The following is a 53850-nucleotide window of genomic DNA, read 5'->3' on the forward strand; positions in this document are numbered from 1 at the left end:
TCGCCTTCGGCCAGCGCATCCGCCCGGCCGGCTGGCTCGGCATCGCGCTGGTCGTCGCCGGCGTGGTCGCGCTCAAGCTGTTCTGACCCGAAGGCGTCGCCTCAGTTCAGGAACGGGTTCTTCCACCCGCCCTGCTGAGCCGGCGCCTTGGCCGGAAAGACCTCGGCGAGATAGTCGAGAACCTTGCCGCGCTCTTCCGTCGCCAGGGCCGGCATGTTGTGCTTGCTGACCATCCAGTCGAGCGTCTCGCTCCATTTCTCGCGGCTCATCCCTTGCGCCGCGATCAGCTTGAAGTTGTGGCAGGCGACGCAGGCATAGAAGGCCTCGTCGCGGTTCGGGCCGGCCGGGAACATCTCCGGCGTCTCCTCCGCAGGGGCAGGGGCCTGTGCCAGCGCTGCCGACGTGGCGAGCAACAGGCCCGCGCCGAGCATGAGCCCGGCGCGGCGGATGCGTGTGATCATGGCGCTCACCCGACCAGCACCGCGACCCGGTGCATCGGGTTGGCGCCGTAGCCCTGCGGATTCCAGCCGCCGGCGACATGCGGCTGCGCCCGGCCCTTGCTGTCGGTGGCTCGGACCCAGAGCTCGTAATAGCCGTCCGAGGGCAGTTCGACCTCGGCGGTCCAGCGCCGCCAGTCATAGCGGTTCTTCGGCTCGGCCGCCTTGGCCGGTTGCCAGGTCGCACCGAAATCAATGGAGACGTCGACGCGCGAGACGCCTTCATGCCCGTCCCAGGCGGCGCCGCGCAGCGCAAGCTTGCGCGTGCCGGTGGCAAGTCGCGTGCCGTTGGCCGGATTGGTGATGATGCCGCGCACTGGCATGTCGGTCATGGTGCGCATGTTGGCGTCGTCGGTCTTGCCGCCGGGGATCATCGGCTTGATCGCGACGGAGTAGGAGGTGCCGCCCATGCCCTGGCCGTCATGCACCTTGTCGCGGATCGCGATCCGCTTCAGCCATTTATGCGAGACCGAGGCCGGGAAGCCCGGGATGATCACACGCAGCGGCCCGCCATGGATCGCCGGCAGCGGCTGGCCGTTCATCGCCCAGACCAGGAGCGCATGCGGTTCCAGTGCCGCGGCGATCGGCACGCCGCGCGAGATCGCATCCTTGGTGGCGTCGCCCGAGAGATGCTGGTCGGCGCCGTAATTGCCGGTATGGACGGCGGTCGACTTCAGGCCGGCGCTCTGCAGCACGTCGGCGAGCGGTACGCCGGTCCATTCGGCGCAGCCGGCGCCACCATTGGTCCACTGGTTGCCGCGCGCCTGCGGCTGGAAGAAGGAGCGGCCATTGCCGCCGCATTCCAGCACCGTGCGGAAGGTCTTGTGCGTGAACTTCTGCTTGAGTTCGCCGAGCTTGATCTTCAGCGGCGTGTTGACCTCGCCATCGATCGAGAACTCCCAGGCGTCACCTTCCTTGAATTCGTCCGGCGTCTGGCCGTTGTTGCGGACGAAGAACTTCTCGAACGGCGTGGTGTCGTCGTCGAGCATGTGCTCGGGCGTCTCGGCGACGAGCGGCCGGTCGCCGAGCAGGACGAGGCCCTTGGCCTTCCCGGGGAAATCGAGTAGCTGCGGGCCCTTCGGTGCGGCAGCTGCCGGGGCAGGTGAAGCCGGCGGCGTGCCTTGCGCGAGGGCGGCGGGAACCAGTCCGGCAGGCATCTTGTCCGAGAACGGGATCGCGCCGCCGACGGCAGCACCCATTGCCGCGAGCCCGGCGCCGCCGAGAAAGCCGCGGCGCGAGGAGCCGGTGCGGCGGCCGAAGGCCAGCGCATCGCCGCGTTCGGGATCGTCGCCATAGAGTTCGCCCAGGGACCGTTCCTGCTTGCCCATCATGTCCTCCCTCGCGGCGGCGTCACTGCGCCGGCGTTCGAAGGACAAGACGTGCGAGCGGATCGGATCATTCCATCCGGTCGAGAAATATTTCAGGCGAGGCAGGGCTGGGCGCTGCGCCAGTCGTTCTGGAGGGCGGTGCGCAGCGGCGCGACCTTGTCCGCAGGTTCGCTCGTCAGCGCCTTGAGGAAACCGGCGACCATCTCGAAGCGCGCCGGAGGCATCTCGCTCGCGATCAGGAGATAGCCGTGCCCGGCGGCGTTCCAGCCCGCCAGCGTCCTGGCCGGCTGGTCGGAGGGAGGTGCCGGTTCCGCGTGAGGGCTGATATGCAGGCTGAGCCGGCAGCCGCGCAGGCCGACGAAGCCGACCCTGACCTGATCGGCCGCCGAAGTGGCTTGCCAGACCGGCAGCAGCCCGAGGCGGGCAAGCTCGTTCGTGATCGCACTGGCCGCTGCCGGCGCGATGGTCGCTGCGGGCTGGGGCGGCATGGCCGCAAATTGCTCATGCGCGGTCAGGGACGCGGTGAGGAAGCTTTCGGAAGCTTCCTGCCGCAGCAGCATCGGTATCAGTGCCAAGCCCGTGGCAATGGCGAGCACGGCGGCGATGGCCGCGACCTGTCGCCAGCGTGGACGCGAGGATGTCCGGAACGAGGGCAGGGGTGGCGTGTCGCCAGCCGGCAGCGCCTGCAGTTCCTGCTTCAGCCGGACGATGCCGCGCAGCGCCTCCGCCGTCTCCGACGAGGTCGCCAGCCGCTCGGCCATGGCGCGCTGCTCGGCCGGTGCCAGTTCGCCATCGGCGAAGGCATTGAGCCTGTCCCAGTCCGACCGGGAGGGTTGGTCAACCTGCGGCATGGCGGGCCGGGAGCACGCGGATATTGGCTCCCCCTATGATCGAGAGCAGCATGGCCCGGGCGCGCGACAGGCGGCTCATGACGGTGCCGGCCGGCACGCCGATGAGCGCGGCCGCCTCCGCATAGCTGAAGCCGTCGAGGTCGACCAAGACCACCACCTCCTTCATCGCGACAGGCAGCTGTTCCAGCGCCTGCCGCACCGTGATCGCGCTGAGTGCGCGCTCGTCGAAACGCCAATCGGCCGGCTCGGGCGCCGGCGTGCCCTGCTCGCGCTGCTGCCGCCGACCCTGGTCGATCAGCAGGTTGCGCAGGATGCTGTAGAGCCAGCGGCGATAGGCGGGATCGTCCGCCGGTTCGCTTCTGGCCGAGAGAACCCGCAAGGCGGCTTCCTGCGCGGCGTCGGCAGCCCGCTCACGGTCGCGCGCCAGCGCGCAGGCATAGCGGAACAGCCGCGCCCATTCGCGTTCGAGCCGCGCGCGGCGCGCGCTGGCCTTGCGTTCGTCGCGCCACATGCTCGCGCCATCCGAACCGGTTCATGCCGCGAGCGGACAGGGCCAACGCCAAGCCGCCGCGACGCTGGCGAGCATAGGCGAGGATTCGCGAAAGCGGAACTGGAGGCGGCCGCCAGGACGTCAGCCGGCGCGCTTGACGAGCGCGGTCCGATAGGCGTCGAGGACGCCGTCGATCATCGCATTCAGGCAGAAATTGGCCCTGACATGCAGTGCAAGGTCGGCGGCCTCAGCCAGCCGCGCTGCCGCCGGTGTCGCCAGGACCTTGCGGATCGCGTCGGCCAGGATGGCCGGCTCGTTGGCGGAGATCAGGCGGCCGGCGTGCCGGGGGCCGTAGATTTCCTTGATGCCGCCGACATCGGTCGCGATCAGCGGCTGCGCCGCCGCTGCCGCTTCCAGAATCACATAGGGCAGCGATTCCGCGCGCGACGGGATCACCATGACATGCGCCTTGGCGAGCGCGGCGCGGATCGGTCCCGGCGGCTCGAAGACACATTGGCTCGCGACGCCCTGGTCGACGGTCATCTGCCGCAGCAGCGCCTCGTCCGGGCCGGAGCCGACGATCAGGATGCGCGGGGCCAGCCCGTCGCGGTGCTTCAGCAGCGCGAGCGCTTCGATCAGCGTGTCGACGCCCTTGGCCGAGCGCAGTTCGCCGAGATAGACGAGGTCGAACTCGGCAGCGGCATGATCGATCGGCTCGAATTCGGCTTCCGAAATGCCGTTCAGCACGATGCGATGGTCGGTGCGCGGCTTGTGCCCGACATGGGCCTCGAACCGCCCGGCGATGAAGGCGCTCTCGAACAGGAACATGTCGGTCGCCCGCTCGAGCAGGCGCTCGATCGTCATGTAGATGCGGTGCTCGGCGCTGCCGGGCTTGTAGTTGAAGCTGCCGCCATGCGGGGTATAGGCGGTGACGTAGCGCCGGCCGGGCGAGGCCAGGGCCGGCAGGCGGGCGTAGACGCCGCCCTTGGAGCCGTGCGCATGCACGATCTGCGGCGCGATTCGATTGCGGGTCGAGACCTCCGAGATCTGCGCACGCAGGTCGGTGAGACTCGGATAGCGTGACATCGGTACGCGGGTGACGCCGAGCGAAAGCTGCGGTGCGAGCTCGGCGAAGACCTGGTCGGCGCGCGCTCCGCCCGTGGTCGAATCGCAGAAGATGCCGACGGCATGACCGCGCGCGATCTGGCCGCGGGCGAGATCGAGGACATGCCGGAAGAGCCCGCCGAGCGGCGCGCGGAAGACGTGCAGGATCTTGAGCGGAGCGGAGCCGGCCGCGGCGGGCATGATGGTGGTATCCCGGGGAGAGCCGGTCAGAACCAGCGTTCCTTGATCACGATCGTGTCGCCAGGCCGGACCGGATAGGTGATCGGCACCGTGCCGGTGACGAGCTGGCCGTCCATCAGGCGGGTGACCTCGGCATAGTTGCGCTGGCCGCGCGGGGTGAAGCCGCCGGCGATCGCCACCGCGGTCTGCATCGTCATGCCGTTGACGAACGGGAACTGGCCGGAATTGGTGACCTCGCCGAGCACGAAGAACGGCCGGTAGGCATCGACCTCGACCGAGACTTTTGGTTCGCGCAGATAGCCGGCGCGCAGGCGTCCCTCGATCGCGCGCTCAAGCTGCTGCGTCGAGCGCCCTTGCGCCTCGACCGCGCCGATCAGCGGCATGGAGATGCGGCCGGAGCCGTCGACGGCATAGATGTTCGAGAGATTGTCCTGGCCGAACACGATGACGCGCAGCTTGTCGCCGCTGGCGAGCTGGTAGGGAGCGGTCCGCTCGACGGCGAATTCGGGCGCTTCGATGCGCGGCGCACAGCCGGCCACTGCGAGCGCAGCGGCAAGCGCCAAACAGACGGGATGTCTACTCATCATCACCGGCGAACCCTTCAGAATCTGCCCGTAGGGTTAGGCCAGCATGGTTAATAAAAGCTGAGCGCCCGGTCGCGAGAGACATCCCGGCGCTGCGCCGCTTTAACCCGCCAATAACCTTAATGCGCTCAGATGAGACTGCGTGCTCCCCCAGGGGCACAAGAGTTCTGCGTGAATGGAAGTCTCATGACCGCTCGCTACGATACCGTTGCGGCCGCCGGCGAGAGCCGCTCCGACCTGCTCGACCTGCCGGCTCTCTGGGCTGCGATCAAGGCGAAGAAGCTCTGGATCATCGGGCCGACATTGGCGGCGCTGGGCTTGTCCTTCGTTGCGGTCAACGTCATTCCGCCGCGCTATACCGGCCAGGCCCAGCTCCTGCTGCAGAGCCGCGACAGCTACTACACGCGGCCGGGCCAGGCGTCCGACAATTCCGGCCAGCAGTTCGATGCCGAAGGCGTGCAGAGCCAGGTCCAGGTCATCATGTCGCGGGATCTGGCGCGCGAGGCGATCAAGCGCATCGGGCTGGTCGGCAATCCCGAATTCGACTCCGGCGCCGGTGCGCTCGGGGCGTTGAAGAAGGTCGGCGTTCTGCTCGGCATCGGCGCCCATCCGGCCGATCGCTCGCCGGAGGAGCGGGTGCTGGAGAAATACTACGACCGGCTCCTGGTCTTCCCCGTCGGGCGTTCGCGCATCGTCGCGGTCGAGTTCACCTCGCAGGACCCGGCGCTCGCCGCCAAGGGCGCCAATGACATCGCCGCCGCTTATCTCGAGATGGAGGAGGCGGCCAAGCAGGACACCGCCCGCAGCGCTTCGTCCTGGCTCTCGACCACGATCGAGCCGCTGCGCAGGAAGCTGGCTGAGTCCGAAGCCAAGGTCGAGGAGTTCCGCTCCCGCCACGGCCTGCTCGTCGGCACCAACAACACCACCATCACCGCCCAGCAGCTCGCCGACCTGTCGGCGCAGCTCTCCACCGCGCGCAACCAGCAGGCCGAATCGCAGGCCAAGGCCTCGATCATCCGTGACGCCATCAAGGCCGGCCGCACCTTCGAGATTCCGGATGTCGCCAACAACGAGCTCGTCCGCCGGCTGATCGAGCAGCGCGTCAACCTGCGTGCCCAGATCGCGCTCGAATCGCGCAACCTCCTGTCGGAGCACCCGCGTATCAAGGAGCTGAACGCCCAGCTCGCCGATCTCGAGGGCCAGATCCGCGCCGCCGCCGAGCGCGCCGTGCGCACGCTGGAGAACGAGGCGAAGATCGCCGGCCAGCGCGTCGAGAGCGTCACCGCCGCCCTCGACGGCCAGAAGAAGACGGTCTCCGGCGCCAATGACGACGAGGTTCAGCTGCGGGCGCTCGAGCGCGAGGCCCGCACCCAGCGCGAGCAGCTCGAGCAGTACATGCTGCGCTATCGCGAGGCGCTCGCTCGCGACGCGCAGAATGCGACGCCGGCCGATGCCCGCATCATCTCGCGTGCGGTCGAGCCGACCGCGCCCTCCTTCCCGAAGAAGCTGCCGACCATGGTGGTCGCGACGCTCGCGACCTTCCTGGTCGCGCTGGCGGCGGTCGTCTCGCGCGAGCTTCTGAACGGCGGAAGCCCGGCGCCCGCCGAGGACGCGCCGCGCCGCAAGATGCGCGCACGCGCCGAGCCGCAGATGGAGACGCCGGAAGAGGACGAGCAGAACGTCGTGAAGGCGGCGCCGGCGCGTCGCGAGCGCATTGCCGGCCTCCTGACCCATGGCGGGCGTGTCGGCCAGCTTCATCTCGACGTCGCCGATCCTGAGTCGGTCGCGGCCGATCTCGCGGCCTGCATCAACAAGCCGAGCGAAGGCCATGCGCCGCTCGTCGTGGTGCTGGACGGGGCCGAGCCGGGCGAGGCTTTGCCGCGGACGCTGGCGCTGCTTCTCTCCGAACGCAGCCGCTGCATCCTGGTCGACCTCTCCAGCGATTCCCGCGACCAGGCCGGCTTCTCCGAGCTGCTCGCCGGCGAGGCGATGTTCTCCGACATCATCACGCGCGAGCCGGATTCGCGTCTGCATGAGATCGCGCCGGGCCGAGCCGGGCGCGCGGCGGTGCTGGCGGCGTCCGACATCGTCGACGTCGCGCTGGATGCGCTCTGTGAGACCTATGACTGGGTGCTGGTCGCCGCTGCCTCGACCGACGAGGCGGAGGCGCTTGCGCCGCTGCTGGGCCGCGCCCAGGGCGCACTGGTCATGGCCGGCCATGTCGGCAACGGCCATGCGGTCGAAGCCGCCTATCGCCTCACCGACCTGACCGGAGCCCCGATCGCACTCGTCATGGTCGATGCGCCGGAGCCGGTCGAGATCGCCGTGTCGGACAAGGAGCCGATGCCGGCCTGAGCATCGGACCGAAACGTGGCCACCACGTTTCGGATGACCCAGACGCTCTGACGAAGACGCAGGCGGGCTACTCGTCCGCCTCTGCCGGCTTGCGGCGCCTCAGCAGCCCGAGGATGCGTTGCGCCATTTTCAGGGCAAGGGGCGAAGCCTTGATCCGTCGCTTCAGCGCGCGCTTCGCCTGACTGTAGCTTGCATAGGCCCGCCCTTTGGCCGTGAGCGGGACGAAGGTGTCGACGAGTTCGTCGCTGTCGTCGCAGATCGTCGTCTTGTAGCGGGCCTCCCCGACGCCGAGGTCGAACATGGTGAGACCGACCTGGCATTTGCGCTTGATCAGCTCGACCAGGAGAATTTCGCCGGGGCTCGTGCGCGATGTTTCGGAGAAAAGGTCGAAGGAGGTCGCCATGCCGGAGAAGCGCTTGCCCTGCACGGCACCGACATAGGTCGCGACCGAACGGCCGGCGAGGTCGAGCGAATAGAGCTCGATCGCGGGAGAATGGCTGGGCCGTCCGATCGCCCCCTCGCGCAGGAAGGTCCGGATCGCCGGGGCGGCGAACGGGTCCGGCACGCCCATCTGGGCGAAGCGGGCCGCCTTCTGCGCCAGGAACGCGTCGAGCACGCGCTCGATCTCGGCGTCGCTGCGGGCCTGCACCAGCTCTGACGGCCCGAACTCGGCGAAACGATTGCGCTTCGTCGTCATCTTCTTGCGGGCATGCTTGCTCATCGAGCGCCGGAGCGTGCCTTCGCAATCGCCCGGTTCGAGCGCCAGCTTGTAGGCACGGCTCGGGCTCTGCCCGGCGGCGAGCCTGGCGGGCGGGTTGGAGATGCCTTGCCAGGCGGTCGGCTGGTTGATCAGGAACAGCGCGTCGATCCCGCCGATCGCTGCGCCGATCTCCTGGAGCAGCTGCTGGGCTGCCGCCGCATCGAGCGCTTCGGCGAAGTCCGGCCGATAGAGCGCCATGTGATAATTGGCGTGCTTGCCGCCGATGAACTCGGCGAAGCGCGTGCCGAGGCGCCTGGTAACCACCAGCGGGAACAGCGCGAGCAGATCGCCCTGGCCGTCCTCGACCCGAACGAAACGGAAGTCCATCCCCTCGGCCCGGCCGATCGTCGTGGCGAAAGGGTGGACCCAGTCATAGGCCTGATAGGGCGTCACCAGCGCGTCGGCTTCCAGTGCGCGCCAATCGGCTTCGAGGGCGGCAAGGTCGCTGCCGACAACGACCCTGGCCCAGCGGCACGCTTCCGCATCCCGCCGCGGGGCAGGGGCGGCGGACGGGCTGGGCGCGCGGTCGGCGACGACGGACATGCCGCTTTCCTTAACCCCGCATTGTGAACGGACCTGCCACTGTCGCGGACGTTGCAAGACAGCTTCGCCGAACAGCGTTAGCGAAGGGTTGAATCGATCTCTCGGAGACGCCGGGCATGAGCCTGCGCCACAAGGCTTTTTCAGCCGCCTTCTCGGCCATCGCCGCGACCGGCGCCGACCGCTGGGGCAGGGGGCTCGCGCAGGGCAAGGGCGCGATCTTGACGCTGCACCATGTCCGCCCAGCGGCGGCCGGCAGCGGCTTCCGCCAGAACGGGCTTCTGGAGATCACGCCCGATTTTCTCGACCGGGCGCTGACGCTGATCCGCGCCGAGGGCTATGACATCGTCTCGCTCGATGAGGCGCTGGCGCGGCTGGCCGATCCAAGGCCCGGCCGCTTCTTCGTCGCCCTGACCTTCGACGACGGCTATCGCGACAATCTCGACCATGCGTGGCCGGTGCTGGCCAGGCATCAGGCGCCCTGGACGCTCTATGTCGTGCGCGGCTTCGCCGAGCGCACGGCCCGGCTCTGGTGGCTGGAGCTGGAGGAGGCGATCCGGGCACTGCGGCGTGTCTCTGTCGAGTTGCCGGATGGTCGCTTCGACGCGCTGGCGGGAACCGATGGCGAGAAGCAGAATGCGTTCGACCGGCTCTACTGGCGTCTGCGCAAAGGCCCGGAAGCGATTCTGCTCTCGGCGATTTCCGGTCTTGCGGCAGAGGCAGGCATCGATTCCGCCGGGCTGGTCGAACGCGAATGCCTGCCCACCGAGACATTGCGATCGCTTGCCGGTGCGCCCGGCGTCACCATCGGCGCGCATACGCTGAGCCATCCGATGCTGGCCAAGCACCCCGAAGAGGAAGCGCGCCGCGAGGTCGTCGAGAGCAAAGCCTGGCTGGAGGACGCGCTGGGCACGCCCGTCCGCCACTTCGCCTACCCGGTCGGCGATCCCGGCTCCGCCGGGCCGCGCGAATTCGCGCTGGCGAACGAGGCGGGCTTCGCCAGCGCCGTGACGACCCGGCCGGGGCATCTCTTCGCCGAGCATGCCGACCATCTGCACGCGCTGCCGCGCGTCTCGCTCAACGGCCTGCATCAGAGCGAGGTGGCGCTGAAGTCGCTGCTGTCAGGGCTGCCCTTCCTGCTCTGGAATCGCGGCAGGAAGGTCGATGTCGGTTAGCCGCTAGCTGGTCCTCAGCGAATCGGCGGAGCGTAGTGCAGCCCGCCCTGCTTCCAGGAAGCGTTCAAGCCGCGCTCGATCTTCAGCGGGCTGTCCTTGCCGATATTGCGGTCGAAGACCTCGTTATAGGCGCCGACCTTGCGGATGATGTTCAGCGCCCAGTCCTTGGACAATCCGAGCGACTCGCCGATCGCGCCTTCGCGGCCGAGCAGGCGCAGGACATTGGGGTCCTTCGTCGAGGCTGCGGCCTGCTCCACCGTGCTCGACGTCAGCCCGAATTCCTCGGCCGCGTGCATGGCATAGGCCGACCATCTGACGATATTGTACCAGGGGTCGTCGCCCTGCCGGACCGCGGCGCCGAGTGGCTCCTTCGAGAGCGTATCGGGCAGCACTGTGTGCTTTTGCGGCTCGGTCAGCTTCGAGCGGAAGGCGTAGAGGACCGAGCGGTCGGAGCTGAACGCGTCGCAGCGGCCTGATTGATAGCCCTGCAGCGCCTCTTCCTGGCTGGCGAACGCAACGATCTCGTTCTTCAGATTGTTGGTGCGGAAGAAGTCGGTGAGGTTGAGCTCGGTCGTCGAGCCCTGATTGGTGCAGAGCGTCGCGCCGTTCAACTCCTTGCCGGATTTGACCTCGCCCGAGCGGACCATGATGCCCTGGCCGTCGTAATAGGTCACGGCCGCGAACAGAATGCCGTTGGTGGTCTCGCGCCCCATCGTCCAGGTCGTCGTATTGAAGAGGATGTCGACCTCGCCGGACTGCAGCGCCGTGAACCGAGCCGCTGCTGGGAGCGGCACGATCATCACCTTCTCGGGATCGCCGAACACTGCCGTCGCCACAGCCCGGCAGAAATCGACGTCGAGGCCGCGATGACGGCCGGTCGCGTCGGCGATGGAGAAGCCGGGCGTGCCCATGGTCGAGCTGCATTTCAGGACGCCGCGCTGCCTCACGGTGTCGAGCGTGCCGGCCTGCGCCAGGCTCCCGCTGAGAACGAGCCCGAGCGAGCCCAGCTGTAGCAACCTCTTCATGACCCCATCCCCCCAACTCATCCGCGGCATGCATTATGCCGGTCGACCTGATCGATCGCGGCGAAACGCTATTGCGGTCGTTGAGAGAGAGGCGCTCTAAATTGGCGGCCCAGCCGCAAGTTTTTTAAGTTCGGTGGGCCGAAAATGCAGGAAACGACAAGGCGGCTTGGGAGTGTTCGAGCCGGCGATGATCTCGCAATGCCGACGCCGAGAAACGGCGATCAGACCTCGTCCTTGCGCTCCATCCATTTGATCAGCGGCAGCAGCGGCAGCACCCAGATGAGCCCGAGCACGATATAGGCGATGGTCTGCACCGGCTTCGAGGCTTCGGTGATCCGCCCCTGCGCCAGCGCCATGGCGACGAGCGCGTAGACGCAGACGAAGACGATCATCACGACCGTGCCGACGAGCTTGCGATGGGTCTGCCTCATGGCGATCTTCAGTCCGGGCTGCGGCATTGCGGGCGTTGTTCAGGTCTCACGGGCGGACTATCTGTCACCCGCCGCCGCGCTTGTGAAGCGTATTCAAGCCTGCTCCCTGCGACCCGAGGTCCCGCCGCCGTGACGATCGCGCTCGATCAGCCTGCCGTTCCGGCCGTTGCGAACCATGCCGGCATCCGCCGCTGGCTCTGGGCCGTCGCCTTCCTCGTCTTCGTCATGGTCGTGGTCGGCGGGGCGACGCGATTGACCGGCTCGGGCCTCTCGATCACCGAATGGCGGCCGGTCACCGGCGCGATTCCACCACTTGGCGATGCTGCCTGGGCGCTTGAATTCGAGAAATATCGCCTCAGCCCGCAGTTCCAGCTTCTGAATTCCGGCATGGAGCTCGCCGACTTCAAGTTCATCTACTGGTGGGAATGGGGCCATCGCCAGCTCGGCCGCTTCATCGGCCTGCTCTACCTCGCCGGCTTCCTCGTCGTCCTGCTGCGGCGCTCGATGCCATGGCGCGAAACCGCGCTCCTGTTCGGCATGGGCCTGCTGCTCGGCCTGCAGGGCACGATCGGCTGGATCATGGTCGCTTCGGGCTTGCAGCCTGGCATGATCGCCGTCGCGCCGGTCAAGCTGACGCTGCATTTGACCTTCGCCGGCCTCTTCTTCGCCAGCGTCATCGCCTTCGCAACCTGGCTGACCCCGCTGCGCCGGATCGAGCCGGCACGGGGCAGGGCAGCCGCCTGGCTCCTGCTCTTCTTGCTCTTCGTGCAGATCGCGCTCGGCGGGCTCGTCGCTGGCTCCAGGGCCGGCTTCACCTTCAACACGTGGCCGCTGATGGACGGGGCGCTGGTGCCGTCCTCCACGACCCTCTTCGCCGGCATGTCGTTCTGGGAGAACTTCGTCGACAATGTCGCGTTGGTGCAGTTCAACCACCGCATCGGCGCCTATGTCCTGTTCGCCTTCGCGCTCTGGCAGATGCTCAGCCTGCGCCGCGCCGCGCCGGGCTCAGGCGCCGCCAAGCGCGCGACCGCCATTGCCGGGCTCGTGCTCGCGCAATCTGTGCTCGGCATCGTGACGCTGCTGCTGGTCGTGCCGCTCTGGGCCGGCCTCGCCCATCAGGCGCTCGGCTTCACCGTGCTGGCGATGGGCGTGGTGCATCTCACACGCACGCAACAGGGAGAGCGGCATGCGGCCTGACGGCTGTCTGTTCTGTGCGATCACGGCCGGAAAGGTGCCGTCGCATCGCGTTGCCGAGACCCAGAACCTCGTCGCCTTCCTCGATATCGCGCCGGTGCGACCGGGCCATGTCCAGATCGTGCCGCGGGCTCACCATCCCTATTTCGAGGAGCTGCCGGCGGAGCTCGCGGCCGAGATCATCCAGCTCGGCCAGCGCGTGGCCAAGGCCTTGAAGCGGATCTACGGCGTGCCGAAGGTCGCCTTCATGTTCACCGGTAACGACATCGCCCATGCGCACGCCCATCTCATTCCGATGGTGCGCTCCGACGATGTGACCTCCCGGCGCTACATCGCCGAGGAGGTCGTGACCTATCGCGACTGCCCGCGACCGCCCGCGGATGAGCAGCAGGCAACCGCCCGCCGCATCCGCGAGGAAATGGATCAGGCCAGCGCCTGATCCAGGTCGGCGATCAGGTCCTCGACATCCTCGATGCCGATCGACAGGCGCACCACCTCGGGGCCGGCGCCCGACGCGGTCTTCTGCGCGTCCGAAAGCTGGCGGTGGGTGGTCGACGCGGGGTGGATCACCAGTGAGCGCGTGTCGCCGATATTGGCGAGGTGCGAGAACAGCTGGAGTTTCGAGACCAGCTGGATGCCGGCGTCGTAGCCGCCCTTGAGGCCGAAGGTGAAGACCGCGCCGGCGCCCTTGGGGCAATAGCGCTGGGCGAGGGCGTGGTACTTGTTGTCCGCCAGGCCGGCATAGTTCACCCACTCGACCGCCGGGTGCTTGGCAAGATGGGTCGCGACCTTGAGCGTGTTCTCGCAATGGCGCTGCATGCGCAGCGGCAGCGTCTCGATGCCGGTCAGGATCATGAAGGCGTTGAAGGGCGACAGCGCCGGGCCCATGTCGCGCAGGCCGAGCACGCGGGTCGCGATCGCGAAGGCGAAGTTGCCGAAGGTCTCGCCCAGCACCATGCCGTTATATTCCGGCCGCGGCTTGGACAGCATCGGGTAGCGCTCGTCGCCGACCCAGTTGAACGAGCCGCCATCGACGATCAGGCCGCCGATCGAGTTGCCATGGCCGCCGAGGAACTTGGTCGCCGAATGCACGACGATGTCGGCGCCGTGCTCGAAGGGGCGGATCAGATAAGGGCTCGCCATCGTGTTGTCGACGATCAGCGGGATGTTGTGCTTCTTCGCGATCTTCGAGATGCCCTCGATATCGACGATGACACCGCCCGGATTGGCGATGGATTCGATGAAGATCGCCTTGGTCTTCGGCGTCACCGCCGCGGCGAAGGCTTCCAGATCATCGGAATCGGCCCAGATCACGTTCCAGCCGAAGTTCTTGTAGGAGTGGTTGAACTGGTTGATCGAGCCGCCATAGAGCTTCCTGGCGGCGACGAACTCGTCGCCCGGCTGCAGCAGCGCGTGGAAGCACAGGAACTCCGCGGCGTGGCCTGAAGCCACCGCGAGCGCGGCGGTGCCGCCCTCCAGCGCCGCGACACGCTCTTCCAGCACCGCGTTGGTCGGGTTGCCGATGCGGGTATAGATGTTGCCGAAGGCCTGCAGCCCGAACAGCGAGGCGGCATGATCGACATCGTCGAATACGAAGGAGGTCGTCTGGTAGATCGGCGTGGCGCGCGCGCCGGTGGCTGCGTCGGGAGCGGCGCCGGCATGGACGGCGAGCGTGTGGAAACCCGGTGCGCGGTCTGACATGGCGTGCTCCCTGATAATTCTGATCGTGAAACGGTCTTGTTCGATTTAACGAACGGTCTGCGAGGCGTCAAATCATGGTCGTGGCGCTAGCTCTGGCCCGATATGCTCCGGTCGGACGCCCATGCCGACCATGCGGGCCGGCAGGCGGCGCAGTAATGGAAAGCGTTGCAGCAGCCTGAGCGGCCAGGGTGGCGCGATCGGCTTGTCCGCCGCAAGCAGCGGCGTGATCACCCGGTTCTGGATCGCGATTTGCGCTCCCTGTGTAACCTTGGCCGGCCATTCGCGCCGCTTCTGCACGGCGGCGAGGTCGGTATCCGCCAGGGTTCTCTCGCGCAGCGGTTTGGCCAGCAGATTGGCAGCCGCGACCGCATCCTGGATCGCCAGGTTGATGCCGACGCCGCCGATCGGCGACATCGCATGCGCGGCGTCACCGATGCAGAGGAGCCCCGGCTGCCACCAGCGCTCCAGCCGGTCGACCGCGACCGAGAGCAGCTTGATGTCGTCCCAGGAGGAGAGTTCACCAGTCCGATCGGCCAGCTCCGGCGCCAGCGCGAGGAGCCCGGCCTTGAAGGCGTCGAGCCCGGCGGCCCGCAGGCGCTCCAGCGAGCCCTTCGGGATGATGAAGGCGCATTGCCAGTAGTCGCCGCGATTGAGCCGGATGAAGAAGCGCCCGGCCGCGACCTGGCCGAAGGCCTGCGCCGGCTCGTCCGGTCGGCGGCTCAGGCGGAACCAGAGCACGTCCATCGGCGCGCCGAGTTCGGTGACGCTGAAGCCCGCGGCGTCGCGCACGTCGGAACGCCGGCCATCCGCCGCGACGACGAGGTCGGCGCGGATCTCCAGCGGGCCGTCGGGGCCGTCCGCATTCACTCCCGCGACCCGCCCGTTCTCCTCGATGAGCCCGGTGGCCTTCGTCTGCATCAGCAAGCGGAACCTTGGATACTCCCGGCCGCGATCGGCGAGGAAATCGAGGAAGTCCCATTGCGGCATGAAGGCGATGAAGGGCGCCTTGACCGGCAGGTGACTGAAATCGGCGACGGTGATGTCCTCATTGCCGAAACGGGCGACGAGGTCGTCTTCCCTGACATGCGGTAGCTTGAGGAACTCGTCCAGCAGGCCGAGCTCGTGCATCACCTGCATGGTCGAGGGATGGATGGTGTCGCCGCGGAAGTCGCGCAGGAAATCGGCGTGCTTCTCCAGCACGATCACATCGACGCCGGAGCGTGCCAGCAGGAAGCCGAGCATCATCCCGGCCGGGCCGCCGCCGGCGATGCAGCAGGTCGTGCTGTCTTGGCTCATGCCTGTCTCCGCCTACTCGGCCAGCTTGATCCCGGTCTTCGCCACCAGCTCGGTCAGGATGGCGCGGTCGCGGGCCATGAAGGCGCCGGTTTCCTGCGGGCTCCAGGCGACGGGCTCGATCACCAGCTCGCGATAGCGTGCGACCAGCTCGGCGTCGGTCATCGCCGCGTTGATCGCAGCGCTCAGGATGCGCAGCGTATCGGGCGCGATGCCGGCCGGCGCGACGATCGAGGCCCAGCCGGGATAGATCAGGTCGACGCCCTGTTCCCTGAGTGTCGGCAGGTCAGGGAGCTGCGGCTGGCGTGCATCGGTAGTGACGGCGAGCGCCTTCACCTTGCCGCCCTGGATGTTGCCGAGGCTGGCGGCGAGGCTGTCGATCATCACATGGACTTGGCCCGACATCAGGTCGGCAGCGGCGAGCCCGGCGCCGCGATAGGGCACATGCGCCAGCTTGAGGCCGGCGGCCTGCATGATCATCTCGAAGACGAGGTGGTTGGTGCCGCCGATCCCGGCCGAGGCGAAATTGAGCTGGCCGGGGCGCTGCCTGGCATAGGCGAGGAGTTCGGAGAGCGAACTGACCGGCAGGGTCGGCGAGGCGTTCAGCACCAGCGGGAACAGGCCGAGCATGCCGACGGGGACGAAGTCATGCTCGACGTCATAGGGCAGCCGCTGCCCGAGCGCCGGGGCGGCGGCGAAGCTTGCCGCAGTCGCGACGAGGAGCGCGTGGCCGTCGGCCGCAGCCTTGACCACGGCCTGTCCGGCGACGATGCCGTTGGCGCCAGGCCGGTTGTCGATGATCACAGACTGGCCGAGCTGCCGCGCCAGGGTCTCGCCGAGGCGGCGCGCCGCGATATCGGTGCCGCCAGCCGGCGCGAAGGGCACGACGAGCTGGATCGGCCGTTCCGGGAAGGCGGCGTGGGCGCTGCCGGTACCGAATGCGCTGACAAGCCCGGCGAGCAGGACGTTGCGGCGATCGAGAGGGGGCATCGGCCTTCTCCGGCAAGAGCGGGAGCGGCGAGATTAGCGATCGTCCGGCGGCGGGGAAGGGGTTACGTGCCCGGACGGTTGATCGTCAGCTTCTGGAAGCCCTTGCCGGCGAGCACAGGCTTCTTCGCCGAGAGAATGCGCGAATTGATGCCCTGCCAGCCGATCTCGCCCGAAAGCCGGCCATATTCGATCTTCGGGCAGCGGTTCATGATCACGGTGACGCCCTTGGCCTCGGCCTTGGCCGCGGCCTCGTCATTGCGCACCGAGAGCTGCATCCAGATCACCTTGGGCAGCGGATCCAGGCTCAGCGCCTCGTCGGTGATCGGGCCGGCGGCTTCCGAGTTGCGGAAGATCTCGACCATGTCGACCGGCTGCGGGATCTCCTTCAGCGAGCCGTAGACGGTCTTGCCCAGCAATGTCTGGCCGGCGAGCCCAGGATTGACCGGGATCACGTCATAGCCGCGATCGAGCAGGTATTTGGTGACGATCCAGCTCGGCCGCGCCTCGTTGGCGGAGGCGCCCACCAGCGCGACGGTCTTCACCTCGCGCAGGATGCGGCGAATGAGCGCATCGTCGTAAGCGTCGTGATTCACGGAGTCAAAATCCCAGCGAATTGAACGAATTACCAGCCTTCCCTGAATCGGCGGCAAAGTCGCGCGGATGTCCGGAACATGGCGTCGGCAAGCTGGTTCCCCATCTTCAGGAGTGAAGGGCAAATCCCGCTCTTCATCAGTAAGGAGGGCCTGCCATGTGCGACTACAGTCTGCACCATGTTATGTCGACTCCTGCCAAGGTCGGCGACGTCCTCAAGACTACCGGTTTCCCGGGGTCGAGCACCCGCGGGTTCTGCGCCGCCAATGAGCCGAACGTCGCGGTTTGCGTCATGCCCGGCACGGAGCTGGCGTTCTCGGCCGAGATCGAATGCGACAGGGCGATCGGTTTCCTGCCGCATCGCCGGCTCGGGGAGACGCTGGCTCGCTTCCGCCAGGTCGATCTCGACAAACCCTATGCCCATCACGACGCCATAGAGCTGCCGAATGGGCGGATCGAATTGCTGACCAACCTCTCGGTGGGCCAGAGCGCGACCGTGCTGCAATTGCCGGCTGATGAGCAGGCGCAGCGGGCGACGCCCGCGGAGGCCGAGCCGGCACCGGCGAGATATGAGCCGATCCCGCTCTTCGGCATCTGATCGAGCAGAAATGAACGCATAGGCGTCCAACCAGCGGACTCGCCCCGGGGCGAGCCCGCCTGTTCAGCTGTGGCGCCAGTCCGGCGTACGCTTTGCCATGAAGGCGCCGATGCCTTCTTCCGCGTCGCGGGCCAGCATGTTCTCGACCATCACCGCCGAGGCATGGTCATAGGCCGCCTTCAGCCCCATCTCGCGCTGCTCGTAGAAGGTGCGCTTGCCGACCTTGACCGTCGCCGCCGATTTCGAGGCGATGATCGCGGCGAGCCGCTTCGCCTCGGCCAGCGCCTCGCCCGCCGGCACGACGCGGTTGACGAGGCCCATGCGGGCAGCTTCCGGAGCTGGCACCATCTCGCCGAGCAGCAGCATCTCCATCGCATGCTTGGCCGAAAGGTTGCGCGAGAGCGCCACCATCGGCGTCGAGCAGAACAGGCCGATATGGACGCCGGGCGTGCAGAAGCGCGCGCCTTCGCCTGCGACGGCGAGGTCGCAGGTCGCGACGAGCTGGCAGCCGGCGGCGGTTGCCGTGCCTTCGACCGCTGCGATCACCGGCTGGGGCAGGGCGGTGATCTGCTGCATGACACCAGAGCAGCGTCCGAGGACATCGGCGAAATAGGCGCGGCCGCGATCGGGATCGGCCCGGCGCGCGCTCATCTCCTTGAGATCGTGCCCGGCCGAGAAGACCGGGCCGGCCGCCGCCAGCACCACGGCACGGACGCTGCGGTCTTTCGCGATGGCGGCGAGCGTCTCGGACAGCGCCGCCAGCATCGCCTCGCTCAGCGGATTGCGTGCCTCGGGCCGGTTCAGGGTCAGCGTCGCGATGCCGTCGGCATCCTCGCGCAGCAGGATCTGCGCCTTGGCATGGGCATTCATGGCAACAGGCCTTTCGCGGTTTATCCTATTGTCGGAAGGCGGGGGCCGTGCTGCAAGGGGGCTAACGTCCGATCAGCCCACGGTTTTCCGCACGATGACGACCCGCATGAGCGCCGCCGAGATCGAGGCCTATCTCGATCAGGTCTTCCCGCAGCTCCATTATGGCGGGCGCACCTATTTCGTCGAGGAGGTCGGCCCCCTCTCGGCGCGCATGCGCTGCGACTATCATGAGAAGCATCTGCGGCCTGGCGGCACCATCTCCGGCCCGACCATGATGGCGCTGGCCGATCTCGCGCTCTATGTCGCGATCCTCGCCCAGATCGGCCCGGTCGCGCTCGCGGTGACCACCAGCCTCAACTACAATTTCCTGCGCAAGCCCGGACAGTCAGCGCTGATCGGCGAGGCGAAGCTGCTCAAGCTTGGCAAGCGCCTCGCCGTCGGCGAGGTCTGCCTCTATTCGCAGGGAGAAACCGAGATGGTCTGCCACGCCACGGGAACCTACTCGATCCCGGTGGGGAGATAATTGCGGTATCTGGATACCGTTTTGTGCATTGCGCTGAAAACAATGCGTTTTTCGTCAGAGCAGCGCATTATCCTCGCTTGACATCGCCAGGGTAGCCGCCTATCCAGCGCCCACACCGCCGCCGGCCTGCCGGCGGCTTGTCCTTTTTTCAAGCAGCCGAAGGGTGCCGCGATGAAGACCATCTCGCTCAAGCCCGCCGATGTCGAGAAGAAGTGGGTTGTGATCGACGCCTCCGGGCTCGTCGTTGGCCGTCTCGCCTCCCTGGTGGCGATGCGTCTGCGCGGCAAGCACAAGGCCGCCTACACCCCGCATGTCGACTGCGGCGACAACATCATCGTCATCAACGCCGACAAGGTGGTGCTGACCGGTCGCAAGCGCGACCAGAAGATCTACTACCATCACACCGGCTATGCCGGCGGCATCAAGGAACGCTCCGCCAAGTTCATTCTCGAAGGTCGCTTCCCGGAGCGCATCGTCGAGAAGGCTGTCGAGCGCATGCTGCCCCGCGGCCCGCTCTTCCGCCAGATCCTCGGCAATCTGCGCGTCTACAAGGGCGCTGAGCATCCGCATGCCGCCCAGTCGCCCGAGGCGCTCGACGTCGCGGCGCTCAACCGCAAGAACGCGAGGGTCTGACGATGGCCGAGGTTCTCCAGTCTCTCGAGCAGCTCGGTCAGGTCGCCAAGGGCGTCCAGGCCGAGGCTCCCGTCCACGTCAAGAAGGTCGATGCGCAGGGCCGCGCCTATGCCACTGGCAAGCGCAAGAACGCCATCGCCCGCGTCTGGATCAAGCCGGGCTCCGGCAAGATCACGGTCAACACCCGTGACCAGGAAGTCTACTTCGCCCGTCCGGTGCTGCGCCTGATCCTGCAGCAGCCGCTGATGCTGGTCGATCGCATGACCCAGTACGACGTCGTCGTCACGGTCAAGGGCGGCGGCCTCTCCGGCCAGGCCGGCGCGGTCCGTCACGGCATCTCGAAGGCTCTGACTTTCTACGAGCCCGAGCTGCGCGGCCCGCTCAAGAAGGAAGGCTTCCTGACCCGCGACTCGCGCGTGGTCGAGCGCAAGAAGTTCGGCAAGGCCAAGGCCCGCCGCAGCTTCCAGTTCTCGAAGCGCTGATCGGCGTCAGAAAACGGCGATTTCAGGGGTCGGCAGAAATGCCGGCCCCTTTTTTTGTCGATCGACGGGGTGACGCCGACGCCTCGGCCCTCGAGGGGCCGGCCTCAGCGTTGCATTCTCTCGAAGATGGCAGCGACGGCGGCAGGTATCGGCGCGATGACGGGGGTTGAGAACCGTGATTCCAGAGCGCCGGCGGCCTCGCCGAGCGGGCCACCTCCGATGATGACGGCCTGCGCGTCGTCGGCTGCGATGCAGGCATCGACCACCTCGCCGAGGGCCTGCGTCAGGGCCGCCTTGTCATCGGTCAAGGCAGCAGGATCCCCGGCAGTGCAGCGGATGCCGGCCAGCAGCTCGGCGAGGCCGAGCGCGCTTGCGCGCGCTGCGATGGCGTCGACCAGCTTCGGCGTCGTGGTCGCGACGCCGAAGCGCCGCCCTCCCTGCGCCGCCATCCGCATCGACGCCTCGCAAATGCCGGCGACCGGGATGTCCACCTGCTGCCGCAAGGTCTCCAGCCCGGGATCGCCGAAGGCGCTGACGATGATGCCGACGCAATCGGGCGCGTGCCGTATGCCGATCTCGACGACCTCATCTGCCGAAGCGAGCAGATCCCCTTCCGTCACGATCATGGCCGGGCTGCGCTTGGCCGTGGCGACTGCCACGGCCAAGACGTCCCCTGCCGCCCGCTGCGCGATGGCTTGCATCATCGCGCTGGTCGCCTGCGAGCTGTTCGGATTGATCAACAGGATATGCGGGGTCACGCACTCATCGCCTTTGCTGGTTCGGACAGGGGCTCGGCCGGAGCGACATCGGTCTCGGCCGGCTGGGTGATGTCTTCCATCGAGCGACCATAGGTCTCCGGCCCCATCTGGATGCAGATCACGAAGACCGCATACATCGCTGCGGCGAGCGCGAAGACGCCGACCATGCCGTATTTGTCGAACAGCATGCCCGAGATCGTCGGCACGAAGGAGCCTGCCGCCGAGCCGGTCGCCAGGATCAGCGCGACGCCGAAGGCGCGGATGCGGGTCGGGAACAGTTCGGGCGCATAGATCCAGATCGAGGTGTTGAGCAGCAGCACGAAGAACTGGAAGATCGCGCCGAACAGCAGCACCATGTAGATGTTGCTGCCGAGATAGGCGATCGACACCGCGGCGACGCAGGCCAGGGCTGCGCCGGTTGTGAGGACCAGCTTGCGGGGCAGGTAATAGCCGAAGGTCGAGGCCGCGATCGCGCCGAGTACGCTGCCGCTCTGGATGATCATGCTGTAGAGCAGGCTGCCCTGCAGCGTGTAGCCCATCGAGACGAAGATCACCGGCATCAGCGTCAGCACCGAGAGCTGGGCGCCATAGCTCATCAGGATGGCGATGGCGACGGGGACCGTGCGGCCGATGAAGGGCCGGCGGAACAATTCGCGCCAATCGGCCTTGGTCGCGGCGGGCATCTGCGCGGGATCAACGGCAAGGAAGGGCTGCACGACGAGGTTGCGCGGCCGCAGGCTGCCCGAAGCCAGGATCGAGAGGACCTTGTTGGCCTCGTCCAGGCGGTTGCGGGAGGCCAGGAAACGCGGCGTCTCGGGCACGTAGCGCCGATAGAACACCGCCAGCAGCGCCGGCACCGCCAGAGCCGCAAAGAGCCAGCGCCAGCTGTTCTCGCCGGGAAACAGCGAAAAGATCAGCAGGCCGAAGGCCGGAGCCAGGAAATTGCCGAAGCCGCCGGCGCCGACATTGACGAGGCCCGCTGCAGTGCCCCGGAACTTGGAGGAGCAGAACTCCGAAAGCATCGTCACGGCGGTGGAGATTTCACCGCCGACGCCGAAGCCGACGATGGCGCGCGCAATGCAGAGCGTGAAGAAATCCGGCGCCAGGGCGCAGGCGCCGGAGCCGATCGAGAACAGCAGGAGGTTCAAGGTCAGCATCACGCGACGGCCATAGCGGTCGCCGAGGATGCCCGACATGAGCCGGCCGATGGCGGCGCTGGCGAAGGTGATGGTGTTGAGGAAGCCGATATCGGCCCCGGTCAGTCCCCAATGCTGCCGCAGCAGCGGGCCGGCGACGCCGATGGTGTTCTGCTCGAAACTGTCGAACAGGCAGCCGATCAGCACGAGCGCCAGAATCTGTTTGTGGGCCCCCGTCACACCGATCTTGTTGAGGGCGGAATCCAATTGTCGGCTCATCGGCGTCGATGCGCCCGATGACTGCGAGATCTCCATTGCCATGATCGTTCCCCTGGTTGTTGGTGGTTGTCCGCGCAATGCCTCCCGCTGTTCTTTGGCTGGTGTGAGGCTGCGGCATCGGCTGGTGCCCTGGAAGCGGCCGTCTCCTTCTGCGTCGTTCCAGAAGCGGTTCGTCTCCTCCGAACCGATCTGGAACAATCTGATCATGTTAAGGTATATGAAACTGCAGTTTCAGAAAAGGTCATAAATGCGCCATCGCTGCCGCTTCCCGCGGCGGGCCCGTCGCTTCTTCACGATGGATGAAAACGGCCCGTCCGCGACGGCTCGGACGGTGTCAGAGCTCGTCGAGCGCGTCGTTCAGCGTCTCGATGTTGCGCAGGCGCGTGCGGCCCTTGGCCCCGGCGATCTCGATGCAGCGCATGATCAGGAGATGGCAGAGCGCCATCACCGCCGTATGGTTGAACAGCGGCCCGGGCGCCAGGGTCTGGCAGCGGAGATGCCACTGGCTGCGCGTTTCGTAATCGGCGTTCTCGTCCGTGACGAAGAGCAGCCGCGCGCCTGATCTGGCGATCTGGTCGAGCAGCATGTCGGTTTGGGAGACGCGTCGGCGCAACCCGAAGAAGATCACGACGTCGTCCGGGGAGAGACTGACCAGATGCTCGCCGAAGGTCTGGCCGCTGCCGGGGATGGCGACGATGTTCTCGATGACCTGGGTCAGCTGCCATTGCAGATAGGTCGCGAAGGCGAAGCTCGCCCTGAAGCCGATCACCCAGACCTTGCGTGCCGCGAGGATCGCCTCGGCAGCGGAGCCGATCTGGCTCTCGCCGATCGTGCGGAAGGTTTCCTCGATATTGGCGATGCCCTGGGCGAGGTTGGCGGCGATCGATTGCTCGCCGGTCGTATCGGCCGTGGTGAGGAACAGGCGCGAACCGCTTTGCCGGTCGAGCCTGGCGTGCCGGCGGGCCTCCTCATAGCCCTCATAGCCCAGCCGCTGGATGAAGCGGGAGACCGTCGCCTTCGAGACATGGGCCAGCGCCGCCAGTTCCTGTGCCGAATAGGTCGCGACCTCGCCGGGGAAGTCGCAGATGAAATCGCCGAGGCGTCGCTCGGCCGGAGAGAGATCGGGCAGGATGCTGCGGACGCGGCTCAGAAACGACGTTTCCTTGGAATTCATTGCCGGGACCGCAGGATTGGAGATAGCGCAACCTCGTCCGTCATGACCTGCTTTGCAAGCCATGGCTGGTGGGCAGGCAGATTATCGTGCCACCCCATCGCTTTTCCTTGGAAGACGATGGCGCTCGCGGCAAGCTCCGCAGGCGCCCGTTGCGGACGCTGGCCGGCTGCCGGACAGCAGATGTTCGAACGGAGGGCATCGGGAGCTCTCCCGGCTTCTCGCCTTTCAGGGGCTGGATCAGGCATTCGCCTCCAACCAGGCGACGACCTCGGCCCGTCGCGGATGCGGCTTGCCGGCGGCTGGGAATGGCAGGGTCAGCCGGTCGCCGCTGGGGAGTTCGTCGGCGAAGGGCGCGACCAGCCGCCCATCCGCGAGATAGGGCGCGACCAGGCTCCGGCGCCCGATCAGGATGCCGGCGCCGCCGAGCGCCGCGTCGAGCGCCAGCGCATAGAGCGAATAGGACGGCCCGCGGCCTGGATCGACTCCATCCGCCCCGGCATGACGCAGCCAGCGCGCCCAGTCGCTGCGCCAGACGGCATCGTGCAGCAGGGTTTGGCCGACGAGATCGGCAGGCGTTCGCAAGGAGCGGGCGAGTATTGGCGTGCAGACCGGGAACAGGCTGTCCTCGCCGAGCGCGAGCGCATTGGGCGGCGGCTTTGTGAGATAGAACAACGCCAGGTCGAAATTGTCGTGCCGACCAGCCGGCGGCTCCTCCATCGCACTGATCGAGATCGCCAGCCCGGGAAAGGCCTGCTGCAGCGCCGGCAGCCGCGGCGACAGCCAGAGCTGGGCAAGGCAGGGCAGGGCGGCGATGGCGAGCGCCCGGCCGGCATGGCTCGCCTTGAGCTCCTGCACGGTCAGGGCGAGCGCATCGAAGGCGGCGCTGAGCCGCGGCCTTGCTTCCTGCGCGGCATCCGTCAAGGCGACGCCTTGCGGCAGCCGCCGGAACAAGGTCAGCCCGAGAAAAGCTTCGAGGTGGCGGACTTGCTGGGCGATGGCGCCTTGCGTCACCCCGATCTCCTCAGCTGCCCGCGAGAAGCTGCCGAGCCGTGCCGCGGCCTCGAAGGCGCGTAGCGCATTGAGCGGTGGCAAGGGCGGGCGGGGCGGTTTGACGGGCATCGGCGGCACGAGGTTTCAGGCCTAGATTTTCTAGGTCTGCCGACGACGATAACTGGTTTGCATCCGCGCCGGCAAATCGCTGCAATGGCGGCAGGAAACAACACTCTGCGGGGATGGCGATGACGGTGAAACTGGCGCGGCGCGGTTGGGTGCCGGCGGCGAGCGAGGACTATGTGCTGCGGATCGCCGGCGAGGTCGCCGGCCAGGACCGCGCGGCGCGCGAGACTCGGCTCGCCAACCTCGTCGCCGAGAACCGCAACATCCACGAGCGCGACTGCGTCAACCTCAACCCGGCGACCAATGTGATGAACCCGCGGGCGGAGGCGGTGCTGGGGCAGGGGCTCGGCAGCCGGCCCTCGCTCGGTTATCCCGGCGACAAATACGAGATGGGCCTTGAGGCGATCGAGCAGATCGAGGTGATGGCGGCAGAGCTTGCAGCGCAGGTCTTCGGTGCGAACTACGCCGAGATCCGCGTGCCCTCCGGGGCGATCGCCAATCTCTATGTCTTCATGGCGGCGGCGAAGCCGGGCGATGTCGTGATTGCGCCGTCGCCCGCGATCGGCGGCCATGTCACCCATCATGGTGCCGGCGCCGCCGGACTCTATGGCGTCGTCACCCATCCGGCGCCCGTCGATGCCGCCGGCTACACGGTCGATGTCGAGAAGCTGCGCGAGGATGCGCTGCGGCTCCGGCCCAAGGTCATCAGCATCGGCGGCAGCCTCAACCTGTTCCCGCATCCGATCCGCGAGATCCGCGCCATTGCCGACGAGGTCGGCGCGATCGTGCTGTTCGACGCTGCCCATCTCTCCGGCATGATCGCTGGCCATGGCTGGCAGCAGCCGCTGGAGGAGGGCGCTCACGTCATGACGATGAGCACCTATAAGAGCCTGGGCGGCCCACCCTCCGGCTTGATCGTCACCAATGACGCGGGCCTTGCCGAGAAGCTCGACGCGATCGCCTATCCCGGCCTCACCGCCAATTTCGATGCGGCGAAATCGGCGGCACTGGCGATCACGATGATGGACTGGCAGGAGTTCGGCCGCGACTACGCGGCGATGATGGCGGCGACGGCGAAGGCGCTGGCCGAGGCGCTGGCCGAGCGGCAGGTGCCGGTCTTCGCGCGCGACCGCGGCATGACCACCTCGCATCAGTTCGCCATCGAGGCGGCGCCTTATGGTGGCGGGCAGGCGGCGGCGAAGCGGTTGCGCGCCGTCAATATCCTGAGCTGCGGCATCGGCCTGCCGATCGCGGAGGTCGCCGGCGACGTTAACGGACTCAGGCTCGGCACGCCCGAGATCGTCCGCTTCGGCATGAAGCCCGAGCACATGCCCGAGCTCGCCGGTTTCATCGCCGACGGGTTGTCGCGCGCGCGCCCGGACGAGGCGATCGCCCGCGATGTGACAGCCTTCCGCCGGAGGTTCGGCCGGCTGCACTATGTGCGGTGAGATAACGTAGGCGGATGAAGAGGCGGGGAACCCTTCTCCCGTGTGGGAGAAGGGCAGGGATGAGGGCCTGCCCTGTCCGCAGAAGGCTCAACAGCTCCGTCGCATTCCAATAATCAGCGGCGGTCCCTCACCCCTACCCCACTCCCATCCGGGAGAGGGGATCCCGCGCACTACGTCTCAACCATACCGCTCCAGCATCTCGGCCTTCAGCGCCTCTTCCCCGATCACCTGCGCCGCTCCGAGCCAGGCCTCCGTGATCTCGCCCGCGGCATTACGGACGAGACGCGCCCGCTCGCCTGGGCTGGCGAAGGCCGAGGCCTTGACGATGCGGCCCTGGTCCTCGCCTTCCGGCACGATCTCGCCGGCGTCGAAGAAGGGATTGAACAGCGCCGGATTGGCCATCAGCACCTTGCTGTCGACCGGGACGAGGTCGCCGGCGCCCCAGATCGTCCAGAGGCGCTTGCGCCAGCGTTCGGTCGCCAGCGTGGGCGCGCCATGTTCGGCGAAGGTCCGGAAGACCTGGATCACGCCGTCGAGCCAGGGATGGGCGAGGCCGTCGATGGCATTGGTCAGCACCGAGACGGTGAGGCCCTGTTCCGGCACGGTGGCGGTGCGGGTGATGAAGCCCTGGAAACCACCGGAATGGCCGACCCAGTCCCAGCCATCGCCGCCACCCGAGATGGTGCCGAGCCCATAGTGCCGGCCGAGGCTGCTTTCGGCATCGGGCCAGAGCCGGCGCGTCATCTCGCGGCGGCTCAGCGCCGACAGAACGCTGCGCTCGGCCTTGGGCGAGAGCTGGGCGATGTAGCGGGCGATATCGGCCGCGGTCGCGACGAAGCCGGCGGCCGAGACCATGGCGTTGCCGGGATTGTCGGCCGGGATGACAACGCGCCGGCCGAGCGGCTGCGTGCCGCTATGGCCCTTCGCCATCGGCCCGTTCCAGAGGGTGATATCGGGCCTGGTCTCTTTCAGCCCCGCAGGCGCGACGATCTCGCGGGCGATCCAGTCGGCGTAAGGTTCGCCGGTCACCGTTTCGATGACGAGGCCGAGCAGGCCGAAACCGTGATTGGAGTATTTCAGGCGCTGCGAAGCCGGGAAGACAGGGGGCCTGGCGAGATCGGCCAGCAGCTCGTCCTTGCGCAGATAGGGCTTGCGATCGAAGAACTGGCCGCAATCGATCCCGTCCCGCAGGAGGCCGGCGCTGTTGGAGAGCAACTGGGTCAGCGTCACCGCCGCGACTTCGGGGTGCAGGCCCTCGACATGGGCATCAGCCCTGTCGTCGAGGCGCAGGCGTCCTTGTTCGGCGAGGCGCAAGATGCCGGCGGCAGTGAAGCTCTTCGAATGCGAGGCGATACGGAAACCATGGCGCGGTGTCAGCGCCTCTCCGGTCGAGAGGTCGGCGCTGCCGAAGGCGGCTTCGAGGACGATCTCGCCACCGTCGGCGATAGCGACCGCGCAGCCGGGCTGGTCATGGAGGCGGCGCTGGAATTCGAGCCAGCTTGCGACATAGTCGAGTGCGGCGGGCAGCCAGGGCTTCATCGGGAAATCCATCCTCGAGCGGGGTGAACCGAAGCTTGGCATAGGTGAAGATGCCGCGTCAGCGTCGCGGAGCGCGGGAGCCATGCGTTGTTGGCGGAAACGCCTTCGTCCTTGCCCTTGGCGCTCACGCGTGGCATCCGTCCGCGCCACACATAAGGATCGTTACCGTGGACAAGACCGAACTCGCCAAGCTCGAAGCCTATCTCCGTCGCACCTTCGCCAACCACAACATCAGCGTGCGCGCGCGGCTGAAGAAGACCGATTCGGCCGAGGTCTACCTCGCCGACGAGTTCATCGGCATCATCCATGTCGACGACGAGGATGGCGACCGCTCGTTCAACTTCACCATGGCGATCCTCGACGTCGATCTCGAGGACTGAGGCGCTCAGCGCATCAGCCCGTCGATCGTGCGGCGCACGCCGCCGAGCATGATCTGCCAGTCGGCGACGATGGCGCGCGGAAAGCGGATGTTCACATCGACGCCGCGATGGCGGAAGGTCACGCGGCAAGGCTCGTCGAGACCGCTCTGGGCGGTCTCGACCGGGCAGCGTGCCGCAAAGCCGCGCGCATCCGGCACCGAGACATAGAGTTCGTCGCCCTCATAGGGCGAGCCCTTGCGGAAGCCGCGCACCACCAGCCCGCCCGGATTGGACCAGACCGTCGGCGTCAGGAAGCGGGCATAGGTCGAGAGTTGCGTTGCCGGCTCGTTGACCTTGTCCGGCGGACTCAAGGTCACCAGCAGGCGGTGCCTGGTGTCGGGCATCACCGGCCCAAGGCTCGGCCAGTCCAGGCGCAGGCGCGCCATGCCGACCAGGCGTCCATCCTCGCCATCGGCGCCAGTCAGGTTCTCCGGGATCGCCAGGACGACCTCGCCGACCCGCGACGCCTGCAGCTCTGTGCCGGCGTCGGAATCGGGGCGGGTGGCGAACAGGGCAAGCCCGGTGCCTGCCAGCCCGAGAAAGACGATCGCCGCCGCAAGTCGCAGCAAGGCCCGGTCGCCGCGCGGCAGGGCCGGCGCGGGGCGGCGCCTGAGATGATTGCGGATCAGCGTTGCGACATCGGTGGCGCTGGCGAGCGGCTGGGTCTGGTCGGGCGCGTAAAGGCTCATTGGATTCGTCCCCGGGGCCGACGCGCGACCCTGTCAGGGAACTGAAGCAGAGCCGCCTTAACGCCCCGTAAACCATGTCGGCGCCAGCGTGGTTAACCAAAGGTTAAAGCTTCGCTTCCGCAGTCGCTTTCCTTGCGCCATGGTTCGCCGGCATCCGCTGGAAGCTGCGCCCGTGACGCTCGAACCCTCCGCTGTCGAGGCCCTGAAATCGCTGGTCCTCGGCTTTGCCTTCGCCGGCCTGCTGGCGAGCGCCTTCGAATTGTTCACGCACAAGCGCGCCGGCTTCGAATTGCTGCAGGGCGGCGGCGTCGGTGCCGTGGCGAGCGTGCCGGTGGTGGTGTTCAGCGCGCCCTTCCTGATCCTGCGCAACACCGTGCGCGGCCGGAGGATCGAGGGGCGGCCCTTCTTCTTCGTGATGGCGGCGAGCATGATCGCCTCGCTCTGGAGCCTGATCAGCGGCCGGGTGGTGCTCGACCTGCTGATGATGCTCGGCGCGGCTTGACGGGCAGGGCGCCGGCCCTGCAATCCTCCAGGTGAAACTTCGGAGGATACGCCATGCCGCTCTATTCGCTCGACGGGACCGCGCCCGAGACGCCGCCACAGGGGGAATGGTGGCTTGCGCCCGACGCCCATGTGATCGGCCGCGTCCGGCTGGCGAGGGATGTCGGGATCTGGTTCGGCGCAGTGCTGCGCGGCGACAATGAGTGGATCGAGATCGGCGAGGCCACGAACATCCAGGAAGGCTGCGTGCTCCATACCGACATGGGGGCACCGCTTAGGATCGGCGCCGGCTGCACCATCGGCCACCGCGCCATCCTGCATGGCTGCATCATCGGCGAGAACAGCCTGATCGGCATGGGCGCGACCGTGCTCAACCATGTGAAGATCGGCCGCAACTGCCTGGTCGGCGCCAATGCGCTGGTGACCGAGGGCAAGGAATTCCCGGACAATTCGCTGATCGTCGGCTCGCCGGCGCGCGCGGTCCGGACGCTCGACGAGGCTGCGGCTGCGGGCCTACGTGCTTCCGCCGCCGGCTATTCCGAGCGCTGGAAGCAATTCGCCAAGGGCATGAAGCGGATCGATTGATCCGGCGATCTCACGTCCGCAGCCTTCTCAAAAACGAAGCGGGCCGGCTCCCGGGGAAGGAGCCGGCCCTGGACGATGCCCGGTCGGGGACGGGTGGGTGGGGACGTGACCGGACTCGTCGTCCCTATGGCCAGCCCTGTTGGGCCTTGCCATTCATTCTGGCGCGCCGGGCTCCGTCTGGCCCGGCACCCCAATTCTGATCAGCGCAGCGAAGCCACCGTTGAGGTCGAGAGGCCGCCGAGCGAGGCCCAGCCGGTACGGGCCTGGGATTCACGCTTGACGTAGGTGTAGCCGGTCTGGCTCCACGGCAGGATCGCATTGCGCTTGTTGTCGAGGATGAAGTCGCCGCGGTCGGTGCGGATCATCAGCACGGCATGGCCGGCATTTTCCTCGTCGATCACGACGGTGACGCGCATGGCCCGGCGCGGCAGGCCGGCCTCGGCCAGACGCTGGCGCTTCAGCAGGACGTAGTCCTCGCAATCGCCCTTGCCGTCGGTCGGGATGTCCCAGCGGTCGACCACCCCCCAATGGTCCTGGTCGGTGACGGCCTCGATCTCGCGATTGGCCTTGAGATTGGCGGCGACGATCAGCTTCCAGGTCTTGGCTGTCAGCTCGATCTGCTCGGCCTCGCGGGTGTCGACCGCGCATTCGCTTGGGCTGCGCTTGCAGAAATCCGTCCAGGCGTAGGGCGCCCGGGCCTCGCCACCGGCGACGATCGGCGCGCTGGCGACCGGCACGCTGGCGCTCTGCTGCGCCTCAGCGCCGGTCACGCCGGCGAGAGTGATGATGGTAGCAGCGGCCAGGCCGCGAAATCCCCGAAAACCCGAAAACATGTCGTCCCCTTTCCTGTCCCGGGATCGACCATGCTCTTGGGCTGTAGAGATCGCTTGAAATGAAAGCGAACAATTTTACTGAAATCGAGCCTATTGAAGATCAAAGTACTTACAGAAAATCAGGTATAAAACTGAGAGTAAGAATTCTCAGTGCTCGTGTCAGAAATCTTTAACTATAGGTCCCCTCAACTATGCGGTCTCTTAACCATGAGTGCGAGCCAGGTAACACCTGGTTAAGAGTTGCTGCGCCGAGGGGGCAAGACGGGAGCATTCCCTTTTCCCCGGCTGGAGGACGGGCCGGGCAGGGAGGCCGACATCGGTCGCTAGCGAGAGGTCGCTGCCACCGTGCCTCTTGCGGCAGGGCCAGCCCTCATCCGCACCGTTCTCACATGCGAGAGGCGGAGCTTCGCGGATACCGCTTCCGGCGGGGATTGCTGCAGCCGGGACATGCACAAGCGAGGCGTGCCCTGGAAGCGGCACCCCGGCGCTTATGGCAGTCGGGCGCGGTACCGCGCGGACTGCCGTGTCGGTTCAGTTGGAAGGAACGAAGCGCTGGCTCGGGCTCAGAGCTCGAGATTCTCGTCGAGCACGTCGGCCGAGAGCGGCATGCGGAACTGGGCGGCGTAGCCGCCATCGAAACGGCGCACGATCATCGCCGCGGTACTGCCGAGCCGGATCGCCGTGCCCATCTCGAACTGGTGATCGCTGGCGAAAGCTGCGCCCGAGAGCGAGATGTCGATCAGCCGGACCGCCTGCTCGCTGCCGTCTTCCTGGGTGATGATGCAGCGCGGGTTGCGCGGGATGATGCGCTCATGGCGCCGATCCTCGGGCAGGCCGAGCTCGTCGCGATTGGCGAGCCAGGTCAGCTGTGCGGTGAACTTCTCGCGTTTGCGGCTTGTCGCGGTGATGGTCATCGCGAATCCGGCGGGCGTGGTGCGCACCGCCGTGCCCTCGATTCGCCCGAGATGCTCCAGGTAGACGATGACGCGGTCGCCGATCATCGGCTTGGCCGGCGCGACCATGTGCAGGCCGCCCGGCGAGATGTCGGTGGTCTGGCAGGGATATTCCATGCGGTTGGGCAGCATGTAGCGTCCAAGCAGGACGACTTTCATGCGCTGATGCCGCCGGCGCTCGACCGGGACCGAGCCCGTCTTTGGATTTTGGGGCGCCGTGAGCATTGCAAACTCTGTTTCTACCAGAGTGATGCTACCGGCTCCCGGGTTAAGAGCACGTTAGAGCGTTCTCACACACGTCCACCGGGCAGGAGCATCAGTTTCGGCCGCTTGTCCTGGGCTGCGGCTTCGGTCGGACGCTGCGTGCGCGCATCGGGCCAGATCATTCTGAGCGAGATCATCCGCATCGACTCGAGCGTATCGAGGCCGAGCCATTCCGGCGACAGCGCCGGCGAGAACGCGCCGAGAATGCGAGCATGAGTCCGCCCGCGATAGCGCAGCGGCAGCAGCAGCAACTCGAGATGGACGCTCGCGCCGTTCTGCGTCTGGGCCGAAAGCCCGGCGACGGCGCCCGCCGTCTCGTCCATCACGGTCTGGACCAGGCGGCGCATGTCGCCCTGCGCCTCGACATCGGGCCAGAGCGCCGCGAAGGCGCGCCCGCGCAATTCGCGCCCGAACAGGGCGCAGAGCCGCGTTCCGGCCAGGCGGAAGACCGGCCCTATCGGCTCGTTCTCCAGCACGAAGGTGTCTGCTAGCGCATGGCGCAGCGCGCCCGGCTCGATCTCGCCCCGTTCGGGGGCGCTCCGGTCGCCACGCAGCGTGTCCCAGTAGTCGAAAACCAGGCGGGTGCTCGGATTCTTCATGTCGTGTCCAGTCCGGTCTGCGCTGTCCCTGTTCGTGCGAATGCGTGTCAAATCGGATCGCTTTCGTTCGAGGTGGGGACTGTCGGGCCCTTGCGAATCGGCAGGACGCAGCCCGCATGCCGTCTTGCCACGCGACCCGGACAGGGGGAGGCGGCAGGGGGCGTTAGGGTTAATCAGACGTTAAGCTTGTGGAAGATCCCTAAAATGCCGCATAAATCCCCTGTCGAATTCGAGCCCGCACGAAGCGTCCGGGCTCACTGGAAAAGGCGGGGGCGCGGGGGCGTGACCGGCCGGGGAGGAGAGGGGAGAGCGCACGCTCTCCCCTTTTCTGTTGCCTGCCGAGGGCCCATGCGCCAGTGAGGGCGCGATGTCGGCGAACCCAGACGATCCATATGGCCCGCCCGTGCGCGAGCCGGTCTTCAACCTGCCCGGCGTCGTCGTCTGGCTGATCGCGGCCCTGGTGCTGATCCAGGGCGCGCGCGAACTGCTCAGCGAGCGCGACGATTTCCTCCTCGTCTCCTGGCTCTCCTTCGTGCCAGCGCGGCTGACGCTCTGGTTCGCACCGGACCGTCTTCAGGAGATCGCGCAGTCGCTCGGCACCTCCGGGACGCCCGATTTCGTCCAGCGCCTGCAACTGGTCCGCCTGCTGCTGGCCGATGGCGGCGGCCAGCTCTGGACGCTGCTCAGCTATGGGTTGCTGCACGGCTCCTGGCTGCATCTGATCTCGAACGTCGTCTGGCTGGCGGCCTTCGGCAGTCCGGTCGCACGTCGACTCGGGGCCGGGCGTTTCCTGGTGCTGATGGCAGTGGCCACGATCGCCGGCGCGCTGCTGCACTGGTGGTCGCGCGAGCTCGACGTCCTGCCGTTGGTCGGCGCCTCGGCCGGTGTCTCGGGCGCGACGGCGGCGGCGATCCGTTTCGTCTTCTCGCCGGGCGTACATTTCGGCGGGCTCGGCCGTGACGAGGTGGTCCGTGCGATTCCGGCCGAGCCGCTCGGCGGCCTCTGGCGCAATTCACGGGCGATGCTGTTCGTGGTGATCTGGTTCGTCACCAACATCCTGTTCGGCGCCGGCCTCGTGCCGATCCTCGGCGAGGAGACCAGCATCGCCTGGGAAGCGCATATCGGCGGCTTCCTCGCGGGGCTGCTGCTGTTCCCGTTGTTCGATCGCGGGCCGGTTCGCCGATAGAGCACGCTTGCTTCAACCTGATCGGATCCGGCTCTGGCCGCAACCGCAGCGCGCAGGCTTTCAGCGCGAGCGCCTTGCCGTCGCCTCAGAGTTCGCTCACATTGAAATCAGTCCAGCGTGATGCCGCACCTCGGAGGGCAACGCTCCGTCCGAACCGGCGTTGCGATCGTCGAACCCATCAACGAGCGCCGGTCAACGGTGCCGCTACCGTCGGAGGAGAAGTCGATGAACGTCGTTCATATTCTCGGCAACAAGGGCGCAGAGGTGATCTCGGTGCAGCCCCACCGGACGCTCGGCGAGGCGGCGCGGACTCTGGCCGAGAAGCGGATCGGCGCGGTTGTCGTGACCGGCGCCGATGGCAGCCTGCTCGGCATCCTGTCGGAGCGCGACATCATCAAGGCCCTGGGTACGGACGGCGCCGCGGCACTGGAGACGCCGGTCTCGCGCGCCATGACCGCCAAGGTCGTGACCTGCCGGCCGGACACCAGCGTCGACGATCTGATGGAGATCATGACTTCGGGCCGCTTCCGGCATGTGCCGGTGGTCGATAACGGCCGGGTCGCCGGCATCGTCTCGATCGGCGACGTGGTCAAGCATCGCGTTGCCGAGATCGAGGCCGAGAGCCGGGCGATGCGCGACTATATCGCGATGGCGTGAGGCGCCGAGCCGCGACCTGCCGCTAGTTCAGCGGCAGGTGGTTGGCGGCGACGATCGCGGCGATCTCGTCCAGCGCGCGTTCCGCCGCCTGCCGGCCGAGCGCGATCGCCTCGTCGGCGCGGTGGAAGTCGAACAGCCCGACACGGCCGAGCTTGGGGCCGATCATCACATCGGGCGGATCGCCGGCGAGGCGCGAGCGCGAGATTCGATCCTGGGTGATGTTGAAGGCGTCGATCATCACGCCGGCGAGGCCCGGCTGCTGCTCGTGATTGGCCTTGCCGACGATACCGCGCATCCGCTCGCGCATGCCGCCGAACCAGCCAGCAGCGGGCTGGGGCTCGGCCACCGGTTCCGGGTCCGGATCGGCGCCATAGGACTGGATCACCGTGCCGCGGCCGGTCATGTCGCTGTTCAGGTTGACGCACAGCACGACGTCGGCGCCCAGCGCCCGCGCCACCGTGACCGGCACCGGGTTGACCAGCGCCCCGTCCATCAGCCAGCGGCCGCCGAGTTTCACCGGGTCGAATACGCCGGGCAGCGCGTAGGAGGCTCGCAGCGCGTCGACCAGCGAGCCGCGGGTCAGCCAGATCTCATGGCCGCTGCCGAGTTCGGTTGCGACGGCGGCGTAAGTCTGCCTGAGATCGCTGATCTGCAGACCGGCGAGGTCGCGTTCGAGCAGGCGCTTCAGTCGGCCTCCCGCGATCAACCCGGCGCCGCCGAGGTGGAAATCCATCAGCCCGACGACACGGCGCTTGGTCAGGCCGAGCGCGAACTCGCGCAATTGCTCGATCTTGTCTGCGGCGTAGCAGCCGCCGACCACCGCGCCGATCGAGGTGCCGGCGATCACCTCGGGCGCGTAGCCCGCCTCGGTGAGGACATCGAGGACGCCGATATGCGCCCAGCCGCGCGCCGCGCCACCGCCAAGGGCAAGGCCGATCCGCGGCCGGCTGAGGCGCGGGGCAGGTTCGGAAACGAGATCGTTCATCGCAGCTCCGCCGCCGCCTAATCCAAAGGCCCGTCTGGCGATGTTCTCCAGTCTCATCGGCGCGATCCCTCCGCGGGAAGGCTCAGGATCACGCCAGCCGATGAGCGAAAGATGAACGGCGCCGGGACCCTAGGCGGCTATCAGTCGCTTTTGAAGGAAACATGAAAGCTTGGTGAAAGGATTGCCAACGAAGCAGGCGGTGCCGGTTCAGAAGGTCAGTGGTCCGTCCGCGGCGGTGCCGACCGGCTTAACCCGATAGAAGCAGCTATGGCGCCCGGTGTGGCAGCAGCCGCCATCGCCGCCGACATTGACCTTGATCCAGATCGCGTCCTGATCGCAGTCGATCCGCATCTCGACGATGGTCTGCAACTGCCCGGAGGTCTCGCCCTTGCGCCAGAGCGCCTGGCGCGAGCGCGACCAGTACCAGGCTTGCCCCGTCTCGATGCTCAGGCGCAGCGATTCGGCGTTCATATGCGCGACCATCAGCACCTCGCCGGTCACAGCGTCGGTCGTGACGCAGGTGACGAGGCCGTCGCGATCGAATTTGGGGGCAAGGACCGTGCCCTCTTCGATCTCGGCCTTGGCTGAAAGGGTGGGGAAGGCGGTCATGTGAGGATCCTGAGAGTAAGGTCTCGCATATACGATGCGAACAGCGCGCCGTCATTCTCGGGCGGCACGAAGTGCCGAGCCGAGAAACTCAGGACCAGAGGACACTGGTTTCCGAGATGCTCGGGCAAGCCCGAGCATGACGCGCCCTGCTGGACGGGTCACAGCCCCGGCGACTTCACCATGGTGAAGAAGCGCACCTGCTCGGCCGGATCGCGGAAGCGGCCGGTATACTGCGTCGTCATCGTCGACGAGCCCTGCTTCTGCACGCCGCGCATCGACATGCACATATGCTCGGCCTCGACGAGGACGGCGACGCCGCCTGGCTTCAGCGACCGCTCGATCGCCTGGGCGATCTGCGCGGTCATCGTCTCCTGCGTCTGCAGGCGGCGGGCATAGACCTCGACGACGCGGGCCAGCTTCGACAGGCCGACCACGCCGCCGTTCGGGTAGTAGCCGATATGGACCTTGCCGACGAAGGGCACCATGTGGTGCTCGCAATGCGAATAGAACGGGATGTCGCGGACGAGGACCATGTCTTTGTAGCCGTCGACTTCCTCGAAGACGCGTTCGAGCATGTCGCCGGCGTCCTCGCGATAGCCCTTGTAGAACTCGCGATAGGCCTTGGCGACGCGCTGCGGCGTATCGAGCAGGCCTTCCCGCGACGGATCGTCGCCGGCCCAGCGGATCAGCGTGCGCACGGCCTCCTCGGCCTCGACCTGCGTCGGCTGCTTGACGATGAACTTGTCTGCGGAGGGGCTGCGCGCCCGCTCTACGGACAAGGACTTAACCACATTATCCATGTGGAGCCTCCCGTTTCGGTTGCGCCCGCCTCGCGGCAGGCAGATCAGACAAGTTCGCCCTCTCGTCCAGCGAACGACGCACTCTCTGGGAGAGAGCGCATCGGCACTCTATATTGGTTGCGAAGGCCGGCAACTCCAGACCCCGGCCGGGGCAACCCATGCTGAACGACGTCTACAACAAGCGAATCCTGGAATTGGCAGGAAACATCCCGCTGCTCGAGCGTCTGCCGGCGCCCGATGCGACGGCGAGCGCCCATTCGCGCCTCTGCGGCTCGACGGTCACGATCGACCTGACCATGGACGAGGATGTCGTCACCGGCTTCGGCCACGATGTCCGCGCCTGTGCCCTCGGCCAGGCCTCGTCCTCGATCATGGCGCGCCATGTCATCGGCTCGACGGCCGCCGAATTGCGCGAGGTCCGCGAGCAGGCTCGCGCGATCCTCAAGGAGGGAGCGGAGCCGCCGGCCGGCAAATGGGCTGATCTCTCCGTCCTCGTGCCGGTACGCGACTTCAAGGCGCGCCACGCCTCGACCATGCTGACCTTCGACGCGGTGGTCGATGCGATCGGCCAGATCGAGGCGAAGCGGCGCGAGACGGTGGCGGGCTGAAGGTTATTTCAGCCCGAATGCCTGCCGGATTTCCGGCTTCGTCTCGTCATAGCGGACCTTGAAGGCCTTCTCGGCCAGCAGCGCCTTGGCGACGACGCGGCCGATCTTGTCGCCCGCTTCCAAATCGGTGGGATAGTGGAAGCCGCAGACGAGGCGACTCTCGTCATAGCTTTTCACCCGCTCCTCGAACTTGTCGGCGAGCTCAGGGACAGCGTCCGAGAGCAGGGTGGCATAGAGCGCGGCCGTCGCGGCGTGGGCCGAGGGGAAGGAGGTTCCTTCCGGCCGTCCGCCGGGGCAGGGCTTGACCCTGACCTTGTTCCACATCTGGAACGGCCGGATGCGGCTGGTCAGGCGGTTGACGCTCTTCAGCAGGATGGCGAGCTCGACCTGCGCCTCGCGCATCAGCAGCCGCGTTTCGCGATGGGTGCCGTCGATATAGTTGTGGTCCATGCCTTTCAGGAAGGCATTGAACGTCTGGTACTGGTCGGCGATCGCCTGCTTCTCGCGCTCCGGCGTGCGGGCCGAGGAGATGGCGAGCACCTTCTCGAACTCGGCGCGATGCTCCGGCGAGTTCTGCGCCGGGGGCAGGCCCATCACCTTGGCGACGTCGATTTTGGCAGCGTCGAGCCAGATCAGATAGGCTCGCTGCTGTGCCGCCGCCGGTGTGGCGAGGGCAAGGGCGAGAAGCGGGCCGCAGAGGGCAGCGGCGGAGCCAAGAAAACGAGAGCGCAGCATGTCCGGGATCTGGAAAGGGCGATGGTCGCCCGGGAAAGGCAGAAGCGGATGACGGGAAGCCGACCTGGGCCAACCATGTCTTACCTACCTAAACATGCTGAAAAAAGCCTTTCATGGCGACAGGCGTTTTTGCGCCTGCCGCGCCGGGGCGCCCATCTGCTGATCCGCGGCTATCAGCTCAGCCTCTCGCTGCTGATCGGCCGGCAGTGCCGACACTGGCCGTCCTGCTCGGAATATACCGACGAGGCGATCCAGCGGCACGGCCTCTGGGCCGGCGGCTGGGTCGGCTTCGCGCGCATCTGCCGCTGCACGCCGCTCGGCACCTCGGGGATCGACATCGTCTGCGAGGAACTGCCGCCGGATGGGGCCTGGTACAAGCCCTGGGCCTATGGGCGCTGGCGCGGCGTCAACGCGCCGCCGGTGGAGTTGGACGAGCCTCAGTCAGAGTCCAATACCTCTTCATAAAGGGGCGCTGTCATCCCGGACGGAGCGTAGCGGAGATCCAGGATCCATTCCGGAGCCTTTCCGATGGAGGTTCCGGAATGGATCCCGGGTCTCCCTTAGGTCGCCCGGGATGACGCGAGGAGGAGACAAGATGCGAGAACACGGGAACGAAACGGCGATTGCCTGTGCCCGCCTGCTCGTATAGGCCTCCCCGGCGCGCGCCGATCCGGCTGCCGGCCGCGCCCCTCAAAGCAGCCGGCCTTGGCTTACGGGGCTCGTATCCCCGAGTGAGCAGGAGCCGATCGATGACGATCTCCCTGACATTTCCCGATGGCGCGAAGCGCGAGTTTCCCTCCGGCATCACCGGCAAGGAGCTTGCCGGTGGCATTTCGCCCTCGCTGCTGAAGCGCACCGTCGCGATGGCGCTCGACGGCGTGGTCGTCGATCTCGCCGATCCGATCACCGCCGATGCGAAGATCGAGTTCCTCAACCGCGAGGACCCGCGCGCGCTGGAGCTGATCCGGCACGATACCGCGCACGTCCTCGCCGAGGCCGTGCAGGAGCTGTTCCCCGGCACGCAGGTGACGATCGGCCCGGTCATCGAGAACGGCTTCTTCTACGATTTCGCCCGCAACGAGCCCTTCACCCCGGAGGACTTCCCGGCGATCGAGAAGAAGATGCGCGAGATCATCGCGCGCGACAAACCCTTCACCAAGGAGGTCTGGAGCCGCGACAAGGCCAAGGACTTCTTCGCCAATAAGGGTGAGGCCTACAAGGTCGAGCTGGTCGATGCGATTCCCGCCGACCAGACGCTGAAGATGTATGCGCAGGGCGACTGGATCGACCTCTGCCGCGGCCCGCACATGACCTCGGTCGGCAAGGTCGGCAACGCCTTCAAGCTGATGAAGACGGCCGGCGCCTATTGGCGCGGCGACAGCAACAACGCGATGCTGACCCGCATCTACGGCACGGCCTTCGCCCGGCAGGAGGAGCTCGACGCCTATCTCAAGCAGCTCGAGGAAGCCGAGAAGCGCGACCATCGCCGCCTCGGCCGCGAGATGGACCTGTTCCACTTCCAGGAGGAGGGGCCGGGCGTCGTCTTCTGGCACTCCAAGGGCTGGCGGCTGTTCCAGGAGGTGCTGACCTATATGCGCCGGCGCCTCGCCGCCGACTATGAGGAGGTCAACGCCCCTCAGGTGCTCGACAAGTCGCTCTGGGAGACCTCGGGCCACTGGGGCTGGTACCAGGACAACATGTTCGCGGTGAAATCGGCCTCGGCCTTCGAGAACCCGAACGATCAGGAGCGCGACCACAAGGTCTTCGCGCTCAAGCCGATGAACTGCCCGGGCCATGTCCAGATCTTCAAGCACGGCCTCAAGAGCTACCGCGACCTGCCGATCCGGCTGGCCGAGTTCGGCAATGTCCATCGCTACGAGCCGTCCGGCGCGCTGCACGGGCTGATGCGCGTGCGCGGCTTCACGCAGGACGACGCCCACATCTTCTGCACCGAGGAGCAGCTCGCTGCCGAATGCATGAAGATCAACGACCTGATCCTCTCGGTCTACGAGGATTTCGGCTTCACCGAGGAGCTCGTGATCAAGCTCTCGACGCGGCCGGAGAAGCGCGTCGGCTCCGACGCGGTCTGGGACCACGCCGAAGGGGTGATGAACCGGGTGCTGGAGACGATCGCCAAGCAGTCCGGCAACCGGATCAAGACCGAGATCAATCCGGGCGAGGGCGCCTTCTACGGGCCGAAGTTCGAATACGTGCTGCGCGATGCCATCGGCCGCGACTGGCAATGCGGCACGACGCAGGTCGACTTCAACCTGCCGGAGCGCTTCGGCGCCTTTTATATCGGCTCTGACGGCGAGAAGAAGCAGCCGGTCATGGTCCACCGCGCCATCTGCGGCTCGCTGGAGCGCTTCGTCGGCATCCTGATCGAGCACCATGCCGGGCATTTCCCGCTCTGGCTGGCGCCCGAGCAGATCATCGTCGCGCCGATCACCTCGGAGGCGGATGCCTATGGCGAGGAGGTCACCATGGCGCTGCTCTCGGCCGGTCTGCGCGCCCGCGCCGACCTGCGCAACGAGAAGATCAGCTACAAGGTGCGCGAGCACTCGCTGGCCAAGGTCCCGGTCATCCTCGCCGTCGGCAAGCGCGAGGCCGAGGAGAAGACCGTGACCGTGCGCCGCCTCGGCAGCCAGGCCCAGACGGTGATGAGCCTCGACGCCGTGATCGCGGCGCTGACCGAGGAGGCGACGCCGCCCGATCTGGCCCGAAAGAAGAAGGCCAGGGCGGCCTGAGGCGGCATCTCGCCAAAACCCGTCAGCCCATGCCAAATAGGCGCGCATGCTGACGGGTTCCTATCGCAAACGGCTTGAAGCCGATCTCGGTCGCTGGGTGGGCGAGGGGCTGATCGCCCCTGAGAGCGCAGCCACCATCCGTCGTTCACTGGCGCAGGAAGGCGGCGGCTTCAAGCTGCCGGCCCTGATCGGCCTGTTCGGCGGCCTGCTGATCGCCTCCAGCGTCTCCGCCTTCGTCGCGGCGAACTGGGAGGAAATTCCCCGCGTCGCCAAGCTCGTGATGATCCTGCTCGGCCTCGCCGGTGCGCTCGGCGTCTCGGCGCGGCTGCAGAGCCGTGGTTCGACCGGTGGCGCCGATGCCGCCGCGACCTGCGGCACGCTGATCTTCGCCGCCGGCGTCGCGCTCGTCGGCCAGATGTATCATCTGCCGACGGACTGGCCGGGCGGGGCGCTGCTGATCGCGATCGGCGCGCTCATCGTCGCCGTTCTGCTGCGTTCGAATGGGGCTCTCATCGTCGCGCTCGTCGCGATCGGCGCCTGGGCCGGCGGCCGCTGGGATGAGCGCGAGGCGAACGCCCATCTCCTGTTCTGGATTCCTTTCCTGCCGGCGCTCTGGCTGGCTGCGACGCGGCACAACCGCCTCGTCCATCACCTTGCGGTCCTGGTGCTGCTCGGCTGGTTTGCGACCTTGCCGGGCCAATACGCCTTCTTCCGCTTCGACTACGGCCTGCTCGCCTATGGGCTCGCCGTCTCCGCGCTGTTCGTCGCCCTCGGTGCTCTGGCACTGGACCGCGGCGGGCCGGGATTGCTCACCGCCTGCCTGCCCTGGGGGCTGATCGGCCTGATCCTCTCGCTCAATGTCGAGCTGATCCGTATTCTCGAACCCAGCGAGGCGAAGCCGGGCACGGCGTTGTGGGTCAACTATTTCGCCTATGGGCTGGCGCTGCCGGCGGTGGTCGGCTTCGGCCTGCTGGCGTGCGAGCGCCGCTTCGCCTGGCCGCTGGCGTCGGCGCTCGTCATGTCGCTGCTGGTGCCGGTGCTGTTCTGGAGCGGCGGCGCGGTCAGCATGGCCGGCAAGATCGTCGTCGCGGCGCTGATCCTCTCGATCGCGATCGGCATCGTCGTCGCCGGTGCGGGCGGTGGCGTGCGCCGGCTCAGCATCGCCGGCTCCCTGCTGTTCGCCATCGCGGTCGTGACCCTGCTCTGGCAGACCATCGGCACCTTGCTCGACCAGTCGCTGTTCTTCCTGGTCGGCGGCGCGGCGCTCATCGCGATCGCCAGCGGGATGCGCCGGCTCCTCGCCAAATTCAGTAAACCGACGGAGGCCGCGCCGTGATCCGCCTCCCGTCAGCCGACGCCTTCATCGGGCGTATCTCGCCGCTCTGGCGCGGGCTTGCCGCCATCATCCTGCTCGGTGGGCTGATCCTGGCCCTGGTCGAGTCGCGTGCGAGCATCCTGCGCTCCGGCACGGAGATCAGGCTGGCGACCGCCCCGCTCGACCCGCGCGACCTCTTCCGCGGTGACTATGTCATCCTGAACTACAAGATCAGCACGCTTGAACCGGCCAAGCTCGACGGCGACAAGGCGTTCGAGCGCAACCAGACGGTGTTCGTCCGCGTCGCGCCCGGCGCCGACGGGCTGGCCGAGGCGAAGGGCGTCTATCTCGCCCGTCCGCCGGCGCCCGCTGGCGGGGCCGTGCTGGAAGGCAAGGTGGTTTCGACCGCCGCCTGCGCGGTCAACCCGAACGGCGACCAGGACTGCAATGCCGGTCGCAGCGCCATCCGCGTCACCTATGGGCTGGAAAGTTATTTCGTGCCGCAAGGCACAGGCCGCGCCATCGAGACCACCGAGCGCAAGCGGCTGGAGATCGTCGCGGCTGTGTCGAGCTCGGGGCAGGCGGCGATCAAGCGCCTGCTGATCGACGGCAAGCTCGTCCATCAGGAGCCGCCTTACTGAGTTCCTAGACAGTAGGCGAAGGGCGCGGGGAACCCTTCTCCCGAGTGGGAGAAGGGCAGGGATGAGGGCCTGCCCTATCCAAAAGAGGCACAACGGCACCGTCGCATTCCAGCAATCAGCAGCGGGCCCTCACCCCTACCCCTCTCCCATCCGGGAGAGGGGATCCCGCGCAAACCCGTCCTTGTCGCAGGTACACCCGCCGACGCAACGCTTCCGTGCCGGCGCGCCATGCTCTAGAGGATCAGCCGATTCCACAACGGATCGGCTTGAGCGATGTACGACATCAGATGGATTCGCGAGAACGCTGAGGCGTTCGATCGGGGCTTGCAACGGCGCGGGCTTGAGAAACTGTCGTCGTCGCTGCTGGCGCTCGACGATCAGCGCCGCGCCGCCATCGGCAAGTCGCAGGCTGCGCAGGAGCGCCGCAACGCCCTCTCCAAGGAGATCGGCAAGGCGATGGGCCAGAAGGACCTTGCCTTGGCCGAGCAGCTCAAGGCCGAAGTCGCCTCGCTCAAGGAGCAGGTGCCGGCGCTGGAGGCTGAGGAGAAGTCTGCGGTCGAGACGCTGAACGAGCAGCTTGCCGCAATCCCGAACGCGCCCTTCGACGAGGTGCCTGATGGTGCCGACGAGCATGGCAACGTGCTGCTGCATGCACATGGCACGAAGCCGGAGGAGGGGGGCAAGCGCCTGGTCGGCGTCAACCAGCCGAAGGAGCATTACGAGCTCGGCGAAGCGCTCGGCCAGATGGACTTCGAGAAAGCCGCGAAGCTCTCCGGCTCGCGCTTCGTCGTGCTCGACCGTCAGATCGCCCGGCTCAATCGCGCCATCGGCCAGTTCATGCTCGACACCCATGTCGAGGAGCACGGCTATACCGAGGTCAACCCGCCGCTGATGGTGCGCGACGATGCCATGTTCGGCACGGCGCAGCTGCCGAAGTTCCGGGATGACCAGTTCCGGGCTGGCGAGGATCATTGGCTCATCCCCACAGCCGAAGTTCCGCTGACCAATCTCGTGCGCGAATCCATCCTCTCGGAAGAAGAGCTGCCGCGTCGCTTCACGGCGCTGACACCCTGCTTCCGGGCCGAGGCCGGCTCGGCAGGCAGAGACACCCGCGGCATGCTGCGCCAGCACCAGTTCGAGAAGGTCGAGCTCGTCTCGATCACCGCACCGGAAAAATCGCGCGAGGAGCATGAGCGCATGCTGTCTTGTGCCGAGAACGTGCTGAAGAAGCTCGATCTGCACTATCGTGTCATGACTTTGTGCACCGGCGACATGGGTTTCGCCTCGCAGAAGACCTACGACATCGAGGTCTGGCTGCCCGGCCAGAAGACCTACCGCGAGATCTCGTCCTGCTCGGTCTGCGGCGATTTCCAGGCCCGGCGCATGAACGCCCGCTACAAGACGAAGGACGGCAAGGGGCCGTTCTTCGTCCACACCCTCAACGGCTCGGGCACGGCTGTCGGCCGCGCTTTGATCGCGGTGATGGAGAACTACCAGAACGCCGACGGCTCGATCACCGTGCCGGACGTGCTGGTTCCCTATATGCGCGGGGTCACCCGCATCGAGAAGGCGGCCTGATCCCATGCGCATCCTGGTGACCAATGACGACGGCATCCATGCCGAGGGCCTCGCTGTCCTCGAGCAGATCGCCCGGCAGCTCTCCGACGATGTCTGGGTCGTCGCGCCCGAGACCGACCAGTCGGGCGTGGCGCATTCGCTCTCGCTCTCGAATCCGCTGCGCCTGCGCCAGATCGAGGAGAAGCGCTTCGCCGTGCAGGGCACGCCGACCGATTGCGTGATCATGGCGGTGCGCTCGGTCATGGCCGAGATGAAGCCCGATCTCGTGCTCTCCGGCGTCAACCGCGGCCAGAACGTTGCCGAGGACGTGACCTATTCCGGCACCATCGCCGCGGCGATGGAAGGCACGCTGCTCGGCATTCCTTCGATCGCTGTGAGCCAGGCTTATGCGGCGGGCGACCGCACCAGCATCATCTGGGACTGCGCCCTGCAGCATGCGCCCGGCATCATCCGCCGGCTGCTGGAGGAGGGGATTCCGGACGGCATCCTGTTCAACCTCAACTTCCCGAACGTGCCTCCGAGCGAGGTTGCGGGTGTCGCGGTGACGGCGCAGGGGCGGCGCGATCAGGAGCTGATGCGGCTGGAGCCGCGTCGCGACGGGCGCGGCAATCCCTATTACTGGATCGCCTTCCAGCGCGGGAAGCATGAGCCGGCCAACGGCACCGACCTGCGCGCGCTCGCTGACAAGAAGATCTCGGTGACCCCGCTCGAGCTCGACCTGACGCATGAGCCGACGATGACGCGCTTTGCGCAGCTCTTCGCCTGAAGGCGGCAGGGATGACCGGGGAGGGGGCCAGCAGCGAGAGCGAACGCACCGTCGCCTTCCTGTTGTCATTGCGCGCACGCGGTGTGCGTGACCTCGCCCTGCTTCGGGCGATGGAGCGCGTGCCGCGCGAGCATTTCGCGCCCTCGCGCTTTGCCGACCTTGCCCGCCAGGACGTCTCCGTGCCCTTGCCCTGCGGCCAGACCATGACTGCGCCGCACACGGTCGCCGCTCTGGTCGGCGCGCTTGAGATGAAACCGGATTGCCGTGTGCTCGAGGTCGGCTCCGGTTCCGGCTATGTCGCGGCGCTGCTTGCGGCGATGGGCGGCAAGGTCGTCTCGCTGGAGCGCTACCGCACGCTCGCGCTCGCCGCGCATGAGCGCCTCGCCGGCGGTGGCTTCGCGCAGCTGGTCGAATTGCGCCATGCCGACGGCTTGCAGCCCGACCGCACGCTCGGCCGCTTCGAACGCATCCTGGTCAACGGCGTGATGCAGGCGGTGCCGGAGGCGTTGCTTGCCCGGCTGGAGATCGGCGGGCGTCTGGTCGGGTCGCTGCGCGTCGAGGGGGCAGGGCGGCTTGTCGTCGTCACCCGCAGCGAGGGCGGCTTCGATCACGCGCTCGGCCCGATCATCCGTATGCCGCCGCTGGCGCCGGGACTGGCGCAGGCGCTGTAAGCGGGCTCGCACCCGCCGTCATGCTCGGGCTTGATCCGAGCATCTCGGGCCGAAGGCGCCGGCCTGCGCGCTCTCGACAGAAGATTCCCGGAGCTCCGCTGCGCTCCGTCCGAGAATGACGACCTCGGGCTTCTCGAAAATTCACCTGACCTGTCAGCAGCGAAACACCTTCTTAACCTAACCGGCTCTTTAATGCGGACCGTAGAGTTGCGTCGTTCGCGAGTGCAGAGTCCATGCGTAAGCAAGTCGAGCTGGCCGTGTCGAAATCCGTGGTTCGCGCCGTGTCGGTCTGCGCCCTTGCAGCCGGCCTGGGCGCTTGCTCCTCGGACACGTTGCGCTTCACCGAAGCGCCTTTCAGCAATCCCTTCCAGACCGCGCAGGCTCCGGCCTCCCAGCGCGATCCGGCGACGACCGGCTCGATCGGTCGCAATCCGCCACGTCAGTCCTACGAGACGGCGTCCGCCGCCGGCAATCCGGGCGTGCGCAGCCAGCCCCTGGCGCCGCCGGCAGCTTCTGTCGCGTCTCGTCCTGCGCCGCCGGTTGCTCCCGCTCCGAGCGCGCCGGGTTCGGCCGCAGGTTGGAGCGCCCAGGGCGGCACCCCGATCGTCGTCGCCCATGGCGAGACACTCGACGTGATCTCCGGCCGCTATGGCGTGCCGCGCGCCGCGCTGATGCAGGCCAATGGTCTCCGTGGCGAGGTCACGCCTGGGTCGCGTGTCGTCGTTCCGGTCTATAACGGTGGTGGCGCCCAGACCGCCGCGCGCCAGCCGACGCCGAGCGATAACCGTTTCGAACAGCCGCGTACTGCTCCGCCGCCGGTCTCGCGTCCGGTTGCCTCCGCGCCGGCCGTGCCTGCCGCCACCCCGAAGGTCGCCGCCGTCGATGCCCGGGCGCAGGCTGCCCAGGCCAAGGCGCAGGCTGCGGCGGATGCCAAGGAGAAGGCCGCCGCCGACGCCAAGCGCATGGGCGAGGCCCGTGCCCGCTTCGCCGCCGAGGCCAAGGCAAAGGCGGCCGCCAAGGCTGCCAACGAGACCAAGACCGCGGCGCTGCCGGCTTCGGCGCCGGTCCCCGCCACCCAGCCGGTCAAGCCGAAGGCGGCCGCGCCGATCGTCGTTGCGAACGCGCCGGCCGACAAGGTCACCGTGCAGCCGAAGGCAGTTGCGCCCGCTCCGGAGCCGAAGGCGGCCGAGCCGCAGACCACTGCGAGCCTGCCCAAGGCGGACGAATCCGCTTCGTCCGGCGCCGAGTTCCGCTGGCCGGCCCGTGGCCGCGTCATCACCGGCTATGCCGGCAAGGGCGGCAATGAGGGCATCAACATCGCCGTGCCGGAAGGCACGCCGGTCAAGGCGGCCGAGGGCGGCGTCGTCGCCTATGCCGGCAGCGAGCTCAAGGGCTACGGCAATCTCGTGCTGATCCGCCACCCGAACGGCTATGTCTCGGCCTATGCCCACAACGGCGAGCTCAGCGTCAAGCGCGGCGAGCAGGTCAAGCGCGGCCAGGTCGTCGCCAAGTCCGGCCAGTCCGGCAACGTCAACTCGCCGCAGCTGCACTTCGAGCTGCGCAAAGGCTCGACCCCGGTCGACCCGATGCCCTATCTCAGCAGCAACTGATCCAGTTTAGACTTCGGCCGGTATTCGCGAGACCCCGCCGGTCGAAACGAGGCGGGGCGGTCCCAGGAAAGGCCGCCCCGTTTTGCTTTTTTATCCTTCTCCCCTCGGGGGAGAAGGTGTCTGCAAAGCAGACGGATGAGGGCGGTATGACTGGGTGAGACAAGGATAGGCTGAGCCTGTCCTTCCCTCATCCGTCAGCGCTTCGCGCTGCCACCTTCTCCCCCGAGGGGAGAAGGGAGGCTCACCCCTCCAGCTTCGTCTCCAGCCGCCCGGCAAGGTCCTGGATGTATTGCCAGGCCGTGCGCCCGGAGCGCGAGCCGCGCGTCGTCGCCCATTCCAGCGCTTCGCGGCGCAGCTGCTCAGGCTCGATCGTCAGCCCGAAATGGCCGACATAGCCGTCGATCATCGCCAGATACTCGTCCTGGCTGCATTTGTGGAAGCCGAGCCAGAGGCCGAACCGGTCCGACAGAGAGACCTTCTCCTCGACGGCCTCGCCGGGATTGATCGAGGTCGAACGCTCGTTCTCGACCATCTCGCGCGCCAACAGATGCCGGCGGTTCGAGGTCGCGTAGAACACGACATTCTCCGGCCGGCCCTCGACGCCGCCGTCGAGCGCCGCCTTCAGCGACTTGTAGGAGGTGTCCTGCCCGTCGAAGGAGAGATCGTCGCAGAAGACGATGGCGGGGTGCGGGTCGGCCTTGAGCAGCCCCATCAGCACCGGCAGGCTCTCGATGTCCTCGCGGTGGATCTCGATCAGCTTGAGGGGGAGGGCACCTTTCGGCAGCCGCTTGTTGGTGTCGGCGTGCACTGCCTTGACCAGCGACGATTTGCCCATGCCGCGCGCGCCCCAGAGCAGGACGTTGTTGGCCGGCAGGCCGCGGGCGAAGCGCTCGGTGTTCTCGGCCAGCGTGTCGCGCACCCTATCGACGCCGCGCAACAGCGACAGAGCGACGCGGTTGACCTTGGCGACCGGCGCAAGCTCATGGCCGGCGGCGTGCCAGACGAAGGCGTCGGCGGCGGAAAGGTCGGGCTTGCGCTTGGCCGGCGGAGCAAGGCGCTCCAGCGCGTCGGCGATGCGCAACAGGGTGGCGAGCGTCTGGTCGGAGGCGGTGTCGGTCATCGCAGCTGGTCCGCTAATATGGCGTACCGAACGGTACGGTACGCTCATAGCGCCGCTGACCCCGCGAAGGCAAGACCATTGCGCGCAGGGCAGGGACAGCTTAGCTGGGGGATGCGGTCGAGAGATCGGTCGCTTTCGATTGATTTCACGACATCGCTGGCTATAGTCCGCGCGATTTTGCAACCCCCGCGCCGGCCGGCCGTCAATCGGCGGCGACGTGAAGGAGCCTTCCCGTGATCACCCCCGCTTTTGCCCAGGGCCTTGGAGGCGGCGGCACCAACGACGTCCTGATGTCGCTGGTTCCGTTCGTCCTGATCTTCGTCATCATGTGGTTCCTGATCATCAGGCCGCAGCAGAAGCGGGTGAAATCGCATCAGGAGATGATCAAGAACGTCCGCCGCGGCGACACGATCGTCACCTCGGGCGGCATCATCGCCAAGGTCTCGAAGGTGATCGACGACGCCGAGCTCGAGGCCGAGATCGCCGACGGGGTGCGCGTGCGCATCCTCAAGGGCATGGTGTCGGACGTGCGCGCCAAGGGCGAGCCGGTCAAGAGCTGAAGGCTGTGAGGCGCGGGGCCTGAAGGCGCCCGCGCCCGCCAACAAGGCTGTTCATACAGATGCTTCGTCTCCAGGCCCGCAAGGTCATTCTCGTTCTGCTCGTGCTGGTCTTCGGCTGCGGGCTCGCCGTGCCGAACCTGTTCTCGCCCGAGACCCGCAAGGCGATCGAGCAAGGCGCTCCGGCCTGGATTCCGCGCTTCCTGCTGCCGATCCATGCGATGACGCTCGGCCTCGACCTGCAGGGCGGCTCGCACGTCCTGCTCGAGATCGACCGCGCCGACCTGATCCGCAGCCAGGTCACCCAGTTGCGCGACGACGTCCGCCGCATCCTGCGCGAGGAGCGCGTCGGCCTGCAGGGCGGCATCGGCCTGACCCCGCGCGGCGTGCAATTGCGCGTTCCCGAGGCAGCCGACCGCGCCAAGCTGATGCCGAAGCTGCGCGAGCTCGCCCAGCCGATCGGCACCTTCGGCGCCTTCGGGCCCTCGGGCAACCAGTCGATCGAGCTCACCGAGAATCCCGACGGGCTGATCCAGCTCAACGTCACCGAGGCCGGCGCGAACGAGCGTATCCGCCGCGCCGTCGAGCAGGCGATGGAAGTGCTGCGCCGGCGCGTCGACGCGCTCGGCACCACCGAGCCGAACATCCAGCGCCAGGGCCTCGACCGCATCCTGGTCCAGGTGCCGGGCCTGCAGGATCCGCAGCGGCTGAAGCAGATCCTCGGCGAGACCGCCAAGCTGCAGTTCCGCATGGTCGCGGATGCGAATGCCGGCGATGTCGACATGCTGCCCTCGCAGGATCAGGGCGGCCAGCCGATCCCGATCAGCCGACAGGTCATCGTCGAGGGCGAGGACCTGATCGACGCCCAGCCGGCCTTCGATCAGCGCACCAGCCAGCCGATCGTCAATTTCCGCTTCAACATCCGCGGTGCCCAGCGCTTCGGCCAGGCGACGACCGAGAATCTCGGCCGCCAGCTCGCCATCGTGCTCGACAACAAGGTGATCTCGGCCCCGGTCATCCAGTCGCCCATCACCGGTGGCTCCGGTCAGATCTCGGGCAATTTCACGGTCGAGGCGGTCAACAACCTCGCCATCCTGCTGCGGGCTGGTGCGCTGCCGGCGAAGATGACGATCGTCGAGGAGCGCACCGTCGGCCCCGGCCTCGGCCAGGATTCGATCCAGGCGGGCAAGATGGCGACGATCATCGCGACCGTACTGGTCATTCTCTACATGATCGGCAATTACGGGCTGTTCGGCATCATCGCCAGCATCGCGCTCTTGGTGCACGTCTGCCTGATCCTCGGGCTGATGTCGCTGCTCGGCGCCACCATGACGCTGCCCGGCATCGCCGGCATCGTGCTCACCATCGGCACCGCGGTCGATTCGAACGTGCTGATCTACGAACGCATGCGCGAGGAATCGCATCTCGGCAGATCGCTGGTTTCCGCCTTGGAGGCAGGCTTCCAGCGTGCCTTCGCCACGATCATCGATTCCAACGTCACCATGCTGATCGCGGCGGTCGCGCTGTTCGCGCTCGGCTCCGGCCCGGTGCGCGGTTTCGCCGTCGTCTTCATCCTGGGCATCCTGACCACGGTCATCACCGCGGTGACGCTGACGCGCATGCTGATCGCGCTCTGGTATCGCTGGGCGCGGCCGAAGGCCCTTCCGTTCTGACGCCGCAGGCCAGGAGATAACAGACCATGCGCCTGCTTCGCATCGTTCCCGACAACACCAAGTTCCGCATCGTTCACTGGCGCCGTCTCGCCTATCCGTTCTCGGCCGCCTATTCGGTGCTGGTGTTGGCGCTGTTCCTGACGGTCGGCCTCAATTTCGGCATCGATTTCCGCGGCGGCACGCTGATGGAGATGCAGGCCAAGAGCGGCAAGCCCGACATTGCCCAGGTCCGCCAGACCGCCAACAGCTTCGGCTTCGGCGAGGTCGAGGTCCAGGAATTCGGCAATGCCGGCGACCTTTCCATGCGCTTTGCGCTTCAGCCGGGCGGCGAAGTCGCGCAGCAGGCGGTGGTGACCAAGGCGCGCGCCGCCTTCGCCGAAGCCTATGAGTTCCGCCGCGTCGAGACGGTTGGCCCGCGCGTCTCGGGCGAGCTCGTCCAGGCCGGCACACTCGGCGTCGTGCTCGCGATCATCGGCGTGCTGGTCTATCTCTGGTTCCGCTTCGAGATGCAGCTCGCGATCGGCGCGATCGTCGGCACCATGCACGACATCGTGCTGACCATGGGTTTCTTCCTGATCACGCAGCTCGAATTCAACCTGACCTCGATCGCGGCGATCCTGACCATTGTCGGCTACTCGCTGAACGAGACCGTCGTGGTGTTCGACCGCACGCGTGAATTGCTGCGCCGCTACAAGACCATGCCGATCCCTGAGCTGCTCGACCTATCCGTCAACTCGACCCTGTCGCGCACCGCGATCACCTCGACCACCACTGTGCTCGCGCTGATCGCGCTGGTCTTCTTCGGTGGCACGGCGATCGAGGGCTTCGCGCTGGTCATGCTGTTCGGCGTCGTGGTCTGCACCTATTCGGCGATGTTCGTCTCGACGCCGGTGCTGCTCTATCTCGACGTCCGCGCCGGCCGCCTCGATCAGAGCGAGGAATTGGCCGAGGCCAAGGCGCGGGTCTGAGGCCCTTGGCTTTGCGCATGGCTCTGCCGGGAAACCGGTTCCCACTTTTCCGAGCCATGCGCTGATGGCTGAGCGTCGCTTCGACGGCTTCGTTCCCGGTCGCTACCAGCTCGACGCCTTCGGCGCTGGCGGCTTCCGCTTCGCGGATATGAGCCATCGCGGCTCGATCCTGGCGACGCCGTCCGGTATCCGGATTTGGCCGGTCACGTCCTTTGCGCAGGTGACGCTGGCGAGCCTGCAGCCGGTCCTCGACGAAGCCGAGACGATCGACTTCCTGATCCTCGGCATCGGCCACGATATCGCCTTCCTGCCGCCTGCACTGCGCGATTCCTTCAAGGCGGCCGGCATCACCGTCGAGGCGATGGCGACGCCCGCTGCTGCGCGCACCTACAATGTCCTCGTCGGCGAGGAGCGGCGCGTTGCCGCAGCGCTGATCGCGATCGACTGATTGGCGATCAAATCCAACCAGCCATGTCGCTCCCGCGTAGCCAAGGCCGCTGCCTGAGCCTAGACTGCCGCCGCTTCGACCCGCGTGACGGCGGGAGCGGGGAGGGCGCATGACCACGAGAACCGAGGACCGTGCCGGCACTGCGCCGGCCCCGCTCTCCCAGGCCTATGGCCATTGCCTGGCGCTGGTGCGCGACCACGATCCCGACCGCTATATCGCCTCGCTCTACGCGCCGGAGGCGCTGCGGCCTGGCCTGTTCGCGCTCTATGCCTTCAGCCACGAGATCGCCCGCGTGCGCGAGCAGGTCAGCGAGCCGCTGCCGGGCGAGGTTCGTCTGCAATGGTGGCGCGACATGCTCGAGGCCGGCCCCGATGCGCCTGTGTCGGGCCACCCGGTAGCGCAGGCGCTGCTCGACACCATCAGGCGCTTCCGCCTGCCGATCGCTCCGCTCTCGGGCCTGATCGAGGCGCGCGTCTTCGATCTCTATGATGACCCGATGCCCGCGCTTTCGGATCTCGAAGGCTATGCCGGCGAGACCTCGAGTGCGCTGATCCGGCTTGCCTGCCTGGTGCTGGGCCAGGGCCGCGATCCCGGCGGCGCGACGGCCGCCGGCCATGCCGGTGTCGCCTATGCGCTCTGCGGGCTGATGCGGGCCTTCCCCTGGCATGCGGCGCGCGGACAGGTCTATCTCCCGGCCGACCTGCTCGGCCGCAACGGCGTTACCCGCGAGGACATCGTGCGCGGCCGCGGCGGGCCTGGCCTGACCTATTCGCTGAAGGAGATGCGGGCGCTGGCACGCATCCATCTGCGCAAGCTCAACGATCTCGGCGCCACGGTGCCGGCGGCGATCAGGCCGGCCTTCCTGCCCGTCGCCTTGGTCGAGCCCTATCTCAAGCAGATGGAGCGGCGCAGCTACGATCCCTACCGCACCATCATCGGCCTCTCGCCGCTCAAGCGGCAATGGACACTGTGGCGCGCGGCGCGGGCGTAGGGGCTGAAGCGCGTCATGCTCGGGCTTGACCCGAGCATCTCTGGCAGGAGAAGGCTCGTCTCATCACCTTCTCGTCCTGAGATTCTCGGGTCTGCGCTTCGCTCCGCCCGAGAATGACGGCTGCTACGCCGCCTCCGTCTTCGCCCCACCAACCCAGCCGTCCATCTCGACCTTCGCCCGCGCCGTCAGCGCCTGCTTGCGGGCGACGCTTTTGGCCGGGCCCTTCAGGCGCTTGCCGTCCGGACCCGTGGTCGCGACGCCCTCGATATGCGGGAACAGGCCGAAATTGATGTTCATCGGCTGGAAGGAGCGCGGGCCCTCGTCGATGGTGACGATGTGGCCGCCGGTGATGTGGTTGACCAGCGCGCCCAGCGCGGTCGTTGCCGGTGGCAGTTCAAGCGGCTTACCGAGCCGCTCGGCCGCAGCGAGACGCCCGGTCAGGAGGCCGATCGCGGCGCTCTCGACATAGCCCTCGCAGCCGGTGATCTGCCCGGCGAAGCGCAGGCGCGGATCGGCCTTCAACTGCAATTGCGGATCGAGCAGCTCCGGCGAGTTCAGATAGGTGTTGCGGTGGATGCCGCCGAGCCGGGCGAACTCGGCATTCTCCAGCCCGGGGATCATGCGGAAGATCGCAGCCTGCTCGCCGTATTTCAGCTTGGTCTGGAAGCCCGTCATG

At 67.2% G+C, this 53850-nt stretch carries 58 protein-coding genes (2 of these 58 cut by a window edge); 29 read left to right on the plus strand and 29 right to left on the minus strand.

Annotated elements, in window-relative coordinates; translation table 11 throughout:
• A protein-coding gene (mdtI, locus tag VGV58_RS26210) for a multidrug/spermidine efflux SMR transporter subunit MdtI (RefSeq protein WP_092158625.1) crosses the window boundary here: on the plus strand, nt 1-86 show its 3' end. It extends 253 nt beyond the left edge of the window; only the last 86 of its 339 coding nucleotides appear in the window; the start codon falls outside the window, past its left edge; it ends in the stop codon at nt 84-86.
• Between the two features lie 15 nt (nt 87-101).
• Here mdtI and VGV58_RS26215 read toward each other — a convergent pair whose 3' ends face one another.
• The 6 genes from VGV58_RS26215 to VGV58_RS26240 form a co-directional block, all read right to left on the minus strand.
• Nucleotides 102-461, minus strand: a complete 360-nt coding sequence (locus VGV58_RS26215; protein ID WP_326877000.1) for a hypothetical protein — start codon at nt 459-461, stop codon at nt 102-104.
• Nucleotides 462-466: 5 nt separating this feature from the next.
• The gene (locus VGV58_RS26220) at nt 467-1828 is read right to left on the minus strand and encodes a sulfite oxidase (RefSeq protein WP_326877001.1); all 1362 of its coding nucleotides are present in this window, start codon (nt 1826-1828) and stop codon (nt 467-469) included.
• 89 nt (nt 1829-1917) lie between these two features.
• On the minus strand, nt 1918-2676 hold the full coding sequence (locus tag VGV58_RS26225) for an anti-sigma factor family protein (RefSeq protein ID WP_326877002.1): 759 nt from the start codon (nt 2674-2676) through the stop codon (nt 1918-1920).
• A complete protein-coding gene (locus VGV58_RS26230) occupies nt 2663-3187 on the minus strand; it encodes an RNA polymerase sigma factor (RefSeq protein WP_326877003.1) in 525 nt (174 codons plus the stop codon). Before VGV58_RS26230 ends, VGV58_RS26225 begins: the two co-directional genes overlap by 14 nt.
• Before the next feature lie 120 nt (nt 3188-3307).
• A complete protein-coding gene (locus VGV58_RS26235) occupies nt 3308-4471 on the minus strand; it encodes a glycosyltransferase (RefSeq protein ID WP_326877004.1) in 1164 nt (387 codons plus the stop codon).
• Nucleotides 4472-4497: 26 nt separating this feature from the next.
• The gene (locus VGV58_RS26240; protein WP_326877005.1) at nt 4498-5055 is read right to left on the minus strand and encodes a polysaccharide biosynthesis/export family protein; all 558 of its coding nucleotides are present in this window, start codon (nt 5053-5055) and stop codon (nt 4498-4500) included.
• 186 nt (nt 5056-5241) lie between these two features.
• Between VGV58_RS26240 and VGV58_RS26245 the strand changes: the two genes are divergently transcribed.
• A complete protein-coding gene (locus VGV58_RS26245) occupies nt 5242-7410 on the plus strand; it encodes a GumC family protein (protein ID WP_326877006.1) in 2169 nt (722 codons plus the stop codon).
• A gap of 67 nt (nt 7411-7477) precedes the next feature.
• Here VGV58_RS26245 and VGV58_RS26250 read toward each other — a convergent pair whose 3' ends face one another.
• Nucleotides 7478-8713 carry a GNAT family N-acetyltransferase gene (locus tag VGV58_RS26250; protein ID WP_326877007.1) on the minus strand — a complete coding sequence of 412 codons (1236 nt, stop codon included), beginning with the start codon at nt 8711-8713 and terminating at the stop codon, nt 7478-7480.
• Between the two features lie 116 nt (nt 8714-8829).
• On the opposite strand from VGV58_RS26250, the gene VGV58_RS26255 reads away from it, so the two are divergent.
• The gene (locus tag VGV58_RS26255; protein WP_326877008.1) at nt 8830-9885 is read left to right on the plus strand and encodes a polysaccharide deacetylase family protein; all 1056 of its coding nucleotides are present in this window, start codon (nt 8830-8832) and stop codon (nt 9883-9885) included.
• Nucleotides 9886-9899: 14 nt separating this feature from the next.
• On the opposite strand, the gene VGV58_RS26260 is transcribed toward VGV58_RS26255, so the two are convergent.
• A complete protein-coding gene (locus VGV58_RS26260; RefSeq protein ID WP_326877009.1) occupies nt 9900-10910 on the minus strand; it encodes an amino acid ABC transporter substrate-binding protein in 1011 nt (336 codons plus the stop codon).
• A 221-nt stretch (nt 10911-11131) separates the two neighbouring features.
• Entirely contained in the window at nt 11132-11341 is a 210-nt protein-coding gene (locus VGV58_RS26265; protein WP_326877010.1) for a DUF2842 domain-containing protein, read from the minus strand.
• A gap of 99 nt (nt 11342-11440) precedes the next feature.
• Here VGV58_RS26265 and VGV58_RS26270 point away from each other — a divergent pair, with 99 nt between their 5' ends.
• Nucleotides 11441-12538, plus strand: coding sequence for a COX15/CtaA family protein (locus tag VGV58_RS26270; protein ID WP_326877080.1), 1098 nt, complete (start codon nt 11441-11443; stop codon nt 12536-12538).
• Nucleotides 12528-12974, plus strand: coding sequence for an HIT family protein (locus VGV58_RS26275; RefSeq protein WP_326877011.1), 447 nt, complete (start codon nt 12528-12530; stop codon nt 12972-12974). The genes VGV58_RS26270 and VGV58_RS26275 overlap by 11 nt, the downstream gene beginning before the upstream one ends.
• On the opposite strand, the gene VGV58_RS26280 is transcribed toward VGV58_RS26275, so the two are convergent.
• The 4 genes from VGV58_RS26280 to VGV58_RS26295 all read right to left on the minus strand — a co-directional run bounded on the left by VGV58_RS26280 (nt 12959) and on the right by VGV58_RS26295 (nt 17112).
• Nucleotides 12959-14236: an O-acetylhomoserine aminocarboxypropyltransferase gene (locus VGV58_RS26280; RefSeq protein ID WP_326877012.1), complete on the minus strand. Its 1278-nt coding sequence runs from the start codon at nt 14234-14236 to the stop codon at nt 12959-12961. The two genes, VGV58_RS26275 and VGV58_RS26280, sit on opposite strands and share 16 nt — an antisense overlap.
• 72 nt (nt 14237-14308) lie before the next feature.
• Nucleotides 14309-15532 carry an FAD-dependent oxidoreductase gene (locus VGV58_RS26285; protein ID WP_326877013.1) on the minus strand — a complete coding sequence of 408 codons (1224 nt, stop codon included), beginning with the start codon at nt 15530-15532 and terminating at the stop codon, nt 14309-14311.
• A gap of 12 nt (nt 15533-15544) precedes the next feature.
• The gene (locus VGV58_RS26290; RefSeq protein ID WP_326877014.1) at nt 15545-16519 is read right to left on the minus strand and encodes a Bug family tripartite tricarboxylate transporter substrate binding protein; all 975 of its coding nucleotides are present in this window, start codon (nt 16517-16519) and stop codon (nt 15545-15547) included.
• Nucleotides 16520-16581: 62 nt separating this feature from the next.
• Complete coding sequence (locus VGV58_RS26295; RefSeq protein ID WP_326877015.1) at nt 16582-17112, minus strand: CoA-binding protein; 531 nt, start codon at nt 17110-17112, stop codon at nt 16582-16584.
• A gap of 155 nt (nt 17113-17267) precedes the next feature.
• Here VGV58_RS26295 and VGV58_RS26300 point away from each other — a divergent pair, with 155 nt between their 5' ends.
• Nucleotides 17268-17708: a hypothetical protein gene (locus tag VGV58_RS26300; RefSeq protein ID WP_326877016.1), complete on the plus strand. Its 441-nt coding sequence runs from the start codon at nt 17268-17270 to the stop codon at nt 17706-17708.
• Nucleotides 17709-17771: 63 nt separating this feature from the next.
• On the opposite strand, the gene VGV58_RS26305 is transcribed toward VGV58_RS26300, so the two are convergent.
• On the minus strand, nt 17772-18578 hold the full coding sequence (locus tag VGV58_RS26305) for an enoyl-CoA hydratase (protein ID WP_326877017.1): 807 nt from the start codon (nt 18576-18578) through the stop codon (nt 17772-17774).
• 94 nt (nt 18579-18672) lie between these two features.
• Between VGV58_RS26305 and VGV58_RS26310 the strand changes: the two genes are divergently transcribed.
• The 3 genes from VGV58_RS26310 (at nt 18673) to rpsI (ending at nt 20216) form a co-directional block, all read left to right on the plus strand.
• Nucleotides 18673-19101, plus strand: coding sequence for a PaaI family thioesterase (locus VGV58_RS26310; protein ID WP_326877018.1), 429 nt, complete (start codon nt 18673-18675; stop codon nt 19099-19101).
• A gap of 171 nt (nt 19102-19272) precedes the next feature.
• Nucleotides 19273-19734 carry a 50S ribosomal protein L13 gene (rplM, locus tag VGV58_RS26315; RefSeq protein WP_126112599.1) on the plus strand — a complete coding sequence of 154 codons (462 nt, stop codon included), beginning with the start codon at nt 19273-19275 and terminating at the stop codon, nt 19732-19734.
• A 2-nt stretch (nt 19735-19736) separates the two neighbouring features.
• Nucleotides 19737-20216, plus strand: a complete 480-nt coding sequence (gene rpsI, locus VGV58_RS26320) for a 30S ribosomal protein S9 (protein ID WP_326877019.1) — start codon at nt 19737-19739, stop codon at nt 20214-20216.
• A 104-nt stretch (nt 20217-20320) separates the two neighbouring features.
• Here the strand turns inward: rpsI and VGV58_RS26325 are convergent, their stop codons facing one another.
• From VGV58_RS26325 to VGV58_RS26340, 4 genes are all read right to left on the minus strand, one after another.
• Nucleotides 20321-20974, minus strand: a complete 654-nt coding sequence (locus VGV58_RS26325; protein WP_326877020.1) for an aspartate/glutamate racemase family protein — start codon at nt 20972-20974, stop codon at nt 20321-20323.
• On the minus strand, nt 20971-22431 hold the full coding sequence (locus VGV58_RS26330; protein WP_326877021.1) for an MFS transporter: 1461 nt from the start codon (nt 22429-22431) through the stop codon (nt 20971-20973). Before VGV58_RS26330 ends, VGV58_RS26325 begins: the two co-directional genes overlap by 4 nt.
• Before the next feature lie 292 nt (nt 22432-22723).
• Complete coding sequence (locus tag VGV58_RS26335; protein WP_326877022.1) at nt 22724-23563, minus strand: MurR/RpiR family transcriptional regulator; 840 nt, start codon at nt 23561-23563, stop codon at nt 22724-22726.
• A gap of 237 nt (nt 23564-23800) precedes the next feature.
• On the minus strand, nt 23801-24682 hold the full coding sequence (locus VGV58_RS26340) for a LysR substrate-binding domain-containing protein (protein WP_326877023.1): 882 nt from the start codon (nt 24680-24682) through the stop codon (nt 23801-23803).
• Between the two features lie 119 nt (nt 24683-24801).
• Here VGV58_RS26340 and VGV58_RS26345 point away from each other — a divergent pair, with 119 nt between their 5' ends.
• Nucleotides 24802-26127 carry a serine hydroxymethyltransferase gene (locus tag VGV58_RS26345; RefSeq protein ID WP_326877024.1) on the plus strand — a complete coding sequence of 442 codons (1326 nt, stop codon included), beginning with the start codon at nt 24802-24804 and terminating at the stop codon, nt 26125-26127.
• A 177-nt stretch (nt 26128-26304) separates the two neighbouring features.
• Here VGV58_RS26345 and VGV58_RS26350 read toward each other — a convergent pair whose 3' ends face one another.
• Nucleotides 26305-27666: a serine hydrolase domain-containing protein gene (locus VGV58_RS26350; RefSeq protein WP_326877025.1), complete on the minus strand. Its 1362-nt coding sequence runs from the start codon at nt 27664-27666 to the stop codon at nt 26305-26307.
• A gap of 167 nt (nt 27667-27833) precedes the next feature.
• On the opposite strand from VGV58_RS26350, the gene VGV58_RS26355 reads away from it, so the two are divergent.
• Nucleotides 27834-28046: a DUF3126 family protein gene (locus VGV58_RS26355; RefSeq protein WP_057192263.1), complete on the plus strand. Its 213-nt coding sequence runs from the start codon at nt 27834-27836 to the stop codon at nt 28044-28046.
• A gap of 5 nt (nt 28047-28051) precedes the next feature.
• Here VGV58_RS26355 and VGV58_RS26360 read toward each other — a convergent pair whose 3' ends face one another.
• Nucleotides 28052-28774 (minus strand): hypothetical protein, encoded by a 723-nt coding sequence (locus tag VGV58_RS26360; RefSeq protein WP_326877026.1) that lies wholly within the window; start codon nt 28772-28774, stop codon nt 28052-28054.
• 172 nt (nt 28775-28946) lie between these two features.
• On the opposite strand from VGV58_RS26360, the gene VGV58_RS26365 reads away from it, so the two are divergent.
• Both VGV58_RS26365 and VGV58_RS26370 read left to right on the plus strand, forming a co-directional pair.
• On the plus strand, nt 28947-29276 hold the full coding sequence (locus VGV58_RS26365) for a DUF6949 family protein (RefSeq protein WP_326877027.1): 330 nt from the start codon (nt 28947-28949) through the stop codon (nt 29274-29276).
• Between the two features lie 53 nt (nt 29277-29329).
• Nucleotides 29330-29860: a gamma carbonic anhydrase family protein gene (locus VGV58_RS26370; protein WP_326877028.1), complete on the plus strand. Its 531-nt coding sequence runs from the start codon at nt 29330-29332 to the stop codon at nt 29858-29860.
• Between the two features lie 200 nt (nt 29861-30060).
• Here the strand turns inward: VGV58_RS26370 and VGV58_RS26375 are convergent, their stop codons facing one another.
• The 3 genes from VGV58_RS26375 to VGV58_RS26385 all read right to left on the minus strand — a co-directional run bounded on the left by VGV58_RS26375 (nt 30061) and on the right by VGV58_RS26385 (nt 32509).
• Complete coding sequence (locus tag VGV58_RS26375) at nt 30061-30693, minus strand: transglutaminase-like cysteine peptidase (protein WP_326877029.1); 633 nt, start codon at nt 30691-30693, stop codon at nt 30061-30063.
• Between the two features lie 563 nt (nt 30694-31256).
• Nucleotides 31257-31871: a PilZ domain-containing protein gene (locus VGV58_RS26380; RefSeq protein ID WP_326877030.1), complete on the minus strand. Its 615-nt coding sequence runs from the start codon at nt 31869-31871 to the stop codon at nt 31257-31259.
• Nucleotides 31872-31936: 65 nt separating this feature from the next.
• On the minus strand, nt 31937-32509 hold the full coding sequence (locus VGV58_RS26385) for a PAS domain-containing protein (protein WP_326877031.1): 573 nt from the start codon (nt 32507-32509) through the stop codon (nt 31937-31939).
• A gap of 367 nt (nt 32510-32876) precedes the next feature.
• On the opposite strand from VGV58_RS26385, the gene VGV58_RS26390 reads away from it, so the two are divergent.
• Both VGV58_RS26390 and VGV58_RS26395 read left to right on the plus strand, forming a co-directional pair.
• Complete coding sequence (locus tag VGV58_RS26390) at nt 32877-33695, plus strand: rhomboid family intramembrane serine protease (RefSeq protein ID WP_326877032.1); 819 nt, start codon at nt 32877-32879, stop codon at nt 33693-33695.
• A gap of 225 nt (nt 33696-33920) precedes the next feature.
• Nucleotides 33921-34352, plus strand: coding sequence for a CBS domain-containing protein (locus VGV58_RS26395; protein ID WP_091829964.1), 432 nt, complete (start codon nt 33921-33923; stop codon nt 34350-34352).
• 22 nt (nt 34353-34374) lie between these two features.
• Here VGV58_RS26395 and VGV58_RS26400 read toward each other — a convergent pair whose 3' ends face one another.
• From VGV58_RS26400 to folE, 3 genes are all read right to left on the minus strand, one after another.
• Nucleotides 34375-35337, minus strand: coding sequence for a patatin-like phospholipase family protein (locus VGV58_RS26400; protein WP_326877033.1), 963 nt, complete (start codon nt 35335-35337; stop codon nt 34375-34377).
• A 207-nt stretch (nt 35338-35544) separates the two neighbouring features.
• Nucleotides 35545-35946 (minus strand): phosphoribosyl-AMP cyclohydrolase, encoded by a 402-nt coding sequence (hisI, locus tag VGV58_RS26405; protein WP_326877034.1) that lies wholly within the window; start codon nt 35944-35946, stop codon nt 35545-35547.
• Between the two features lie 158 nt (nt 35947-36104).
• On the minus strand, nt 36105-36746 hold the full coding sequence (gene folE, locus VGV58_RS26410; RefSeq protein ID WP_326877035.1) for a GTP cyclohydrolase I FolE: 642 nt from the start codon (nt 36744-36746) through the stop codon (nt 36105-36107).
• Nucleotides 36747-36904: 158 nt separating this feature from the next.
• Between folE and VGV58_RS26415 the strand changes: the two genes are divergently transcribed.
• The gene (locus tag VGV58_RS26415) at nt 36905-37354 is read left to right on the plus strand and encodes an iron-sulfur cluster assembly scaffold protein (RefSeq protein WP_326877036.1); all 450 of its coding nucleotides are present in this window, start codon (nt 36905-36907) and stop codon (nt 37352-37354) included.
• A gap of 3 nt (nt 37355-37357) precedes the next feature.
• Here VGV58_RS26415 and VGV58_RS26420 read toward each other — a convergent pair whose 3' ends face one another.
• A complete protein-coding gene (locus VGV58_RS26420) occupies nt 37358-38089 on the minus strand; it encodes a phosphatase PAP2 family protein (protein ID WP_326877037.1) in 732 nt (243 codons plus the stop codon).
• Nucleotides 38090-38218: 129 nt separating this feature from the next.
• Between VGV58_RS26420 and yidD the strand changes: the two genes are divergently transcribed.
• The 8 genes from yidD (at nt 38219) to VGV58_RS26460 (ending at nt 47417) form a co-directional block, all read left to right on the plus strand.
• On the plus strand, nt 38219-38554 hold the full coding sequence (gene yidD / locus VGV58_RS26425) for a membrane protein insertion efficiency factor YidD (RefSeq protein ID WP_326877038.1): 336 nt from the start codon (nt 38219-38221) through the stop codon (nt 38552-38554).
• Nucleotides 38555-38838: 284 nt separating this feature from the next.
• Complete coding sequence (thrS, locus tag VGV58_RS26430) at nt 38839-40836, plus strand: threonine--tRNA ligase (RefSeq protein WP_326877039.1); 1998 nt, start codon at nt 38839-38841, stop codon at nt 40834-40836.
• A gap of 46 nt (nt 40837-40882) precedes the next feature.
• Nucleotides 40883-42172 (plus strand): DUF2157 domain-containing protein, encoded by a 1290-nt coding sequence (locus tag VGV58_RS26435; protein ID WP_326877040.1) that lies wholly within the window; start codon nt 40883-40885, stop codon nt 42170-42172.
• Complete coding sequence (locus tag VGV58_RS26440) at nt 42169-42792, plus strand: GDYXXLXY domain-containing protein (RefSeq protein ID WP_326877041.1); 624 nt, start codon at nt 42169-42171, stop codon at nt 42790-42792. The genes VGV58_RS26435 and VGV58_RS26440 overlap by 4 nt, the downstream gene beginning before the upstream one ends.
• Nucleotides 42793-43065: 273 nt before the next feature.
• Entirely contained in the window at nt 43066-44370 is a 1305-nt protein-coding gene (gene serS / locus VGV58_RS26445) for a serine--tRNA ligase (RefSeq protein WP_326877042.1), read from the plus strand.
• A 4-nt stretch (nt 44371-44374) separates the two neighbouring features.
• The gene (gene surE, locus VGV58_RS26450; protein WP_326877043.1) at nt 44375-45136 is read left to right on the plus strand and encodes a 5'/3'-nucleotidase SurE; all 762 of its coding nucleotides are present in this window, start codon (nt 44375-44377) and stop codon (nt 45134-45136) included.
• Between the two features lie 11 nt (nt 45137-45147).
• Entirely contained in the window at nt 45148-45807 is a 660-nt protein-coding gene (locus VGV58_RS26455) for a protein-L-isoaspartate O-methyltransferase family protein (protein ID WP_326877044.1), read from the plus strand.
• Between the two features lie 233 nt (nt 45808-46040).
• Nucleotides 46041-47417: a peptidoglycan DD-metalloendopeptidase family protein gene (locus VGV58_RS26460; RefSeq protein WP_326877045.1), complete on the plus strand. Its 1377-nt coding sequence runs from the start codon at nt 46041-46043 to the stop codon at nt 47415-47417.
• 241 nt (nt 47418-47658) lie between these two features.
• Here the strand turns inward: VGV58_RS26460 and VGV58_RS26465 are convergent, their stop codons facing one another.
• Nucleotides 47659-48537: an ATP-binding protein gene (locus tag VGV58_RS26465; RefSeq protein WP_326877046.1), complete on the minus strand. Its 879-nt coding sequence runs from the start codon at nt 48535-48537 to the stop codon at nt 47659-47661.
• A 290-nt stretch (nt 48538-48827) separates the two neighbouring features.
• On the opposite strand from VGV58_RS26465, the gene yajC reads away from it, so the two are divergent.
• The 5 genes from yajC to VGV58_RS26490 all read left to right on the plus strand — a co-directional run bounded on the left by yajC (nt 48828) and on the right by VGV58_RS26490 (nt 53174).
• Complete coding sequence (yajC, locus tag VGV58_RS26470; RefSeq protein WP_291674929.1) at nt 48828-49097, plus strand: preprotein translocase subunit YajC; 270 nt, start codon at nt 48828-48830, stop codon at nt 49095-49097.
• 59 nt (nt 49098-49156) lie between these two features.
• Nucleotides 49157-50767 carry a protein translocase subunit SecD gene (secD, locus tag VGV58_RS26475; protein ID WP_326877047.1) on the plus strand — a complete coding sequence of 537 codons (1611 nt, stop codon included), beginning with the start codon at nt 49157-49159 and terminating at the stop codon, nt 50765-50767.
• Between the two features lie 26 nt (nt 50768-50793).
• A complete protein-coding gene (gene secF, locus VGV58_RS26480) occupies nt 50794-51735 on the plus strand; it encodes a protein translocase subunit SecF (RefSeq protein WP_326877048.1) in 942 nt (313 codons plus the stop codon).
• A 64-nt stretch (nt 51736-51799) separates the two neighbouring features.
• Nucleotides 51800-52183, plus strand: a complete 384-nt coding sequence (locus VGV58_RS26485) for an Mth938-like domain-containing protein (protein WP_326877049.1) — start codon at nt 51800-51802, stop codon at nt 52181-52183.
• A 109-nt stretch (nt 52184-52292) separates the two neighbouring features.
• On the plus strand, nt 52293-53174 hold the full coding sequence (locus VGV58_RS26490) for a phytoene/squalene synthase family protein (RefSeq protein WP_326877050.1): 882 nt from the start codon (nt 52293-52295) through the stop codon (nt 53172-53174).
• A gap of 123 nt (nt 53175-53297) precedes the next feature.
• On the opposite strand, the gene trmFO is transcribed toward VGV58_RS26490, so the two are convergent.
• Nucleotides 53298-53850: the 3' portion of a methylenetetrahydrofolate--tRNA-(uracil(54)-C(5))-methyltransferase (FADH(2)-oxidizing) TrmFO gene (trmFO, locus tag VGV58_RS26495; RefSeq protein ID WP_326877051.1), read on the minus strand. 857 nt of this gene lie beyond the right edge of the window; 553 of the gene's 1410 nt are visible here — the last part of the coding sequence; its start codon lies off the right edge, out of view; the stop codon is at nt 53298-53300.

This window comes from Allobosea sp., from assembly GCF_035944895.1.
Taxonomy (GTDB): domain Bacteria; phylum Pseudomonadota; class Alphaproteobacteria; order Rhizobiales; family Beijerinckiaceae; genus Allobosea.

What these genes read in the sequence shown, in the direction of transcription:
- VGV58_RS26420 (WP_326877037.1), bottom strand. Translation starts at nt 38,089, where the DNA reads ATGCTGCGCTCTCGTTTTCTTGGCTCCGCCGCTGCCCTCTGCGGCCCG.
- VGV58_RS26280 (WP_326877012.1), bottom strand. Translation starts at nt 14,236, where the DNA reads ATGTCAGACCGCGCACCGGGTTTCCACACGCTCGCCGTCCATGCCGGC.
- VGV58_RS26285 (WP_326877013.1), bottom strand. Translation starts at nt 15,532, where the DNA reads ATGAGCCAAGACAGCACGACCTGCTGCATCGCCGGCGGCGGCCCGGCC.
- VGV58_RS26490 (WP_326877050.1), top strand. Translation starts at nt 52,293, where the DNA reads ATGACCACGAGAACCGAGGACCGTGCCGGCACTGCGCCGGCCCCGCTC.
- VGV58_RS26245 (WP_326877006.1), top strand. Translation starts at nt 5,242, where the DNA reads ATGACCGCTCGCTACGATACCGTTGCGGCCGCCGGCGAGAGCCGCTCC.
- VGV58_RS26255 (WP_326877008.1), top strand. Translation starts at nt 8,830, where the DNA reads ATGAGCCTGCGCCACAAGGCTTTTTCAGCCGCCTTCTCGGCCATCGCC.
- VGV58_RS26415 (WP_326877036.1), top strand. Translation starts at nt 36,905, where the DNA reads ATGCTGAACGACGTCTACAACAAGCGAATCCTGGAATTGGCAGGAAAC.
- VGV58_RS26240 (WP_326877005.1), bottom strand. Translation starts at nt 5,055, where the DNA reads ATGAGTAGACATCCCGTCTGTTTGGCGCTTGCCGCTGCGCTCGCAGTG.
- VGV58_RS26335 (WP_326877022.1), bottom strand. Translation starts at nt 23,563, where the DNA reads ATGAATTCCAAGGAAACGTCGTTTCTGAGCCGCGTCCGCAGCATCCTG.
- VGV58_RS26400 (WP_326877033.1), bottom strand. Translation starts at nt 35,337, where the DNA reads ATGAACGATCTCGTTTCCGAACCTGCCCCGCGCCTCAGCCGGCCGCGG.
- VGV58_RS26465 (WP_326877046.1), bottom strand. Translation starts at nt 48,537, where the DNA reads ATGACCGACACCGCCTCCGACCAGACGCTCGCCACCCTGTTGCGCATC.
- VGV58_RS26485 (WP_326877049.1), top strand. Translation starts at nt 51,800, where the DNA reads ATGGCTGAGCGTCGCTTCGACGGCTTCGTTCCCGGTCGCTACCAGCTC.
- VGV58_RS26375 (WP_326877029.1), bottom strand. Translation starts at nt 30,693, where the DNA reads ATGTTTTCGGGTTTTCGGGGATTTCGCGGCCTGGCCGCTGCTACCATC.
- VGV58_RS26230 (WP_326877003.1), bottom strand. Translation starts at nt 3,187, where the DNA reads ATGTGGCGCGACGAACGCAAGGCCAGCGCGCGCCGCGCGCGGCTCGAA.
- hisI (WP_326877034.1), bottom strand. Translation starts at nt 35,946, where the DNA reads ATGACCGCCTTCCCCACCCTTTCAGCCAAGGCCGAGATCGAAGAGGGC.
- secD (WP_326877047.1), top strand. Translation starts at nt 49,157, where the DNA reads ATGCTTCGTCTCCAGGCCCGCAAGGTCATTCTCGTTCTGCTCGTGCTG.
- VGV58_RS26330 (WP_326877021.1), bottom strand. Translation starts at nt 22,431, where the DNA reads ATGGCAATGGAGATCTCGCAGTCATCGGGCGCATCGACGCCGATGAGC.
- rplM (WP_126112599.1), top strand. Translation starts at nt 19,273, where the DNA reads ATGAAGACCATCTCGCTCAAGCCCGCCGATGTCGAGAAGAAGTGGGTT.
- VGV58_RS26265 (WP_326877010.1), bottom strand. Translation starts at nt 11,341, where the DNA reads ATGAGGCAGACCCATCGCAAGCTCGTCGGCACGGTCGTGATGATCGTC.
- VGV58_RS26340 (WP_326877023.1), bottom strand. Translation starts at nt 24,682, where the DNA reads ATGCCCGTCAAACCGCCCCGCCCGCCCTTGCCACCGCTCAATGCGCTA.
- VGV58_RS26350 (WP_326877025.1), bottom strand. Translation starts at nt 27,666, where the DNA reads ATGAAGCCCTGGCTGCCCGCCGCACTCGACTATGTCGCAAGCTGGCTC.
- VGV58_RS26305 (WP_326877017.1), bottom strand. Translation starts at nt 18,578, where the DNA reads ATGAATGCCCATGCCAAGGCGCAGATCCTGCTGCGCGAGGATGCCGAC.
- thrS (WP_326877039.1), top strand. Translation starts at nt 38,839, where the DNA reads ATGACGATCTCCCTGACATTTCCCGATGGCGCGAAGCGCGAGTTTCCC.
- VGV58_RS26290 (WP_326877014.1), bottom strand. Translation starts at nt 16,519, where the DNA reads ATGCCCCCTCTCGATCGCCGCAACGTCCTGCTCGCCGGGCTTGTCAGC.
- VGV58_RS26225 (WP_326877002.1), bottom strand. Translation starts at nt 2,676, where the DNA reads ATGCCGCAGGTTGACCAACCCTCCCGGTCGGACTGGGACAGGCTCAAT.
- VGV58_RS26220 (WP_326877001.1), bottom strand. Translation starts at nt 1,828, where the DNA reads ATGATGGGCAAGCAGGAACGGTCCCTGGGCGAACTCTATGGCGACGAT.
- VGV58_RS26235 (WP_326877004.1), bottom strand. Translation starts at nt 4,471, where the DNA reads ATGCCCGCCGCGGCCGGCTCCGCTCCGCTCAAGATCCTGCACGTCTTC.
- VGV58_RS26250 (WP_326877007.1), bottom strand. Translation starts at nt 8,713, where the DNA reads ATGTCCGTCGTCGCCGACCGCGCGCCCAGCCCGTCCGCCGCCCCTGCC.
- VGV58_RS26360 (WP_326877026.1), bottom strand. Translation starts at nt 28,774, where the DNA reads ATGAGCCTTTACGCGCCCGACCAGACCCAGCCGCTCGCCAGCGCCACC.
- VGV58_RS26385 (WP_326877031.1), bottom strand. Translation starts at nt 32,509, where the DNA reads ATGAAGAATCCGAGCACCCGCCTGGTTTTCGACTACTGGGACACGCTG.
- VGV58_RS26395 (WP_091829964.1), top strand. Translation starts at nt 33,921, where the DNA reads ATGAACGTCGTTCATATTCTCGGCAACAAGGGCGCAGAGGTGATCTCG.
- VGV58_RS26390 (WP_326877032.1), top strand. Translation starts at nt 32,877, where the DNA reads ATGTCGGCGAACCCAGACGATCCATATGGCCCGCCCGTGCGCGAGCCG.
- VGV58_RS26300 (WP_326877016.1), top strand. Translation starts at nt 17,268, where the DNA reads ATGTGCGACTACAGTCTGCACCATGTTATGTCGACTCCTGCCAAGGTC.
- folE (WP_326877035.1), bottom strand. Translation starts at nt 36,746, where the DNA reads ATGGATAATGTGGTTAAGTCCTTGTCCGTAGAGCGGGCGCGCAGCCCC.
- secF (WP_326877048.1), top strand. Translation starts at nt 50,794, where the DNA reads ATGCGCCTGCTTCGCATCGTTCCCGACAACACCAAGTTCCGCATCGTT.
- VGV58_RS26215 (WP_326877000.1), bottom strand. Translation starts at nt 461, where the DNA reads ATGATCACACGCATCCGCCGCGCCGGGCTCATGCTCGGCGCGGGCCTG.
- VGV58_RS26345 (WP_326877024.1), top strand. Translation starts at nt 24,802, where the DNA reads ATGACGGTGAAACTGGCGCGGCGCGGTTGGGTGCCGGCGGCGAGCGAG.
- VGV58_RS26275 (WP_326877011.1), top strand. Translation starts at nt 12,528, where the DNA reads ATGCGGCCTGACGGCTGTCTGTTCTGTGCGATCACGGCCGGAAAGGTG.
- serS (WP_326877042.1), top strand. Translation starts at nt 43,066, where the DNA reads ATGTACGACATCAGATGGATTCGCGAGAACGCTGAGGCGTTCGATCGG.
- VGV58_RS26460 (WP_326877045.1), top strand. Translation starts at nt 46,041, where the DNA reads ATGCGTAAGCAAGTCGAGCTGGCCGTGTCGAAATCCGTGGTTCGCGCC.
- yajC (WP_291674929.1), top strand. Translation starts at nt 48,828, where the DNA reads ATGTCGCTGGTTCCGTTCGTCCTGATCTTCGTCATCATGTGGTTCCTG.
- VGV58_RS26435 (WP_326877040.1), top strand. Translation starts at nt 40,883, where the DNA reads ATGCTGACGGGTTCCTATCGCAAACGGCTTGAAGCCGATCTCGGTCGC.
- surE (WP_326877043.1), top strand. Translation starts at nt 44,375, where the DNA reads ATGCGCATCCTGGTGACCAATGACGACGGCATCCATGCCGAGGGCCTC.
- VGV58_RS26455 (WP_326877044.1), top strand. Translation starts at nt 45,148, where the DNA reads ATGACCGGGGAGGGGGCCAGCAGCGAGAGCGAACGCACCGTCGCCTTC.
- VGV58_RS26370 (WP_326877028.1), top strand. Translation starts at nt 29,330, where the DNA reads ATGCCGCTCTATTCGCTCGACGGGACCGCGCCCGAGACGCCGCCACAG.
- rpsI (WP_326877019.1), top strand. Translation starts at nt 19,737, where the DNA reads ATGGCCGAGGTTCTCCAGTCTCTCGAGCAGCTCGGTCAGGTCGCCAAG.
- VGV58_RS26260 (WP_326877009.1), bottom strand. Translation starts at nt 10,910, where the DNA reads ATGAAGAGGTTGCTACAGCTGGGCTCGCTCGGGCTCGTTCTCAGCGGG.
- VGV58_RS26380 (WP_326877030.1), bottom strand. Translation starts at nt 31,871, where the DNA reads ATGCTCACGGCGCCCCAAAATCCAAAGACGGGCTCGGTCCCGGTCGAG.
- VGV58_RS26310 (WP_326877018.1), top strand. Translation starts at nt 18,673, where the DNA reads ATGACGACCCGCATGAGCGCCGCCGAGATCGAGGCCTATCTCGATCAG.